Source organism: Streptomyces sp. NPDC015220, assembly GCF_043079345.1.
Lineage (GTDB): Bacteria > Actinomycetota > Actinomycetes > Streptomycetales > Streptomycetaceae > Streptomyces.
The window spans coordinates 55,889-113,559 of sequence record NZ_JBIBUK010000012.1 but is presented as its reverse complement, the minus strand read 5'-3'; the positions used below and the strand labels follow the sequence as shown (position 1 = coordinate 113,559).

Genomic DNA, 57,671 nt, shown 5'->3' with positions numbered 1-57,671 from the left:
CGCAGTCGCGGGCTACCGGGTCGGTCCTGACTACATCGAGGCCCACCGCGCCTACGTAGCCGTCGGCTCCGACGAGCATGGAGGCCGGGTCCTCGGGTTCTACTCGCTCGTCCTCGCTCCACCGGAGCTCGACCTGCTGTTCGTCGCCGACGAAGCGCAAGGCCGGGGTATTGGACGACTGCTCGTCGAGCACATGCGGTCCGAGGCTCGTGCCGCCGGGCTCGACCGTGTCATGGTCGTGTCGCATGTTCCCGCCGAGGACTTCTACCACCGGGTCGGGGCGGTGCGGACCGGGACCGCGCTCGCGAACCCGCCTGCCGTGCCGTGGGACCGCCCCGAATTCGAGTTCCGCATTCCTCCGGAATGACGCGGTGTGCCGGTGCGCGGGGCGCCGGCCGCGCCTGCATGGCGCGCTCCGTGTGCCGTCCTCTCTGCCCTGGCGGGGGATCCCTCGCGTCGGCGGCCGCTCCCTCACCTGAGGCCGGCGATCTGAAAGAGGCGTGCGACGGAGGCACTGGACGCCGCCAGCCGTAGCCGAGCGCCGGTCGCGCGGTTCGGTGGGTGGTGAGGCGCCTTCCGGCGGCCCGTCGACGCCTTCCACGCTCTCCTCGGCAACCGCCGCCGACGTCGGCATCCACGCGCTTCCGGGCGGAAAGCCGCCTGTCCGTGGCGCCGGAAGCGGATACGCCCATCGAGTGAGCACTCTTCCTGGTGTGCCTGCGGGAGAAGCGCACGCACACTGCATGGAGAAAAACTGTCGTGGTGGCGGTAGACATTCCGCCGTCGTAGGGTTAGCGTTGTCTCCGTAACCAGAAGTCGAAGTGGGCACAGCAGACACGAACTGCTGTGCAGGCAGACCAGAAGGACACGGCCCCGTGGGGCCGTGAGCAGCACCCGTTTCATCCGTGTAATCGAAAGGTAAGGAGCAGAGCGCCATCAGGATCGCCCGGGCGAGTAGGCAGTCCGCCCGGGTACCGCAAGGCCCCGGATTGGAAGGTGGTCCCCGGTCACGCAGTCGCGATCCCCGCAACCCCGCCCTTCCAGGCGGCCGCGGAAGAAGAAGGCCGGCGCAGTGCGCCGGTAGATGGTGTTGAAAGCTCGGGGCCCGGGTGCCGTACTGGCACCCGGGCCCCCCGACGCGTCCCCGAAAGAAGAGGTCTATGCCGCCTGCCGGTTCCCGTCTCGTCGATCCTTTCGATGATGACGACTACCCCGCCTACACCATGGGACGGGCCGCCGAGATGCTCGGCACCACCCCTGCCTTCCTCCGCGCCCTCGGCGAACACCGCTTGATCACCCCGCTGCGCTCCGATGGCGGCCATCGCCGCTACTCCCGTTACCAACTGCGCATCGCCGCCCGGGCCCGGGAACTCGTCGACCAGGGCACCGCCATAGAGGCCGCCTGCCGCATCGTCATCCTCGAAGACCAGCTCGAGGAGGCGCAGCGCATCAACGAGCAACTGCGCGCCGAGGGCGGCAAGCCTCAGCCGAAGACATCAGCCTGATCGGAACGCCGGAACCCGAGGCGACCGATGCACCGTCCCCGGACGAGGCCGCCCAGGGGCCACACCGCCGTTTCTCCGGCTCAGGCGTGCTCAACGCGTCGACCGGCCCGCCGGAAGGGAGAACCACGAGCGGGTGTGACGGATGTGCTGGGTGACGAGGGGCGCAGCCGGGGGAGGAGGAGCGACAACCGACCGGAGGTCGCAATGGGCGACGGGGCTCTGGGACCTGGGGCAGCTTCCGGGCGCCGCTGAGGCGGCACCGCCCGGGAGGTCCGTCCAGGGCGGTGCCGCGGCCGGCACGGGGACCGTGCGGCCGGGCTGCGGCTCAGGCGTCGATGATGACGGGGATGATGAGGGGCTTGCGGCGGTGGGTGCGGAACGCCCAGTTCGCCACGGCGCGGGCGATGAGTTGTTCGAGTTGGCGCGGGTCCCCGACGCCTTCCTCGGCGGCGGTGGCCAGGGTCTTCTCGATGACGGGGATGACCGGCTCGAAGGTGGTGTCGTCGTGGACGAAGCCGCGGGCCAGGAAGTCGGGCGCCTCGGCGAGGGCGCCGGTGTCCGCGTCGACGATCGCCACCACCGTGAGCACGCCCTCGGCGGCGAGGGTGAGGCGGTCCTTGAGGGACGCCTCGGTGGCACCGCCGACTTCCATGCCGTCCACGTAGACGTTGCCGGCGGGGACCTTGCCGGTGATGGACGCGCGCCCCTCGACCAGGTCGACGACGACGCCGTCCTCGGCGATGACGACCCGGTCGGGGTCCACACCGGTACGGATGGCGAGGTCGCCGTTGGCCCGCAGGTGGCGCCATTCGCCGTGCACCGGCATGACGTTGCGGGGCTTGACGATGTTGTAGCAGTAGACGAGTTCGCCGGCGCTGGCATGCCCGGAGACGTGCACCTTGGCGTTGCCCTTGTGGACCACGTGGGCGCCCCACCGGGTGAGTCCGTTGATCACCCGGTAGATGGCGTTCTCGTTGCCGGGGATGAGCGAGCTGGCGAGCAGGACGGTGTCGCCCTTGCCGATGCGGATCATGTGGTCGCGGTTGGCCATCCGTGACAGCGCGGCCATCGGTTCGCCCTGGGAGCCGGTGCACACCAGAGTGATCTTGTGGTCCGGGAGCTTCTCCAGCTCCTTCGTGCTCACGATCAGACCGGAGGGAACCTTCAGATAGCCCAGGTCACGGGCGATGCCCATGTTGCGGACCATCGACCGGCCGACGAAGGCGACCTTGCGGCCGTGCTGGTGGGCGGCGTCCAGGACCTGCTGGATGCGGTGCACGTGGCTGGCGAAGCTGGAGACGATGACCCGGCGCGGCGCGGTGCGCATCACCTGCTCGATCGCGGGGTTCAGCTCCCGCTCGGAGGTGGTGAAGCCGGGCACTTCGGCGTTGGTGGAGTCGGTGAGGAACAGGTCCACGCCCTCCTCGCCGAGGCGGGCGAAGGCTCGCAGATCGGTGATGCGGTCGTCGAGAGGGAACTGGTCCATCTTGAAGTCGCCGGTGTGCAGCACCATCCCGGCCCGGGTGCGGATCGCGACCGCGAGGCTGTCGGGGATGGAGTGGTTGACCGCCACGAACTCACAGTCGAACGGCCCGAAACCACGCCGGTCGCCCTCCCGCACCCGCACCGTGCGCGGCCGGATGCCGTGTTCCTTGAGCTTGGCCTCCAGGAACGCCAGCGTCAGCTTGGAGCCGACGACGGGAATGTCGGACCGCTCGCGCAGCAGGTACGGTACGCCGCCGATGTGGTCCTCGTGGCCGTGGGTGAGTACCAGGGCCACGATGTCGTCCAGCCGGTCCCGGATGGAGGTGAAGTCCGGCAGGATCACGTCCACGCCGGGCTGGGTCTCCTCGGGGAACAGCACGCCGCAGTCGACGATGAGCAGCTTGCCCGCGTGCTCGAAGACGGTCATGTTGCGGCCGATCTCACCGAGGCCGCCCAGGGCGATGACCCGCAGCCCTCCTTCGGGAAGGGGCGGTGCGGCTTTCAGCTCGGGGTGCGGATGACTCATACCCTGACGGTACCCGGAGTGCGGGACAGTGTGATCCACTGCCTGTGTGCTCAAGCGAGCGGTCGACACGACCCGCCGCCATGGAGACGTACCGGCGCACAGGCCGGCATCCGTCATCCGTCCGCCGCCTCGGCCCCGAGACTCGGTCGTGCGGTGAGGAGTGTCCTGGTCGGCGCTGGTCCTCCACCTCACCGCCACTGACCCCGGTCAGCGACTTGCCCTGGATCCGCCGACTTGCCTGACGGGCGAATCGGCGTTCCGGAACAATCTTCCGTGCACGCTGCTGGTCGACGGCTTCACGGCAGCTTGTGTCGCGTGAATCACGCAGGTGAGAAGCCCAGTGGGACTGGTTGGCCCCTGCCGCGACGCCACGGCCCCGGCGCGCGGAGAAACGGGTGGGCTCGATTTCGTCATCTCCAGGTCGACAAGCAATTGCCTGCAAGTCCAGAATCGCCTAATGGGTGAAGTGGTACGAATCGACGAATCGGTCGACGATGTGTTCGGGCTTCACTCGGATGGCGATGCGCTCGTGCACCTCTCCGACGCGGTGGCCATGTCCGAGCGGCTCACCTCTGTTGCCGATCAACTCGTCGGACATTTCGTGGATGAGGCCCGTAAGGCGAGTGCGACCTGGGCCGAGATCGGTAGGAGTCCGGGGGTGACCCGGCAAGCTGCCCAGAAGCGGTTCGGTCCCAAATCGGCGGACGTGGACGGGCTCGACGCGGCGATCCAGTGCCGTGACCGGTCCACCGTGATCGGAAGGCGGCTTGTGGGACGAGCGCACGCGAAACGGCTGGTATTACTGGGGTATGCAGGAAGAGACCGCACGCTCCGCGATCGACACGTTCATCTCCGCGTTCAACGCCTCGGACGACAGCTATGTGACTGCCCTGCTCTCCCAGGCCCTGACTTCAGACGTGGTCTTCTGGGGACCGTTGGGTCGCAGCGAAACCTTTTCCTGAACATGCCCCCTTCGGTGCTCGGGAGCTGCGGTTCGCAGTTGGTCAGGCTGTGGTGTTGCAGGGGCGTCCGCCCCAGCGAATGCCCTTTTCGCCGCGGATGCGGGCGCGTTCCTCGCGTTGGGCGGCGAGCACGTCGGGGTGGCGGGCGTTGGCTCGGGCCTCCTGCCGCCACCAGCGGGGGAGGCTGACCAGCGCCCTGCCGGGGGACACCGCTTTCACATGTCTATACCAAGCCCCTGCCCTTAGCCCCTGCCCTTACCCGAGCCCGCGGGGTCAGCTGGGCGCCCCCTGGCCGGCGCCACGCAGGACGGCCCGCGCCGCGGACAGGCGTTCCATCTCGTCACGGTCGCCGTCGGCGCCGCCCGCGACGTCGTCCGCCCAGCCGAGCAGCTGGTGCAGGTGCGGGTCGGTCGCGGCCGCGACGATGCGAGGTTCACCCACGACGACCTCGCCGCCCGTTCCGTCAACGGCGATGAGCGTGCCCTCGGGCAGGGTGCGCCCGCCCGCCCGGACGCAGCCGTCGGCGGCGTCGACGGTGAGGCCCGTGGCCCCCACGACGGCGGGCTTTCCCATCGCCCGCGCCACCACGGCCGCGTGGCTGGTCGGCCCGCCGCGTGCGGTGACGACCCCGGTCGCGGCGGCCAGGCCGTGCATGTCGAGCGGGGAGGTCTCCGGGCGCAGCAGGACGACCGGTCCGCCCGCCGCCAGCCGCGCCGCGCTGTCGGCGGTGGTCGCCACCCGGCCGACGGCGACGCCCGGAGAGGCTCCGAGCCCTCGGGTGAAGACGTCCCGGGGGTCGATCGCCGTGATCCTCGGCGTCCGCACCTGGGCGAGATGCTGCGGCGAGACGCGCAACAGCGCCTCGTCGTGCCCGATCGTACCCGCCTCGGCGAGGTCGACCGCGACCCGTACCGCGGCACGCCCGACGAATCGGCCGGGACGCACCTGGAGGATCCACAACTCACCTGCCTCGAAGGTGAACTCGACATAGCACGCGTCGCGGTAGTGCTCCTCCAGCTGATCCAGGGCGGTCAACAGGCGCGTCCATACGGCGGGTTCCCGGTCGGCCAGCTCGCGCAGGGGGCCGGTCAGCGAGGTGCCGGAGACGACGTCCTCGCCCTGGCGGCCGAACAGGACCTCACCGAACGGGACTTGTTCACCGGTGTTGGGATCGCGGCTGAAGGCGACACCCGTACCGCTGTGCTCATCGCGGTTGCCGAACACCATCGCCTGGACGGTCACCGCCGTGCCGAGGTCGCCGGGGATGTCGTGCAGGGCGCGGTAGGTCCTGGCGCGCGGGGTGTCCCACGACGAGAACACCGCCTCGACGGCGAGCTCCAACTGCCGGGTCGCGTCCTCGGGAACGGGCTTGCCGCTTCGTTCGTGGATGAGCCGCTCGACCTCGCGGATCGCCGTCTCGAGGGCGCTCGGCTCGCCGTCGCGCCCGGCGATCGCCCGGTCCACGCTCGCCAGGCTCTCCTGGCCCACGCCGACGACCTGGGAGGCGAAGCTGGTCAGGAACCGCAGCCGTGAGTCCAGCGCGAAACGCGGGTCGCCCGTCTCTTCGGCCAGCGCGGCCGTCGCCCCGGAGGTGAGCCCGAGGTTGAGGACGGTGCTCATCATGCCGGGCATCGACACCTTGCCGCCGGAGCGGACCGACACCGCCAGCGGACGCTCCGAGCCGCCGAGCTCGCGGTGCACGGCCGCCTCCAACTCGGCTACGGCACACACGAGTTCGGCGGTAAGGCCGTGAGGCAGCCGCCCGGTACGGAGGTAGGCACGGCATGCCTCCGTACCGATGACGAACCCCGGTGGCACGGGCAGCCCCAGACGTCGGAGCACGATGAGCCCGTGCGCTTTGCCGCCGAGGACATCTATGGTCTCCTCGACCTCTGCCGAGAGCGAGTGAATCCAGGTCATCGCGTTGTCATCTCTGCGTCGCCTCTGCTGCTTCGGTGCGGGGGAGAGGGAGGTGCCACGGGCGGCGGCCGGTGGGTTCAGTGGCGTGGGATGCCGAGCGTGGCCAGCAGGTCCTCGTGCAGATGGAACCACACGGTGTGGTACGAGGCGGTGCTGTCCGTCACGTACTCCAGCGCGCCGGACCTCGCGCGGGCGAGCGCGTCGGCGAGCCGGACGGGATAGCGCCGGAACCGGAGCAGGGCCGTGGACAGCTCCGCGCACAGGGGTTCGGCACGCTGGTGGAACTCCGTGAACCGGTCGAGGACACGGGCGTCGTAGGAGGAGTCGCTGTGGTCGTTCATCGTCATGGCGCTGTTGACGGTGCGGGTCTGCCATGCCGTGCAGAGGTCGAGGAGTTCGGGATTGAGAACGAGGAACCGGTCGAAGGCCGCGGTCAGAGCGGGGCGCACACCGGCCGCCGCCACCTCGTCGGCGATCCGCTCGGCGTCCGCGGCGCGGCCTGCGTCCGTGAGACCCCAGCCACCGAAGTCGCCCGGGGTGCGCATGACGAGTCCGGCGACGGCGAGGTCGATCAGTTCCGACTCGACGTCGGACTCGGGCAGTCCTGTCGCCCCGGCCACTGCGGACAGGCCCGAGAAGCCGATGCAGCGAAGGGCGTGGAGCACCAGCAGATCGGTGCTGGTGGCGTGGGACGAAACGGGTTGGGTCATGGCGCGGCCCCATCGGGTGTGGTGTGGGAAACGTCTGCGGTGGTGAGGTCGTGGGTGGCCGCGGCATGCGCGGCACCCGGACCTTGGGCTCGGGTGACGATCGTGTCGTGCCGTACGCGGACCGCGTACTCGGTGGTGTCGTCGGCGTCCGGTACGCCGACGGCCGATGCCAGCAGGCCGCGCTCGTCGAGGACGAGGCGCAGGCGCGGCCGGCTGTCGGGGTCGAACGCGCGCCACAGGCAGCGGGCGAAGTCGCCGATTCTCAGTTGGACGAGGCGTCCGATCTCGGCGGGGTCGGCCGTGGTGACGGCCACAGTGACCAGATCACCGGCCCTCGCGCTGCGCACGGCCTCTTCCGCGGCTTCGAGACGGTGGGTGCCGAGGACCGTGATCACGCCGCCCTCGGTGAATCCGACCATGCGCCGGCTGAGCAGGTCCCGTAGCTCACGCGGCGGGTCCCAGCGGTCCCGGCAGGCTCGCGCGGGCGGGACGTAGGGCAGGTGCGGGGGGTTCCAGGTGTCGGCGAGGGCGAGCTCGCCCAGGTGTGCGCAGGCCTGTGCGATGTCGAAGGGGTCGCCGAACCCGAGGGCCGGATCCGCCGAGGCGCCCGGACCGTCCAGCAGCCGCAGGACCAGCTGAGCCCGCCGTACCTGTCGCGCGGGCGGCGTGTCGGTACAGGCGCGTGAGGCCGGTGACTCCAGCGCGAGCGCCAGCAACAGCGCCTCCAGGCGGGTCACTTGGCCGAACGTGGCACGGATGGGTTCGTGGTCGAGCACCTCGGTCAGTGGGCCGTGCACCCGGCCGGCGGAGGGGCTGTGGTCGGCCAGCGGCAGCCGTTCGAGCCAGATGCGGGCGAAAGCCCCCAGGGCCTCGGCGGTGGAGGTCCGGGCGGGTGCCGCCGAGGGACGGATCCCGCCGGCGGTGCCGTGCTCCGCGGCGGCGGCGCGCTCGACCATGTCGATCAGCACGGCCAGATAGAGGGCGCGTTTGCTCGGGAAGTTCGAGTACACCGCGCCACGCGTCAGTTCGGCCCGCTCGGCGATCCGGTCCACCTTCGCCGTGGCGTACCCGCGCTCGGTGAACTCGGCCTTCGCCGCGGTCAGCACGGCGGCACGGGTGCGCTCCTGCTGTTGAGCCCGAGTCAACCGGACCATCGCGGCCCCTTCCCTTCGAAGCCCGTCCAGCGCAGGTCCGCGGGGAGATGGCTCATGTCGTTGTAGACCACCAGTGAGGGGCCGCGTCGGTGCAATACTCGATCGCCGTCACCGCCGTGTTCCCGCAGCTCATCCCCAGCCACCGCTCACGTGGCGCGCCGAGGGCGTGCCGCAAGAGCCAGGCCACCTGGTAGGCGTGGGTGACCAGGACCTCGTGCGTCTCGGTGTCGGCGGGGCGGGCGAACCGGTCGGTCAGCGCGTTCGCGAGGCGCTCCCCCTTGGCCGCTTCGGCGGGGTCGTAGCCGTCGAAGACCCCGGCCCATGCCGCCGGCGGGTTCTTCGGCACGTGCGGCATGTGGTCGGTCAGCTCGGCCGCCTCCCGCACGGGGACCCCGTTCAGACGCTCGCCGATGAGCTGGGCCGAGCGCACCGCCCGGGGCAGCGGCGAGTGCCACACCGTGTCGATCGGCAGGCGGGCCAAGCGCTCCGCGAGCAACTCCGTCTGGCGCCGTCCGACTTCGGTGAGCGTCCCGAAGGCGTCGGCTGCGCCGTGCCCGACCATGAACAGACGCCTAGTCGCCACGTCGGCCCTTCCGGGGGAGGGACGGAGATGCCTGGAACATCCAGATGGTAACAACATTTCGATGGGAAGGCAGGTGTTCACGACTACCTTCCGGACCGTCCGCGTGACGGTGATCACGGACGTCCTTCGGGGGGTGCTGCGTAGGCTTGGGCCGTCGCCACGGTGGGGTCCGCGAGAGTGGGCGAAGCCTTCCCCGGCAATCTGGCGCGGCGTCAGGAAAGTCGGCAAGTGGTCAGCATGAGTCCTGAAGGAACTGGGGACAGCTGCCCGGACATGCGACTCGTTGTAGGGTGTGGAAACAGCCCTTGACCTGCAAAAACGCAGGCAGGGAGCCTACTGGTGGGAGTGCCCCGATGTTGCGTACCATGTTCAAGTCCAAGATCCACCGTGCCACCGTCACCCAGGCCGACCTGCACTACGTGGGATCGGTGACCATCGACGCGGATCTGCTGGACGCCGCCGATCTGCTGCCCGGTGAGCTCGTCCACATCGTCGACATCACCAACGGGGCCCGGCTGGAGACCTATGTCATCGAGGGCGAGCGCGGGTCGGGTGTCATCGGGATCAACGGGGCGGCCGCGCACCTGGTCCACCCCGGCGACCTGGTGATCATCATCAGCTACGCCCAGGTGACCGACGCCGAGGCGCGGGCGCTCCAGCCGCGGGTCGTGCACGTGGACGCGGAGAACCGGATCGTGGCGCTGGGCGCCGACCCGTCCGCGCCCGTGCCGGGCACGGACCAGGAGCGCAGCCCGCAGGCGGTCTCCGCCTGACCGGTACGCCTCCGGCGACGTCCGTGATCGGTCGTTCAGGGCCATGTCCGCTCGGCGTACCGGGCATGGCGAGGGCCGTTCGGTCCTGGAGCCGTCCGGGGGGAGGCGCCCGGCGGCCGCGTTGACCGGGGCCGGCCGGGTCGCCACCGACCCCCGGGTGACGGGGCCGGCCGGGTCGACGCCGCCGTGCTCCCGGGTGACTGGTCGCGCGGGCCTCGGGTAGGCGGGGAGTAGTCCAGAGCCGATCTCGACCGACTGGCCGGAGGACGCCATGACGAACCCGTACCCCGACCCCGTACCGCCGTCGCCCACCCCGGGCCCCGGACCCGGCCCCACGCCGGGCCCGGACCCCCAGCCGCCGCAACCCCACCCGGATCCGGTGCCCACCCCCGAGCCGCACCCGGCCCCCGAGCCGCCGCCGGCTCCGGGACCGCCGCCGGGGCCGGTTCCGACGCCGCCCCCGGGTCCGACTCCCGGGCCGCCGCCGGAGCCTTCCCCGTCTCCCATCCCCCCGGGGCCGGAGCCGGTGCCGAACCCCGAGCCGGGGCCGCCGCTCACCTGATCCGCGGGGCGGGGCACCACCTGCCGGAGCGGGACACGACCGTCCTCACCGGACGCGGCGGGCGGCCCGGCCGTGGCACGGCGGGCGGCGGGCGGCCCGGCCGTGGCACGGCGGGCGGCGGGCGGCCCGGCCGTGGCACGGCGGGCGGTGCGCGGTGGTGCGCCCGTCCGGGGGAGTGCCGCGGGGCTACGCGGTCACCTCCGAGCGGTCACCGCCCCACAGCGTGTGGAACGACCCGTCCCGGTCCACCCGGCGGTAGGTGTGCGCGCCGAAGAAGTCGCGCTGGCCCTGGGTCAGGGCCGCCGGGAGTCGTTCGGCGCGCAGGGCGTCGTAGTAGGCGAGGGCCGCCGCGAAACCGGGTGTCGGCACGCCCTGCCGGGTCGCGGCGACCAGGACCTCGCGCCAGTCGTCCTGGGCCGCCGCGATCTCCTGGGCGAAGGTGTCGTCGGACAGCAGGCTCGGCAGGTCCGGCCGGGCGTCGTACGCGGCCCGGATGCGGTCCAGGAAGGCGGCCCGGATGATGCAGCCGCCCCGCCAGATCGCGGAGACCGCGCCGAGGTCGATGTCCCAGCCGTACTCCTCGCTGCCCGCCGCGATCTCGTGGAAGCCCTGGGTGTACGACACGATCTTCGAGGCGTACAGCGCCTGCTCCACCCGGTCCGCGAAGGCCGCCGCGTCCGACTCGGACAACGCGGACGCCTTCGGGCCGGCCAGGCCGCGGGAGGCGGCGCGCAGGGCGGCGTGCCCCGACAGCGAGCGCGCGAAGACCGCCTCCGCGATGCCCGAGACCGGCACGCCCAGGTCGAGCGCGATCTGCACCGTCCAGCGGCCGGTGCCCTTCTGTTCGGCCTGGTCCACGACCACGTCGACGAACGGCTTCCCGCTCGCCGCGTCCACGTGCGACAGCACCTCGGCCGTGATCTCGATCAGGTAGGAGTCCAGCCGGCCGGTGTTCCAGGTGCGGAAGATCTCCGCGATCTGCTCGGGTGAGCAGCCGGCCACGTCCCGCAGCAACTGGTACGCCTCGCCGATCAGCTGCATGTCGGCGTACTCGATGCCGTTGTGCACCATCTTCACGAAGTGGCCGGCGCCGTCCGGGCCGACATGGGTGACGCACGGCGCGCCGTCCTTCGCCTTCGCGGAGATCTTCTCCAGCATGGGCCCCAGCGAGTCGTACGACTCCTTCGAGCCGCCCGGCATGATGCTCGGCCCGTGCAGCGCGCCCTCCTCGCCGCCGGAGATGCCGGTGCCGACGAAGTGGATGCCCTGTTCGCGCAGTTCCCGCTCGCGGCGCCGGGTGTCCGCGAAGTGCGCGTTGCCGCCGTCGATGATCATGTCACCGGGCTCCAGGAGGGGTGCGAACTCCTGGATCACCGCGTCGGTCGGCTCGCCGGCCTTCACCATGACGACCAGGCGGCGCGGCCGTTCCAGCGCCGCCACGAACTCCTTGGCGGTCTCGGCCGGGACGAATTCGCCCTCGTGTCCGAATTCCTCCACCAGGGCGTGCGTCCGGGACACCGTCCGGTTGTGCAGTGCGACCGTGTAGCCGTTGCGCGCGAAGTTGCGGGCGAGGTTGCGGCCCATGACCGCGAGCCCCGTGACGCCGATCTGGGCTGTAGTGCTCATACCGCCTGCTCCTCGAACAATCGATCGAGTGGATTGCGTGGTGCCGTTCGTCCTGCCGTCGGTCCTGCCGTCGGTCCTGCCGTCGGTCCGGCCGTCGGTCCTGCCGTCGGTCCGGCCGTTCGTCCTGCTGTCCACGGCGCGGTCCGTGGTGTCACGGTGGCGCCGGCCGCGGCCGCCGGTCCTGCCGGTGCCGTCCGGGCCGTCGTGCCGCTCTTGGACCATCCTGACGTGCCCGTACGGCGACCGCACATCCACCTCCGGCGCGTCCGCCCGCGCACGGCGGGCGACCGGGGCCCCGGCGCCGCCCACACCGATCAGGCCAACGACAGCCCCATACAGGCCATTTGAGCTTACGAAGCGGCCGATAGCCGTCTTGTCACCGTTCGTTGGCGGCGTCTACTTTTGCCGCTCCTGACGCATGGCGAGGGGGCTACAGACATGGCCGCACGCGGCCGGCACCGCCGGTATCAGCCGAACAGGATCAACCGCGCCTCGCTCACCGTCACCGCGGGCGGCGCCGGGATCGCCATCCCGCTCATCGGCGCCGGCGTCGCGCACGCTGCCGACGTGTCCACCTGGAACAAGGTGGCCGCCTGCGAGTCGAGCGGCAACTGGGGCGTCAACACCGGCAACGGCTATTTCGGCGGGCTGCAGTTCACCCGGTCCACCTGGGAGGCGTACGGCGGGACGCGGTACGCGCCCCGCGCGGACCTGGCCACCAGGGACCAGCAGATCGCGGTCGCGGAGAAGGTGCTCGACGGGCAGGGGCCCGGTGCCTGGCCGGTGTGTTCGGCGCGGGCCGGTCTCACCCGCGGCGGCGGCGACCCCGGCGTCCACCCCGACGGCGCGGCGACGCGGGCCGTGTCGAGCGGGAGCGCCAAGAGCACCGGACACGCGAGGAGTTCGGTGCGCGACGTGCAGCCGCAGACCACTCCCCAGTCGCGCGCGGGCACCGCCGAGATGTACACGGTGGTGCACGGCGACACCCTCTCCGGCATCGCCGAGGACCGTCATGTCCGGGGCGGCTGGCACCAGTTGTACACCGCCAACCGCGTCACCATCGGCGACGACCCCGACCTCATCATGCCCGGTCAGCGGCTCTCGCTGCGCGCGACGCGCACCACGCCAGCCCCGGCCAAGGAGAGCCGCACCGCCCCGCGGCCGTCCGGGAAGACGAAGACCAAGCCCGCGACCCGGCCCACGGAGACGAGCCGGACCGGCCGGCCCCACTCCACCCCGACGCACACCTTCGTCGCCCCGGTGCGGGGGACGATCGGCACGGGCTACCGGACGACCGGTTCGCACTGGTCGAAGGGCTACCACACCGGCGTCGACTTCGAGGTGCCCACCGGCACGTCGGTGCACGCGGCCGCGACCGGTCAGGTGGTCAGCGCGGGCTGGGGCGGCGCCTACGGCTACCAGGTGGTGATCCGGCACGCCGGCGGGCGTTACACCCAGTACGGGCACCTGTCGGCGATCTCCGTGCGCACCGGGCAGACGGTCACCGCCGGGCAGCGCATCGGCCGCTCGGGCGCCACCGGCAACGTCACGGGCCCGCATCTGCACTTCGAGGTGCGGACGGGGCCCGGTTTCGGCTCGGACATCGACCCGGTCGCCTATCTCCGGGCCGGCGGCGTCAGGATCTGACGCGGGCGCGGTGCCGGTCGAGGACGGGCATCCGGACGTAGGGGCCCCGGTGGAAGGGGACCGCGAGGAACGTCCCGCCCGGATACGCCTCCGGGGCGAGCGGCGACTCCTCCCGGTCCCGCCCGGACCCGGCCGCCGCGGCCTCCTCGGGCGCCGGCCCGGCGGTCACCAGGACGTCGTCCGGGGGCGCGTCGGGCTGGGAGGGGATCCTGACCGCGAGCGTCTCACGCGGCGGCGCGTCCACCGCCGTCCGCACCGCCGCGGGGTCCAGCACCGCGGGCTCCGCCCCGGCCGGCCCCGACGGCGGCGGCTCCTCGGAGCGTGCCGCGCCCTCCGGGCCCTCCGGGCCGGACGCCGGCTCCTCCAAAGGCGCGGGAGCCGCCGCGTCGGTGTCCGTCGAGGAGGGGCCGTCGAAGGGCGCCGGCCCGGCCCCGGCGTCGTCCGAGGGGGACGACGGGGCGGGCGCCGCCGCGGACCGTGCCGCCGGCGCCGTGCGCTCCAGGCGCTCGGTGGTCAGCAGGATCAGGCCGCCCACGGCCAGCACACCGCAGGCGAGGGCGAGCACGGTGCCGGTGGTGCCGTAGCGGAAGGTCTCACCGAACATGGTGATGCCGACCGCGGCCGCCGCCACCGGGTTCACCACGGTCAGCGTCGCCAGCGGCGCGGCCAGGCCACCGCCGCGGTACGACGCCTGCGACAGCAGCATGCCCGCCGTGGCCAGTACGCCGATCGCGGCGAGGGACGGCAGTTCCGCCGCCGCGACCCCGTCGGTCCAGTCGACCGCGACCGTCTTGGTGAACACCGAGGACATGCCGAAGGCGAGCCCGGAGCCGACGGCTAGCAGCACGCTGCGCACCGCCGGGTGCCGGTGCGCAGCCCGGCCCGCGACCGTCAGCGCCACGAGCGCGCCGCCGGTCACCACCGCCAGGGTCACCCGCTGCGCCGCGCTCAGCGTCTGCGCGTGCGAGGCGCCCACCAGGGACAGCAGACCCGCGAGCCCCACCGTCGCCATGATCGCGCCCCGCCAGGCGGCGGCGCCGGCCCGGCGGCCGACGAAGAGCGCGGCCATGGGCAGCGCGAACACGATGGTGAGGGCGCCCAGCGGCTGCACCAGGCTCAGCGGGCCGTAGGCCAGCGCCACCACGTGCAGCAGTCCGCCCAGACCGTTCAGCGCGACCGCCGCCCACCAGACCGGCCGGCGCAGCGGCGCGTACCGCTCGCCGGGCGAGGACACCGCGACCCGTTCCTGCACGATCGCCCCGCCGGCGTAGGCGACGGCGGAGACGAGTGACAGCAGCACGGACAACGCGAGGGCGCTCATCGGCTGCTCCTCTGCGGGCGGCGGCGGGGGCGGCGGGCCCGGCGCGGCGAACGGTCGGCTTCCATGGTCCAACACCTTGCCGTGCCGAGCTCTTCCCGTCGTCGTTCCTGAGCACGCAATGGGTCATACTGCCGATGGAGTACGCCCGGCCCGCACTCCTCCCCTGGGTGGGCGACAAGGGACGCGGAGCCCTTGCTGGAACCCCCTAAGGGGCTTGGCGTGGCGAGGTGTTGGTACTACTGCTTCCCATGGACCTCGACGCGGACCTCGCCGCCCTCCGCCCCCTCGGCGGCTTCTTCGTCCTGCGCACGGGCGAGCCGCCGAACGGCCCGCTGCCCACCCTCGCCGAAGCCTACGGCGGCGCCCGCCCCGCGGACGCCCGCCCCACGGACGCCCGCCCATCCGCCCGCCCCGCCGACGCCCGCCCCGCGGACGCCCGCCCCGCGGACGCCCACCCCATGGACGTCCGCCCGTCCGCCCGCGCCGTGGGCCCCGGCACGGACGTCCGGCCGTCCTCCCGCGCCGGGGCCCACGGCGGCCCGCACCCTCTGGCCGTGCGCGTGCGCCGGGTCGTCGAGGGCATCGGCGCCCCCGAACCGCGGGTCGCCGCCTCGGTGGCGCAGCAGGCGCTCGCGGCCCGGCTGTGGTCCGCCGCGCTGGGCTGCGCCGTGCGGTACGGCAGGATCCCCGACCTCGACCCCCGCCTGCTCCGCTGGGACCCCGAGGGCGGTGCCCCCGAGGACCTGTGGCTCACCGAGGTGCGCGCGCTGCCCGCCGACCCGGCCACGCTCGCTCAGGTCGTGCTGCACGGCCACGTCGAACCCCTGACGGCGGCCCTGCATGACCGCTACCGCGTCGCTCCCGGGCTGCTGCGCGGCAACGCGGCCTCCGCGCTGGCCGGCGCGGCGCGCCAACTGGACCGGTGGGCGCGGGGCGACGGCCGCCCCGAACTCGGCGACCGGGCCCGCGGCCTGGCCGCACGACTCCTCGCGCACCCCCTGCTCGCCGGAACGGGAACCCTCACCGGCACGGAGTTCCGGCGCCGTAGCTGCTGCCTCTACTACCGGGTCCCCGGAGGCGGGGTCTGCGGCGACTGTTGCTTCGCACGAGCCCCGCGCCCTTCCCCGCGGGCCGCCTCCGGGTGACCATGAAGGGAACCGGTGAGGGACCGGCCGAAGGCGGCCGGCACCGAAGCCGGCCGGCCGACCCGACCGGCCGGAGCCCCGGGCGGCAGCGCCGGACCGGGGCAACCGGCCACCGAGACCGAGGGAGTTGCGCGTGCGAGTGGGACTGCTGACCCGGGAGTATCCGCCGGACGTCTACGGCGGGGCCGGTGTCCACGTCGAGTTCCTCGCGCGGGAACTGGGGCGGCTCGTCGACCTGGAGGTGCACTCCTGGGGCGAGCCTTCCTCGGCCGAGCGGGCGGCCGGTGTCACGCGCCACCGCCCCTGGCCGGCGCTGGACGGCGCCAACGACGCCCTGCGCACCTTCTCCGTGGACCTCGCGATGACCGCCGCCCTGCAAGGACGCGAGCTCGTCCACTCCCACACCTGGTACGCCAACCTCGCCGGCCACCTGGCCAAGCTGCTGTACGGCGTGCCGCACGTGCTGACCGCGCACTCCCTGGAGCCGCTGCGTCCCTGGAAGGCCGAGCAGCTCGGCGGCGGATACGCCCTGTCGGGGTGGGCCGAGCGGACCGCGGTCGAGGCCGCCGACGCGGTGGTCGCCGTCTCCGGCGCCATGCGCGAGGACATCCTCGGCTGCTACCCGGCGCTCGATCCGGCCCGCGTCCACGTCATCCACAACGGCATCGACACCACCCTCTACCGCCCCGACCCCGGCACCGACGCCCTCACCCGGGCCGGCCTCGACCCGGACCGCCCCTACGTGCTGTTCGTGGGCCGCATCACCCGCCAGAAGGGCGTGCCCCACCTGCTGCGCGCGGTGCGGGAGATCGACCCGGCCGCACAGGTCGTACTGTGCGCGGGCGCGCCGGACACACCGGAGATCGACCGGGAGTTCCGCGACCTGTACCAGGAGCTGAGCCGGGCCCGCGAGGGGGTGCACTGGATCCCGCGGATGCTGCCGCGCCCGGACGTGGTCCAGCTGCTCACGCACGCCGCCGTCTTCGTCTGCCCGTCGGTGTACGAGCCGCTGGGCATCGTCAACCTGGAGGCGATGGCCTGCGGCACCCCCGTCGTGGCCTCGCGCGTGGGCGGGATCCCCGAGGTGGTCGACGACGGCCGCACCGGGGTGCTCGTCGACGTCGACGGCGACTTCGAGACGGGGCTGGCCCGCGCCCTGGACGCGGTGCTCGCCGATCCGGCGGCGGCACGCCGCATGGGCGAGGCCGGACGGGTGCGTGCGGTGGCGGAGTTCGGCTGGGACGCGGTCGCCCGGCGCACCGCACGGCTGTACGAGGAGGTCCTCGGGCAGGCTTAGTACGCCGCGGCCCAGGGCAGTAGTGGGGCAACCGGGTGAGGGGAGCGGCCATGCGTCGTGGTGGACCTTCGGTCCTCGGAATCGTCCTGGCGGGCGGCGAGGGCAAGCGTCTGATGCCGCTGACCGCCGACCGCGCCAAACCCGCGGTCACCTTCGGCGGCACCTACCGCCTCGTCGACTTCGTCCTGTCCAACCTCGTCAACGCCGACATCCTGCGCATCTGCGTGCTGACCCAGTACAAGTCGCACTCGCTGGACCGGCACATCACCACGACCTGGCGGATGTCCAGCCTGCTCGGCAACTACGTCACCCCGGTCCCCGCCCAGCAGCGGCTCGGCCCCCGCTGGTACCTGGGCAGCGCCGACGCGATCCTGCAGTCGCTCAACCTGGTCCACGACGAACAACCCGAGTACGTCGCGGTGTTCGGCGCCGACCACGTCTACCGGATGGACCCGCGGCAGATGCTCCGGCAGCACATCGAGGGCGGCGCGGGCGTGACGGTCGCGGGCATCCGGGTGCCGCGCGCCGAGTCCTCCTCGTTCGGGGTGATCACGCCGGGCCCGGACGGACGGAGCGTCGAGCGCTTCCTGGAGAAGCCCGCCGACCCGCCGGGCCTCGCCGACGACCCGCAGCGCGTCTTCGCCTCCATGGGCAACTACGTCTTCTCCACCAAGGTGCTGATCGAGGCGCTGCACCGGGACGCCGAGGACCCCGAATCGGTGCACGACATGGGCGGTTCGATACTGCCCCAGCTCACCGAGCGCGGCCAGGCGCAGCTGTACGACTTCAGCGCCAACCACGTGCCCGGCGAGACCAGCCGCGACCAGGGCTACTGGCGGGACGTGGGGACGCTCGACGCGTACTACGACGCCCACATGGACCTGATCGCCGAGCGCCCCGCCTTCAACCTCTACAACCGCGACTGGCCGATCTACACCCACTCCAACCAGCTCTCCCCGGCCCGGTTCAACGCGGGCGGCATCGCGGGGGAGTCGATCATCAGCGCGGGCTGCCTGATCCGCGGGCAGGTCACGCGCTCGGTCCTCTCGCCGGGCGTCCGGGTCGATCCGGGGGCGGTGGTCCAGGGTTCGGTGCTGCACGACAACGTCCGCGTCGGCCGGGGCGCGGTGGTGCGCGGCGCGGTGCTGGACAAGAACGTGGAGGTGCCGCCGGGCGCGACGATCGGCGTCAACCCGGAACGGGACGCCGAGCTCTACACCGTCTCCAAGGGCGGGGTGATCGCCCTGGGCAAGGGCCAGCGAGTGCCGTAGGCCCGGCGGGGCCCGGGCCGCCCGGAGCCGGGGAGCCGGGTCCCGCGGACGCTCAGCCGCTCAGCGGCGGGAAGTGGTTCAAGGTGATCGCGCTGGCCCGGCGCACGTCGTCGGCCGGGCTGAACTGCACGTACTCGGTGCCCGGCGCGGTGTGCACGGGGACGTGCCCGGGAGGGGCGTAGAAGGCCTCCCCGGCCCGGTACACCTCGTCGCGGTCGGGGTAGCGCAGGGCCAGCTCGCCCTTGAAGACGTAGCCCCAGTGCGGGCACTGGCAGCGGCCGTCCGGCAGATCCTTGAGCAGGGGGGTCAGATCGACGTCCTCGCGGAAGACGCGGAAGTCCACCGTGTAGGGCTCCAGGTCCTCGGAGTGCTCGACGACCGGGCCGTAGTCGCCGCCCTGGGTGGCGGTGTCCCGGGAGACCTTGGGCATCCGGTTCACTTCCCTTCCGAGGGAGGGGAGCGTCGGCGTCGGCACGCGCGACGCGGAAGCGACGCCCCCATGGTGCGCGCCCCGCGGGCCCGCGGTCCACTTGGATCTCCCGTACCGGATCCGTCGGCAGCGGCGCGGTCCGTCCGCGGGCCCGCGACACCGTGGGCCCGCGACACCGCGGGCGCGCGCCCGACGGCGCGCGCCCGTCGGCTGCGCGTCCCCGAGCCGGTGGGGCGCGCCCGGGAGCGGCTCCCGCTCCGCCGGTGCGCGACGCGTCGCGCGCGACACCCGCCGGTTGCCCGGCACAGCGCCCCGCGGGCCCGATCATGCAGGCAACGACGTCTCCTTGGGAGGTCTGCCCGCATGAGATGGACCCGGCGCCTGCGCCTGTGCGTGGCCGGGGCGGTGGCAGTGTCCGCGCTGTCCGCCGCCCCCGGCACCGCACCGGCCGCCGAACAGCGCGACGCCCGGCTCACCGACCTGGTCAACCCGTTCATCGGAACCGCGAACGAAGGGAACACCTTCCCCGGCGCCGCCGTGCCCTTCGGCATGGTGCAACTCTCACCGGACACCGGTCACAGCACCGGCTACGACTACGCCCACAGCCGCGTCCGCGGCTTCTCCCTGGTCCACCTCTCCGGCGTCGGCTGCCGTCTCGGCGGCGACCTGCCGGTGCTGCCGACCACCGGTGACGTCACACAGACGGACAACGCCAAGTACGCCGCCGGGTTCCGCCACGCGGACGAGACGGCGAGCCCCGGCTACTACCGGGTCGGCCTGGACTCCGGCATCCGGGCCGAGCTGACCGCGTCCACCCGCACCGGGGTGCAGCGCTACACCTTCCCCGCCACCGACAAGGCCAACGTCCTGATCGACGCCGGCCAGGCGCTGCACCGCATGGTCGCCTCGAAGGTGGAGATCCTGGACGACCACACCGTGCGCACCGCCGTCACCGGCCGCGGCTTCTGCAAGGACACGCTGCCGTACACGGTCCACACGATCACCCGCTTCGACCGGCCGTTCACCGCGTACGGCACCTGGGACGGCGCCACCGTCACCCCCGGTTCGCGCACCGGCCGCGGCGGCGCCTACCTGCGGTTCGACACCACCGGGGACCGCACCGTGGAGGCCACCACCGCGCTGTCGTACGTCGACGCGGCCGGCGCGGCGGGCAATCTGCGCGCGGAGGGCGGCCGTTCGTTCGACACCGTGCGCGCCGCCGCCGGGCGGGCCTGGGAGGAGCGGCTCGCGGACGTCCGCGCGCACGGCGGCGCCGACTCGCTGCGCCGCACCTTCTACTCGGCGCTGTACCGGGCCTTCCTCGCGCCCAACGTGGGCAGCGACGCCGACGGCCGCTACACCGGCTTCGACCGGCGCGTCCACCGCGCCGACGGGTTCACCTACTACCAGAACTGGTCGCTGTGGGACACCTACCGCACCCAGACCCAGTTCCTCGCCCTGCTCGCGCCCGCCGACTCCCGCGACATGGCGATCTCCGTGATCCGGGTCGCCGAGGAGAGCGGCTGGCTGCCCAAGTGGGGCTACGGCACCGTCGAGACGAACGTGATGACCGGCGATCCCGTCACCCCGTTCCTGACCAACGCCTACCACCAGGGACTGCTGCACGGCTACGAGGAGCGGGCGTACCGGGCGCTCAGGCGCAACGCCGACGAACTGCCGCCCGCCGACTCGCCGGCGGTCGGCCGGGACGGCGTCCGCGACTACCTCGCCCGCGGCTACGTCCCCTACGTCAAGGGCCACGAGCCCCCGAAGTCCGGCCACTCCGACTACGCCTTCGGGGCCTCGGCGACCCTGGAGTACGCCCTGTCGGACGCGATGCTCGCCCAGATGGCCCGCGCCCTGGGCCACCGGCAGGACGCCGCCCGGTACGCGGCCCGGTCCCGGAACTACCGGAACCTGTTCGACCCCTCGACGCGCTTCTTCCGCGCCCGCGACACCTCCGGCGCCTTCACCGGACCGTGGAGCCCTGCGCAGAGCGTCGGCTTCCACGAGGGCACGGCCTGGCAGTACCAGTGGCTGGTGCCGCAGGACCTGCCCGGCCTGGTGCGCCTGATCGGCGGCGAGCGGCTCACCAACGAACGGCTCGACGAGTTCTTCGCCTACGACCGGTTGCTGGCAAACCCCGAGCGCACCGCCCGCGAGGTCTGGGTCGACGGGCCGTACGCGTACTACGACACCGACAAGTACAACCCGCAGAACGAGCCGGACCTGCTCGCCCCCTACACGTACCTGTCGACCGGGCAGCCGTGGAAGACCACCGACGTGGTGCACGCCGCGCTGACCCTGTTCACCGACGAGCCGGCCGGACTGACCGGCAACGACGACCTGGGCACCATGTCCGCCTGGAACGTCCTGTCCTCCATCGGCCTGTACCCGGTGCAGCCCGGCTACCCCACCTGGGGCCTGTCCACGCCGGTCTTCGACCGCGTCGACCTGCGGCTGGACCGCCGCTACTACCCCCGGGGCGCCCTCACCGTCACGTCGCCCGGCACCTCCCGCGACCACCGGTACGTGCAGACGGTCCGGGCCGACGGGGCGGCGTACGAGCGGACCTACCTGACCACGCGTGACCTGCGCGCGCTGCGCACCCTGCACTACACCGTGGGCCCGCGGCCGTCGTCGTGGGGCACGTCAGCGCAGGCGGCGCCCCCCGCGCTGGGATGACCCGGCGTCCCGCCCCGCGGCCCGCCACGGACCGCGGGGCGGGACTTGATCAGAAGTTGACTGAGCGTAGCATGATCGTACTCGACCGTGATCGGCCGAGGACGGTTGACCGCAGGCTCACCCACCGCCGACCCGAGGCACGTCATGACTTCCGATCCGCTCGCCCCCCTCGACCTGGCGTTCTGGAACATCGAGTCCGCCGACCACCCCATGCACCTCGGCGCGCTCGGGATCTTCTCGGCGCGTTCGCCCACCGCCGGGGCGCACGCGGCCGATCTGCTGGCCGCCCGCGCCGCCGCGGTGCCCGGACTGCGCATGCGCATCCGCGACACCTGGCGCCCGCTGGACCTGCGCAACCCCCTCCCGCGCGGCCTGGGCCGCTCCCTGGCGCACGGGCTGCGCCGGCCGCTCGGCCTCGGCGGCGCCACCCGCGAGCCCGATCCCTGCTTCGACCCGCTCAACCACGTCCGGCTGCACGCCCCGGCCCGCGACTTCCACGCGGCGGCCGGCCGGCTCATGCAGCGCCCGCTGGAACGCAACCGCCCGCCGTGGGAGGCGCACGTGCTGCCCGGCGAGGACGGCGTCTGCTTCGCGGTGCTCTTCAAGTTCCACCACGCCCTCGCCGACGGGCTGCGCGCCCTGAGCCTGGCCGCGGCCGTGCTGGACCCGGTGGACCTGCCCGTGCGCAGGCCCCGCCCGCCCGAACCGCGCGGCGGTCTGCTGCCGGACGTGCGCGAACTGCCCGGACTGCTGCGCGGCGCGCTGTCCGACGTCGGCCGCGCCCTGGACATCGGCGCCTCCGTCGCCCGCTCCACCCTCGCCACCCGCTCCGTCCCGGCCCTCACCGCCCAGCCCACCGGAACCCGCCGCACCGCGGGCGTCGTCATCGACATCGACGACGTGCACCTGGTGCGCAAGGCCGTGGGCGGCACCGTCAACGACGTGCTGATCGCGGTCGTCGCGGGCGCCCTGCGCAGCTGGCTCGACGAACGCGGCGACGGCAGCGAGGGCGTCGCGCCGCGCGCCCTGATCCCGGTCTCCCGGCGCCGCCCGCGCGCCGCCCAGCCGCAGGGCAACCGGCTCTCCGGCTACCTGATGGAACTGCCCGTGGGCGTCCCGGACCCGCTGCGCCGCCTGACCGCCGTCCGCACCGCGATGGACCGCAACAAGGACGCGGGCCCCGACCGGGGCGCGGGCGCCGTCGCGCTGCTCGCCGACCACGTGCCGGCCCTCGGCCACCGGATCGGCGGCCCCCTGGTCGGCCAGGCGGCCCGGCTCTGGTTCGACATCCTGGTCACCAGCGTGCCGCTGCCCGGCTTCGGGCTGAGACTCGGCGGCCACCCGCTCACCGCGGTCTACCCCTTCGCGCCGCTGGCCCCCGGCCAGTCCCTGGCCGTGGCCATCTCCACCTACCGGGGCCACGTCCACTACGGGCTGGTCGCCGACGCCCAGGCCGTGCCGGACCTGAACCGGCTGGCCCGAGCCGTGTCCGAGGAGGTGGAGACGCTCATCACGGTCTGCGCCCCCTGATCACGCCGGTCCCCGGCTCGTTTGGCGGTACGCCACGACGCTGCCGTAAACTCCCCCGTTCGAAAGCGAGCGCGAGTCGACGCGCCGCACGGACGACCAGGGAAGCGGCAGCGCGATGACGGTGACAGACGACGGCCCCACGGCCACGGACGAGGTGGTGTACGCGCCCGGCGCCGAGCCGGCGTACGGGCCCGGCATCGACCCCGAGCGCCTCGCCGTCTGCCTCGACGTGCTCCAGGAGCTCGACCGGATAGAGGTCGACCACCCGGACGCGATCGCGGTGCGCCGGGCCACCTCGCACATCTACCGCATGGTCAAGCAGCGCCGCCGCCAGGAGCGCCGGGCCGCCAAGACCGCGCACGACCGGGCGGTCACCGAGGCGACGGCGACCGGCTCGGCGCAGCGCATCGACGACGAGACCGAGGGCATCCTGCCGTCCTCCCGGACCGAGCAGGGGCAGATCGCGGGCGTGCTCCGGCGCCCGCGCTCCTGCTACGTCTGCAAGCAGCGCTACGTCGAGGTCGACTACTTCTACCACCAGCTCTGCCAGGACTGCGCGGCGGAGAACCGCGCCCGCCGCGACGCCCGCACCGATCTGACCGGCAAGCGCGCGCTGCTCACCGGCGGCCGGGCCAAGATCGGCATGTACATCGCGCTCAGGCTGCTGCGCGACGGCGCGCACACCACGATCACCACCCGGTTCCCCAACGACGCCGTCCGCCGCTTCAAGGCGCAGCCCGACAGCGCCGAGTGGATCCACCGGCTGAAGATCGTCGGCATCGACCTGCGCGACCCCGCCCAGGTGGTCGCCCTCGCCGACTCGGTGGCCGCCGAGGGCCCGCTGGACATCCTGATCAACAACGCCGCCCAGACCGTACGGCGCTCCCCGCAGGCGTACAGCGAACTGGTCGCCGCCGAGTCGGCCCCGCTGCCCGCCGGCGAGCTGCCCGCGGCCGAGGTGATCGGCACCTTCGGCTCGGGCGCCGTGGCCGCGCTGCCGGTGGCCGGCGGCGGCGCGCTCAACGCCCAGGACGTCACCGACCTGGCCCTGGTGTCGGGCTCGGCGTCCCTGGAGCGGATCGCGGCCGGCACCGCGATCGACGCGGGCGGGCTGGTCCCGGACCTGCACGACACCAACAGCTGGATCCAGTCGGTGGACGAGGTCACCCCGGTCGAGCTGCTGGAGGTCCAGCTGTGCAACTCGACGGCGCCGTTCATCCTGATCAGCCGGCTGCGTTCGGCGATGGCGGCCGCGGCGGCCCGCCGGACCTACATCGTGAACGTCTCCGCCATGGAGGGCGTCTTCGACCGCGGCTACAAGGGCGCGGGTCACCCGCACACCAACATGGCCAAGGCCGCGCTGAACATGCTGACCCGCACCAGCGCCCAGGAGATGTTCGAGAAGGACGGCATCCTGATGACGGCCGTCGACACCGGCTGGATCACCGACGAGCGCCCGCACCCCGACAAGGTCCGCCTCGCCGAGGCCGGTTTCCACGCTCCGCTCGACCTGGTCGACGGCGCCGCCCGCGTCTACGACCCGATCGTGCGCGGCGAGGCGGGCGAGGACCTGTACGGCGTCTTCATGAAGGACTACGCGCCGGGCAAGTGGTGAGCGGCGCGGGCTGACCGCGCGTCAGTCCACGGCGCCCAGGCGGGCGCTGCGCGCGGCGACCAGTTCCAGGAGGGTCCGCCAGTCCTCCAGCACGCCCGCGGCGGAGCCGACGGCGCGGGCCTCCTCGGCGGCCAGGCGCAGGGCCAGCACGTCCTCGCCGGGCGGGCGGTCGCCGTCGGCCGCCCGCTCGCGCACCAGCCGGCCGACGCGCTCGCCGAGAAGGCCGCGGACCGCGGCGGCCGCCTGGGCCGCACGGCCCGCGGGGCCGGACCCGGCGCCCGGTCCGAGCAGCCGGCCGATGCCGTGGACCAGGCCCGCCACCTGGAGTTCCTTGTCGGCCGGGTGGCGCCGGCGCAGCAGCGCGGCGGTGCGCAGCGCGTGCCCGTACAGGTCGTCGCTGCCGCTGCCGCTGCCGCTGCCGTTGCCCGCCGGGCCGGGCCGGGGGCCGTGTTCCGGGCCGGTGCGGGGGCCCGGGTCGTCCGGCGCGACGGCGCCCCGGCCGGCGTACAGCAGGTCCATCAGCTCCTCGACGCTGCGCAGCTCCATGCGTCAGTCCTCCCGCGGGACAGCCGTTGCGGTACGTCAGCAGATCATGGCGAGCTTTCGCAGCGACCAACGGGATCTGAACTACGAGACGTAGGCCGAACGGGTGAATTCTGGTTTCTGCTTCGTGTGACGAATCGTCTTGAATTACCTCATTTAACACGCCTGACTCCAGATAGTTACCTGCTCTTTGTGGCCCCATCGAGCGGGGGGCCGCTCATTTGGTTAATCTGGAGTAGACGGACAGCACCGACGGGTTCCCACCACACCCACGGTCCGTCCCGGGGCGAGCCGGGTTCACAACGATCCGCTCGGAGCCCGGTAGCCGACGCCACCGCGTCCGACCTGCTTTGACCCGACCCGAGCGGGGCCCAGGCGCCGGAGCGCACGGCGGCCGGGGCGCCCCGAGGGTGACCGACACATAAGGAGTGCGCGGTGACACCGGAGAAGACCAATCGCGAACAGGGCGTCAAGGACGGCGCGGAGCGCCCGGGACGACGGCCCGGGGACCTCGGCAGCCTCGACGTGTGGGCCAGGTCCGCGCCCATCCGTCTGGCGGGCTACGAGGACGACCTCGCCGAGCCGCACATCCTGCCCAGCGTGGACTGATCCGGCGGGGGCCCGCGATCGCCGGCGGCGCGGGTGTGCGTACGTGCGAGACTCGCGCCCATGCTGATCAGAGAAGCCGTGCCCGACGACTGGCCGCGGATCTGGCCCTTCTGGCACCGCATCGTCGCCGCCGCCGAGACCTACGCCTGGGATCCCGACACCTCCGAGGACGACGCCAGGACCCTGTGGATGGGCCCCGCCAAGCGGGTGTTCGTCGCCGAGGACGACACCGGGACGGTCGTCGGCTCCGCCTACCTCACCCCCAACTACGGCGGCCCCGCGGCCCGCGTGGCCAACGCCGGGTTCATGGTCGACCCCGACCGCACGGGCCTGGGCGCCGGCCGCGCCCTGGCCGAACACGTACTGGCCGCCGCCAGGGCCGACGGCTACCGCGGCATGGTCTTCAACGCCGTCGTCGAGACCAACCCGGCCGTGGCGCTGTGGACTTCGCTCGGTTTCACCGTCCTCGGCACCGTGCCACGGGCGTACGAGCACCCCGAGCACGGGCTGGTCGGACTCCACATCATGTACAGGGCCCTCCAGGAGGACCCGCCGGCCTGACCGGCCCGGCGGCCCCTGCGGGGCGCGACCTGTCAGGGCGCCGTCCGCGCCGGGCCGGCCGTCCGGGTCCACGGACGCAGCCGTTCGATCTGCCCCGCCAGATCCAGCAGCAGGGCCTCCGAGCCGGGGCGGCCCACCAGTTGCACCGCGCAGGGCGCGCCCGAGGGCAGGGCGCCGAACGGGACCGACATCGCGGGCCAGCCGGTCAGGTTCCACGGCGGAGTCATCGGCGAGTAGGCGCTGTTGGCCAGTACGTTGCGCAGCCAGCCGCGCTCGTGCCACGGCCCTGCCTGCGGGGAGCGGCGGGCCAGCGCGGGGGTGATCAGCACGTCGTGCTCGGCGAAGAACGGTTCGAGCCGCCTGCGCAGTTCCTCCCGCCCGGAGCCGGTGCGCACCCCCGCCACGAACCGCCGCCCCAGGGCCGCGTGCACGCGGGTGCGCCGGGCCAGCAGCCGCCGGTCCAGGCCGGCCGCGTCCACGGCCGTGCCGGCGGTCCAGTGCCGCAGGGCGGTGACGCCGAGGGAGGCCGGGTACGGCGGATCGGCGCGCCGTACCCGGTGACCGGCCCCGGCCAGCAGCCGTGCCGCCTCCCGTGCCGCGGTGACGTACGGCCCGCTCACCGTGGCGCCGGCGAGCGGGCTGCGCACCGACACGGCGATGGAGCGCGGGGCGTCGGCCGCCGTCGCGGGCACCTCGGCGCCCGCCAGGACCGAGAGCGTCAGGCGGGCGTCCTCGACCGTGGTGGCCAGCGGCCCGTTCTCCGACATGCCGAACCAGTCGCCGTCGCCGATGCCGGCGGGCACCAGACCGTGGCCCGGCTTGATGGTGACCAGACCGCAGTTGGCGGCCGGGATGCGCAACGAGCCCATGCCGTCGTTGCCGAGGGCGATCGGCACCATGCCGGCGGCGACCGCGGCCGCGCTGCCGCCCGACGAGCCGCCCGCGGTGCGGGTGAGGTCCCACGGGTTGCGGGCGGTGCCGTGCACACCCTCCGTGGTGCCGAACACGCACAGCTCGGGAACCTGGGTCAGCCCTACGACCACCGCGCCCGCCGCCCGCAGCCGGGCGACGGTGACGTGGTCCGCCGCGGCGGGCGTGTCCGGGGTCGCGGCCGAGCCGACGCGGTTGGACTCGCCCCGCACGGCGAGGTTGTCCTTGACCGCCACCGGCACGCCCGCCAGGGGCAGTCGGCCCAGATCGGACCGGGCCGCCACCTCGTCGGCATCGGCGAGCGCGGCCTCGGCGCGGACCGTGCGGAAGGCGCCGATACGACCGTCCAGCCGCTCGATACGGGCGAGGTGGGCGGCGACCACCTCGCGGGGCGTGGTCCGCTTCTCGCGTACGGCGGCGGCGATCTCGGCGGCACTGCGGCCGGCCCAGCTTGTCACGGGCGCTCCTCGGAAGGCGACGGGACGGGGCCCCGGGAAGGGGCGTACCGGCGAGTAGGCAGGGGAGAACTGTGCCCGACAGAGGCTCGCCGCGTCGAGGGCCCGAGCCGCTTTCCCGCCGTCACGCGCCGCGTGCCGGTCCGGTGCTCTCGCGTTCGATCAGCCGCGGCACCGGTACCCGCACCGTGCGCGCCGGACCGCCGTCCAGCAGGGCGGTCAGCTCCCGCGCCGCCGTGCGGCCGAACTCCACGCTGTCCCGGGACAGGGCGGACAGCCACGGCTTGACCATGCGGCACAGGGCCGAGTCCTCCCAGGCCACCACCGACACGTCGGCCGGTACGGAGAAGCCGAGTTCGGTGGCGGCGGCCACTCCAGCGAGGGCCATCACGTCGTTGTCGTAGATCAGTGCCGTCGGGCGCCCGGCCGAACCGAGGACCCGGCGGGTGACGGCCGCGCCCGCGGCGTCCGAGTAGTCGGTGGTCACCGACTCCACCCCGGTCAGCCCGCGCCGCTCGGCCTCGGCGCGCAGCGTCCGGATCCGCCGCTCGGTGTGGGCGAGGCCGGACAGCCCGGCGATGTGCACGATCCGCCGGTGCCCGAGCGCGTAGAGCCCGTCCACCACCGACGCCATCGCGCCCGCGTCGTCCGCCCACACCGTGGACAGACCGGGGTGCCGCTCGTCGGGGGCGCCGCCGATCACCACGGCCCGCAGGCCGAGTTCGTCGAGCAGGGCGGGGCGCGGGTCCTCGGTGCGCGGGTCCACCACCAGCACACCGTCCACCCGGTGCTCGGCCCACCACCTGCGGTACACGGCGCACTCGTCGGCCACCTCCTCCACCACCTGGAACAGCAGCCCGAGATGACGCTCCGCCAGCACCTCCTGGATGCCGGAGACCAGTTGCAGGAAGAAGGAGTCCACGCCGAGCGTGTCCGCGGGCCGGGCCAGCACGAGGCCGACCGTGGCCGCGCCCTCCCCGGACAGGGCGCGGGCGGCCGTGCTGGGCCGCCAGCCCAACTGCTCGGCGACCCGGCGGACCCGGTCGCGGGTGACCTCGGAGACGCCGGGCCGGTCGTTGAGCGCGAAGGAGACGGCGCTCTCGGAGACGCCGGCGCGGCGCGCGATGTCCTTCATCGTCGGCCGGCGTGCCGGGGACCGCTTGGCCGGCATGTTCCCCCTCATTTCAGCAGCGGTGATCACTAAAGCGCTTGAGTGCAAGTAGCCTAAAGCGCATTAGTCCAAGCTGGCAAGTCCCCTCTCGAACCGCGCTGACCTGCACTAATGTGATGGATGTTGCTTTAGCGGGGCCGAATGCATTGACTTTTCATGAACTCGGCGTGCATCGTCACTGCCGACACCAGCCGTCGACGCCGCAAGGGAGCCGTGTCACCGTGCCCATATCCCGCAGAGCACTTGCCGCAGCCGCCGTCACCGCCCTCGTCCTGCCGCTGAGCGCCTGCGGCTCCGGCGGCGACGACGCCGGATCGACGGACGCCTCCGGCAAGGTCGAGGGCGACATCACCTTCCAGACCTGGAACCTGCGCGCCAACTTCAAGGACTACTTCGAGGGCGTGATCGGCGACTTCGAGAAGAAGTACCCGGGCACGCACGTCAAGTGGGTCGACCAGCCCGCCGAGGGCTACCCCGACAAGATCAGCGCGGACGCGGCCGGCGGCACTCTGCCCGACGTCGTCAACGTCGCCCCGGACCTGGTCGCGCCGCTCGCCAAGGCGGGCCTCGCGATGGACCTCGACAAGGCCGCCGCCAAGTACAAGGGCGAGTACCTGCCCGGCGCCTGGGCCGGCCACCAGGTCCCCGGCCTGCCCGGAACGTACGCCTTCCCCTGGTACCTGAACACCGGCCCGCTGTTCTACAACAAGACGCTTTTCAAGCAGGCCGGTCTGGACGCCGAGAAGCCGCCGAAGACGTACGACGAACTCTTCACGGACGCCCTCCAGCTGGCCCGGAAGACCGACGGCAAGGTCGCCACCCTCGCCAACGTGCCCACCATCGAGGACTTCGGCCGCTACGGCTCGACCCTGACGAACAAGGAAGGCACCGGGTTCGCCTTCAACGACGCCAAGGGTGTCGAACTTCTCACCAAGTACAAGCAGTTGTACGACGCCAAGGCCCTCGACCCGCAGGCGCTGACCGCCACCCCGGAGTCGACCGGCAAGAAGTTCCTCACCGGCGCCGTCGCCATGAACCCGGGCAGCGCGCTGGACCTGGACAACTTCAAGAAGCAGGCGCCGAACCTGTACAAGAACATCGGCATCACCGACCAGATCACCAGCACCGGCCACGTCAACATGTACGTGCAGGGCCTGATGGTGAACGCGAAGACCAAGAACACGCCCGCCGCGGTCGCCTTCGCGCACTTCGTCACGGACGCCGAGCACCAGATGTCGTTCGCCAAGAAGGTCGCCATCTTCCCGAGCACCGCGGGCTCGCTGAACGACCCGTACTTCACCAAGCAGGACGGCACCGACGAGACCCGGGTCCGCATCGCCGCCGCCAAGTCCCTGAAGACCGCGGTCAACTACACGCCCGTGCAGTTCAGCGACCAGATGAAGACCGCGCTGCGCAACGAGGTCGCCAAGGCGCTCCAGGGCAAGCAGAGCCCCAAGGACGCGCTTGACAACGCTGTCAAGGCGTGTGACCGGCTTCTCCAGCAGCAGGGATGACGCACCATGTCCACCTCGACCGTCTCCCGGGCGCCCGCCGCGCGCCCGGACCGGCAGCCCGGCCGTCGCGCCGGAGGCCGCCCGGCGATCCGGGTACGACGCCAACTGCCCACCAGCCCATGGCTCTTCGCGGCCCCCGGACTGCTGGTCACCGGCGCCTTCATCCTGTACCCGTTCGTCTCCACGGTGATCAACGCCTTCACCGACCGCCGCACCCTGCTCCCGGGCCACTTCGTCGGCCTCGCCAACTTCCGCGAGCTGCTGCACGACGACGCCTTCTGGATCGGCTTGCGCAACAGCACGCTGTACATGGCCGGCGTCGTCCCGGCGCTGGTGATCCTGCCGCTGCTGCTCGCCATGCTGGTGCAGAAGAACATCCCCGGCATCACCTTCTTCCGGTCCGCCTTCTACACCCCGGTCGTGGCCTCGATCGTCGTGGTCGGCCTGATCTGGGTGTGGATGCTGGACGAGCGCGGCCTGGTGAACTCGCTTCTGGAGACGGTCGGGCTGGGCAGGGTCGGCTTCCTCAGCGACCAGTGGCTGCTGCTGATCAGCGCCATGGCCGTCACGGTCTGGAAAGGCCTCGGGTACTACATGATCGTCTACCTCGCGGCGCTCGCCAACGTGCCCCGCGAACTGCACGAGGCCGCCGCCGTGGACGGCGCGGGGCCGGTGCGCCGCTTCCTCACCGTCACCGTGCCGGCCGTCCGCTCCACCATGGTCCTGGTCGCGGCGCTCTCCTCGGTCGCCGCCTTCAAGGTGTTCTCCGAGGTGTACCTGATGGCCGGTCCCAGCGGCGGCCCGGCCGGCGAGGACACCACCCTGGTGATGCTCATCCAGCGCACCGGCACCGGCCTGACCGGTCGCGTCGGCTACGCCTCCGCCATCTCCCTGGTCGTCTTCGTCATCACCGTGATCCTCATGCTCCTCGTCCTGCGCGCCGACCGGAAGGAGGAGTCGTGAGCACCGTCGACGCCCCGACCGCCGAGGCACGGTCCGCCAAGGCACCGGCGCCCTCCCGCAAGCCCCGCTTCACCGACGAGAACGGCCGCCGCTACCGGGTGTGGGAACTGGTCCTGCGCTACCTGCTCCTGCTCGCCGTCCTCGCCCTGACCGTCGGCCCGTTCGTGTGGCAGCTGTCCACCTCGCTCAAGGGCCCCACCGAGGACATCTTCAGCTCCCCGCCGAAGTTCCTGCCCGGCCACCCCACCCTGCACAACTACGAGCGGGTCGCCGACACCATCCCGGTCTGGGACTACGCCTTCAACTCCCTCAAGGTCGCCGCCGCCAACGTCGTCACCAACTGCGTCGGCTCCGCCCTGGCCGGGTACGCCCTGGCCCGGCTGCGCTACCGCGGCCGCGGGGCGGCCACCCTCGTCTTCGTGCTGGCCATGCTCGTGCCCGCCGAGGGCATCATCATCGCCCAGTTCACGACCATGCGGGAACTGGGCCTGAACAACACGCTCGTCGGCGTCCTGCTGCCCGGCGCCATCGCGTCCCTGAACGTGCTGCTGATGCGCAACGCCTTCCTCGGTCTGCCGCACGAGATCGAGGAGGCCGCCTACGTCGACGGCGCCAACGTCTGGCAGCGGTTCTGGCGGATCGCGCTTCCGTCGGTCAAGGGCACCCTCGCCGTCGTGGCGATCTTCGCCTTCATGGGAGCCTGGGACGACTTCCTGTGGCCGCTCATCGTGCTGAGCGACCCGTCCAAGTTCACCCTGACCATCGGCCTGAACTACCTGCACGGCACCTTCGCCAACGACGAGCGGCTCGTCGCCGCCGGCACCGTCATCGCCGTGGCCCCGCTGATCGCCCTCTTCGCCTGCCTCCAGCGCTACTTCTTCCGCGGGGTCGGCGAGGGCGCCGTCAAGGGCTGACCGCCCGGGCCGTTCCCGCGGCCGGTCGTCGCGGCCGTCACCAGGGCCGATCCCCGTACCCCACCCCGCAAGGACCCCCATGCCTTCTGCCGTGCGCTTCGGCGTCAACTACACCCCGAGCCGGGGATGGTTCCACCACTGGCTCGACTTCGACCTCGACGCCGTACGCGCCGACCTGGACTCCATCGCCGCGCTCGGCCTGGACCACGTCCGCGTCTTCCCGCTGTGGCCGTACTTCCAGCCCGACCGCGCCCTCATCCGGCCCCGTGCCGTGGAGCAGCTCGTGCGGCTCGTCGACGCGGCCGGCGAACGCGGGCTCGACGTCAACGTGGACGGCCTGCAAGGGCACCTGTCCAGCTTCGACTTCCTGCCCGCCTGGACCCGCACCTGGCACCGGCGCAACCTGTTCACCGACCCGGAGGTGCTCGACGGCCAGGCCGCCTACCTGCGCACCCTCGCCGCGGCCCTCGCCGACCGCCCCAACTTCCTCGGCATGACGCTGGGCAACGAGGTCAACCAGTTCTCCGCCGGGCCCCACCCCGATCCCGACCGGGCCACCGCCGACCAGATCGACGCCTGGCTGGAGCGCATGCTCGCCGCCTGCGAGAAGGGCGCCCCCGGCAGGCTGCACCTGCACGCCGAGTACGACGCCACCTGGTACCAGGACGACATGCCGTTCACCCCCGCCCAGGCCGCCCGGCACGGCGCCCTCACCGCCGTCCACTCCTGGGTCTTCAACGGCACCGCCCAGCGCCACGGCCGCACCTCGGTGCCCACCGAGCACCACGCCGCGTACCTGATCGAGCTGAGCAAGGCCTGGGCCGAGGACCCGCACCGCCCGGTCTGGCTCCAGGAGGTCGGCGCCCCCGCCCCCCTCGTCCCCGCCGAGCACGCGGCCGCCTTCGCCGAGGCCACCGTCACCAACGCCCTGGACTGCCCCGACCTGTGGGGCGTGACCTGGTGGTGCTCCCACGACGTCTCCCGCGACCTCGCCGACTTCCCCGAACTCGAATACACCCTCGGCCTGCTCACCAACGACCGCCGGCCCAAGGACATCGCCCGCTCCCTGGCCCGCGCGGCCCGCGACCACACCTACGCCCCGGCCCCGCGCACCACCGCCCTCGTCGTCCCGGCGGACCCGGCCGCACGCTCCCGCTGCGCCCCCGGCGGCGACGTCTTCGAGGCGTTCTTCCGGCTGACCGCCGACGGCGCCCGCCCCACCACCGTCCTCGACACCCGGGCCACCGACCGGGACCACCTCGCCGCCCGCGGCATCACGGAAGCCGTCACGTCCGACCAGGTACTCCACCACCCCTGAGGAGGCACCCGCTCGTGAGTCCCGACAACCCCACCAGGCGCACCGTCCTGCTCGCCGGCGCCACGGCCGCGTTCTGGCCCGTGCTGCCCGCCGGAGCCGCCGCGGCGGCACCCCGGGCCGAAGCGGCCCTCCAGCCGTACGCCTCCTACTGGTACCCCGACACCCTGCCCGCCGGCAGCCCGGGCGCTGGCATCACCTGGCGCAGCCTGAAGACCTGGCGCGCCGCCACCGACACCGACCTCGCCTTCAACGCCGCCGCCGTCCCGCTCGCACCCCGCTTCACCCCGACCCCGGCGAACACCACCGCCCGCGCCGGGCAGGCCCGTGTCCAGTCCCTGGTGTCCTTCGGGCCCACCGCGAGCAACCCTTCCCAGGGCGCGGCCACCGCCGACTACTACGCGCTCACCCACTGGGCGTACGTCGACGAGTTGGTCTTCTGGGGCGGCTCGTCGGGCGAGGGCCTGATCCTCGCCCCGAACGCCCCGATCGTGGACGCCGCCCACCGGCACGGCGTGCCCGTCCTCGGCAACGTCTTCCTGCCGCCCGCCGCCTATGGCGGACAGCTCCGGTGGACCCGTGACCTGGTGCAGAAGGACGCCGCCGGACACCACCCGCTCGCCGCCCAGCTGGTCGCGGTCGCGGCGGCGTACGGCTTCGACGGCTGGTTCGTCAACGCCGAGACGGGCGGCGGCGACAGCGCGCTCGGCGCCGACATGCTCGGGTTCGTCAGGGAGCTGAAGCAACTCGCCGAGGCCAGGGGGCAGCGGGTCACCTGGTACGACGCGATGACCGTCGACGGCACGGTGAGCTGGCAGGGAGCGCTCGACGAGCGGAACCAGGCCCTCTTCCAGTCCGCCGACGACATGTTCGTCGACTTCCGCTGGAGCGCCGGCTCGCTCGCCTCCTCCGGGCAGCGGGCGGTCCGACTGGGGCGCAGCCCCTACGAGTTGTGGGCGGGCGTCGACGTGGAGTCGGCCGGCTCGAACACCGCCGTGGACTGGGACGCGATCGTGCCCCCCGATCGCGCGCACGTCACCTCGATCGGCCTCTACCGGCCCGAGTGGACCCGCAACCACCTGCCCGCGGGCCACACGCCGGAGGACTTCCACGCCGCCGACGACCGGTTCTGGACCGGCCGCTCCCTCGACCCGTCCCGTCCCGACGCCACCGACGACTGGCGGGCCCCCGCCGTGTCCGTCGCCGACCGGTCGACCGTCACCTCGCTGCCGTTCGCCACCGTCTTCAACACCGGGCACGGACTGCGCTGGCACGAGGACGGCCAGGTCACCTCCGACACCCCCTGGAACCACCTCGGCCTCCAGGACCGGCTGCCGTCCCGGCGCTGGGTGGTGCGCACCGACGGGCAACGGCCCGCCGTCTCCTTCGACTTCGCCGACGCCTGGCGCGGCGGCAGCAGCGTGCTCGTGGACGGCGCCCTCGACCGGCCCGCCGTGCTGGACCTGTACGCCACCCGGCTGCCCGTCGGTCCGGACACGCTCGTCGAGCTGACCCACCGCACGGACACGGGACCCGTCCGGGTCGAGCTGGCCGTGGCGACCGCCGAGCCGGACACGGCCGGAGCGGCGCCGCCGTACACGTATCTGCCCGTGCCGGGCGGTACGGGGCGGGGCTGGCGAACCTCGACCGTACGACTCACCGGCCTGCACGGGACCGCACACGCGATCGGCGTCCGGCTCACCGCCACCGGCGGCGGCCCGGTCCGCTGGCGGCTGGGCGGCCTCGCCGTCCGGAACCGGACCACGACCCCGGCCACCCCGACCGGGCCGCGGATCACCGCCGCCTCCGGCGGCGACCTGCGCCTCGCCTGGAACCACCCGGCGCCCGGCACGGTACGCCACTACACCCTGCACCGAGTGCTGCCCGACGGCACCCGCCGCTTCCTCGGCGGCACCGGCCAGCGGGCGTACTTCGTCGCCGGCCTGACTCCCGCGCCGGGCGAGCGCGCCGTACGGTTCGAAGTACGGGCGGTGGGGGAGCTGTACACCTCTTCGGCGCCCGCGACCGTCACCCACCCCTGGTAACCATCCGCCGATCCACCCGCTGACGTACGACCTACGGAGCACCCCGCATGCATGACGACCGCAGCCTGGTCGAAGCCCGCCTCAAGCGCGTCCTCGACGAGCGCATCCGCCCCGCCGTGTACCCCGAGTCCGTCCCCCTGGACGTGGCCGTGTGGCACGCGCCCGGCGAGCCCGTGCCGGTGGCCGAGGGACTGGCCGCCGAGCCCGAGCCGATCGAGGTGGGCGCCCGCTGGGGCGCTCCGTGGGGCACCAGCTGGTTCCGGGTGACCGGGACGGTTCCCGAGGCGTGGGCCGGGAGGACCGTCGAGGCCCTCCTCGACCTCGGCTTCGACGAGAACATGCCCGGCTTCCAGTGCGAGGGCCTGGTCTACCGGCCCGACGGGACCCCCGTGAAGGGTCTCAACCCGCGCAACCAGTGGGTCCGCGTCGGCGCTCCCGCCGCGGGCGGCGAGCAGGTGCGGCTGCACGTCGAGGCCGCCTCCAACCCGGTCATCCTCGACTACCACCCCTTCCTGCCCACGAAGCTCGGCGACAAGGAGACCGCGGGCAGCGAGCCGCAGTACACGCTCGCCCGCATGGACCTCGCCGTGTTCGACGAGACCGTGTGGCAGCTGGTCATCGACCTGGAGGTGCTCGGCGAGCTGATGGCCGAGCTGCCGGTGGACTCGCAGCGCCGCTACGAGATCCTGCGCGCGGTGGACCGGGCGCTCGACATGGTCGACCTACAGGACGTGAACGGCACCGCCGAGCGGGCCCGCGCCCAGCTCGCCGGCGTGCTGGCCGCGCCCGCCGTGCCCTCCGCGCACCGCATCAGCGCGGTCGGCCACGCGCACATTGACTCGGCGTGGCTGTGGCCGCTGCGCGAGACCGTGCGCAAGGTGGCCCGCACCACCTCCAACATGACCGCGCTGCTGGAGGACGAGCCCGATTTCGTCTTCGCCATGTCCCAGGCGCAGCAGTGGGCGTGGGTCAAGGAGCACCGGCCCGAGGTGTGGGCACGGGTGAAGAAGGCCGTCGCGGACGGGCGGTTCGTGCCGGCCGGCGGCATGTGGGTGGAGTCGGACACCAACATGCCCGGCTCGGAGGCGATGGCCCGGCAGTTCGTGCACGGCAAGCGGTTCTTCCTCGAGGAGTTCGGCGTCGAGAACGACGAGGCCTGGCTGCCCGACACGTTCGGCTTCGCCGCCGGACTGCCGCAGATCATCAAAGCCGCCGGCTCCACGCGTCTGCTGACGCAGAAGATCTCCTGGTCCCAGACGAACAGGTTCCCGCACCACACCTTCCAGTGGGAGGGCATCGACGGCACCCGGATCTTCACCCACTTCCCGCCCGTCGACACCTACAACTGCTCCATGAAGGGCAGCGAGATCGCCCACGCGGCACGCAACTTCAAGGACAAGGGCGTCGCCCGGCACTCCCTCGCGCCGACCGGCTGGGGCGACGGGGGCGGCGGCACCACCCGTGAGATGGTGGCGAAGGCCGCCCGGCTGCGCGACCTCGAGGGGTCGGCGCAGGTGGTGTGGGAGACCCCGGAGGCATTCTTCGACAAGGCCGAGGCGGAGTACCCCGAGCCGCCCGTCTGGGTCGGCGAGCTGTACCTGGAACTGCACCGCGCCACCCTGACCAGCCAGGCCATGACCAAGCAGGGCAACCGGCGCAGCGAACACCTGCTGAGGGAGGCGGAACTGTGGGCGGCGACGGCCGCCGTACGGACCGGATTCCCCTACCCTCACGAGGAGTTGGACCGCATCTGGAAGACGGTCCTGCTCCACCAGTTCCACGACATCCTGCCCGGCTCGTCCATCGCCTGGGTGCACCGCGAAGCGCGGGCCACCTACGAGCGGATCGCCGCCGAGCTGGACGCGATCGTCGGCTCCGCCCAGCGCGCGCTGGCCGGCGAGGGCACGACGGCGCTGGTCTTCAACGCCGCCCCGCACGCGCGCGCGGGCATCCCGGCCGGCGGCGCCGCCGTCCCGGCCGCCGAGGGGCGAACGGAACTGTCGGCCCGCGCCGGCGGCGGACACGTCCTGGACAACGGCCTGCTGCGCGTCGGGATCGACGCCCGCGGCCTGGTCGTCTCCGCCTACGACATCGAGGCGGACCGCGAGACGATCGCCCCGGGCCGCGCCGCGAACCTCCTCCAGCTCCACCCCGACTTCCCGAACATGTGGGACGCCTGGGACGTCGACGAGTTCTACCGCAACACGGTCACCGACCTCACCGACGCCGAGTCGGTCACGCCCGGCGAGGACGGCTCCTCGGTGCGGGTCGTACGGTCCTTCGGCGACTCCCGGGTCACCCAGGTGCTGTCGCTGGCCCCCGGCGAGCGGCGGCTGGTGCTGGACACCGAGGTCGACTGGCACGAGACGGAGAAGTTCCTCAAGCTCGCCTTCCCGCTGGACGTGCACGCCGAACGGTACGCGTCGGAGACCCAGTTCGGGCACTTCCACCGGCCCACGCACACCAACACCTCCTGGGAGGCGGCCAAGTTCGAGGCCTGCAACCACCGGTTCGTGCACGTGGCGGAGCCCGGCTGGGGCGTCGCCGTCGTCAACGACTCGACGTACGGCCACGACGTGACCCGTACCGTGCGCACCGACGGCGACCGGGGGACGACCACCACGGTCCGGGTGTCGCTGCTGCGCGCCCCGCGCTTCCCCGACCCCGAGACCGACCAGGGCGTCCACCGGTTCCGGCACGCCCTGGTGCCCGGCGCGGGGATCGCCGACGCGGTGCGCGAGGGCTGGCGGATCAACCAGCCCGAGCGGCGGCTCACCGGCGCCGGCGAGGTCGTCCCGCTGGTGGCGGTGGACGACGACGCGGTGGTGGTCACGGCGGTGAAGCTGGCCGACGACGGCAGCGGCGACGTGGTGGTCCGCTTCCACGAGGCGCACGGCGGACGGGCCCGGGCCACGCTGACGGCCGGTTTCCCGGTCGCCCAGGCCACGGTGACGGACCTCCTGGAACGGCCGCTGTCCGACGCGGACGCGCCGGAACGGGACGGCGACCGGATCGCGCTGCGGCTGCGGCCGTTCGAGCTGGTCACGCTCCGGCTCGCGCGCGGCTGACAGCGCGGGACGGCGCGCCGCGGCCACCACCCGCCGCGCCGTGCCGTCCCCGTCCCCCCAGCACGGCCACCGCTCGCCGTGCTTTGTCGTCCCCGTCCCTCCGGCACGGCCACCGCTCGCCGTGGCCACCACCCGCCGCGTCCTGCCGTCCCTGTCCCACGGCGCGGCCACCACCCGCCGCGCTGCGCCGTCCCCGTTCCATCGGCGCGCCTCGGCCACCGCTCACCGCGTCCTGCCGTCCCCGTCCCACCGGTACACAGCTCGCCCGCACGAGCGGCCGCCTCGTGCCGGCGGCAGCCCGTGTCCGTCGGCCGGCCCGGCCCGGGCCGGGCCGCGTCCGGTGCGTGCCCCCGGCACGGGACCCGGGGCCGCTCAGGGTCTGCGGGCGCTGCCCGCCAGCCGGGTCGGCGGCAGGAACTCGCGGACGTACACGCGCTCCCAGCAGGCGCCGGTCGCGCGCAGCTCGCGCCAGGTGGTGTAGCGGTAGCGGAACAGGCGGGCGCGCACGAAGCGCGGCGGCCGGTCCCGGGGGAAGGGGGAGCGGCGCAGCAGCCGCAGCGTGTCGCGGTCGTTCTCCAGGAGCCGTTCCACCATGGCCCCGAACCAGGGGCCGGCGTACGCGGGGGAGAGCGCGGCGAACCACATCATCCAGTCCAGGCGCAGGTGGTAGGGGGCGAACTGGCGCGGCCAGTGCCCCGGGTCCCCGGGTTTGCCCTTGAACTCGTACTCCCGCCAGTCGGAGTCCTCCCGCGGCGTGTCGTCGAGCGTGCCCTCCACCACCACCTCGTACCGGATCCGGCTGATGCTGCCGAAGGCGCCGTAGGTGTTGACCAGGTGCAGCGGGTCGAAGGAGCGGTTCATGACCTGGCGGCGGGAGATCAGGTTCACCGCGGGCCGGTAGCTGAGGGCCACGACGAGCGCGGCGACGGCGAGGACCACGACCTCGAACCACAGCGGGGCGGCCGGCACGGACGGCGGGTGCGCCGGGAAGCGGACCGCGGACAGCGCCAGCACGATCGTGATCCAGTTCAGCCAGGCGAAGTTGCCCGACAGCACCAGCCACAGCTGGGTGAGGACCATCAGCGAGGCGGCGGCCGTGGCGACGGGCTGCGGGGCGAACAGCAGGAACGGCACCACCAGTTGCGTGACGTGGTTGGCGGCCACCTCCGCCTTGTGCAGCGGGCCGGGCAGACGGTGGAAGAACCAGCTCAGCGGACCCGGCATCGGCTGCGTCTCGTGGTGGTAGTGCAGACAGGTCAGCTTCCGCCAGCACTCGTCCCCGCGCATCTTGATCAGACCCGCGCCGAACTCGACGCGGAAGAGGATCCAGCGCAGCAGGAACAGCACCACCACCGGCGGGGCCACCTCGTCGTTGCCCAGGAACACCGCGAGGAAGCCCGTCTCCAGCAGCAGCGACTCCCAGCCGAAGCCGTACCAGGTCTGCCCCACGTTGACGATGGACAGGTACAGCGCCCAGGGCACCAGCCACAGCAGCATGCCGCCCCACAGCGGCAGCCACGAGTCCAGCCCCGCCAGCAGCACGGCCGACACCGCGCACCCGGTCCAGGCGACCGCCGCGAAGAGCCCGTCCGAGTAGCGCAGGTGGAACAGGCTCGGCGCCCGCCTGAACGGCACCCGTTCGACGAACCGGGGGACGGGCAGCATGCCGCGCTCGCCCAGCAGCGCCCGGAACTGGAGGGCCGCCGTCAGGAAGGCCACGAGGTAGACCGCGGCCAGCGCCCGCTGGAAGACCAGCCGGCTCATCCAGTACTCGGGAGCGGTGAACCATCCCACGGTGTGTTCTCCCTGGTGACGACGGTGCCGCCGGCCGCCGCCACGAGGCGGGTGCGCTGGACGGCCCGCGTGGCGCCGGTGAGCGGAGCGGACGAGGACGACGGGCTCCGGCTACCCCGCTCTCGGCTCGAAGAATCAGACAAACCCTGGCAAGGTGGCCCCATGGCCGAACGGGGAGCGCAGACCCTGTCACTCCCGGCAGACTGGCCCGCACACCGGGACCCGATCCTCGCGCTCAACCACATGGGCAGCTTCGACTGGGACCTGGACACCGGTCTGCTCAGCATGGACGCCCAGGCCTACGCGATCTTCGACATCACCCCCGACGAGTTCGACGGCCACGCCGAGAGCCTGGAGCCCCGGGTCCCCGGCGGCGAGGGCCGCCGCCTGGACGCCCTGGTCGCCCAGGCCATCAAGGAGGGCCGCGAGAACTACGGCACCTACATCCGCCTGCGCCGCCGCGACGGCTCCCTGCGCTGGGTCTACACCCAGGGCTACATCCGCCGCGACGAGACCGACCGGCCGGTCCGGGTCTTCGGGATCATCCGGGACGCCACCGACGAACTCAACGACTCGGCGGGCCGGGACGAGCGCGCCGCCCGGGAGGCCGCCCGGCGCGAGCAGACCAACGTCGTCCAGGCCACCACGGCCGCCCTCGCCCACGCGCACACCGTCCAGGACGTCATCGACGTCGTCAAGGACACCCACGGAGTGCCCCTGCTCGGCTCCACCAGTCTGGTCCTGGGGCTGGTGGAGGCCGGGCGGATCCGGCTGGTCGCGGAGGGCCCCGAGGGCACCTCCGTGCCCGGCACCATCGTCACCCGGATCGACGAGCCGTACCCGATGAGCGAGGCGGTGCGCACCCTCAGTCCGCGCTTCATCGAGTCCGCGCGGGACTTCGCCGACCTCTATCCGATCCTGTGGCCGCACATCACCGGCCTGGACATCACCTCGGCCGCCTATCTGCCGCTGATCGCCCAGGGCCGGCCGATCGGCGGCATGGGCCTGCTCTACAGCGGACGGCACGGATTCTCGCCGGAGGAGCGCAACATCCTCGTCGCCCTCGGCAGCAGCATCGCGCAGAGCCTGAAGCGGGCCATGCTCTACGAGCAGGAGAAGGACCTCGCCCAGGGTCTGCAACAGGCCATGCTGCCGCGCACCATCCCGAGCGTGCCCGGCGCCGACGTCGCCGTCCGCTACCGCTCCGGCTACGCGGGCGGCTCCCTGGGCCGGGACATCGGCGGCGACTGGTACGACCTGATACCGCTGCCCGGCGGCCGGGTCGGCGCCGTCATCGGGGACGTCCAGGGCCACGACACGCACGCCGCCGCCGTCATGGGCCAGCTGCGCATCGTGCTGCGCGCCTACGCCGCCGAGGGCCACACCCCGGCCACCGTGATGGCCCGCGCCTCCGTCTTCCTGCACGAACTCGACACCGACCGGTTCGCGACCTGCCTGTACGCGGAGGCCGACCCGTCCACCGGCGTGGTCCAGCTCGTCCGCGCCGGCCACATCGACCCGCTGGTGCGCCTCGGCGACGGCGTCTGCCGCCGCGTCACCGTCGACGGCGGCCTGCCGCTCGGCCTGTCCGCCGAGTTCGGCAGCCTGGAGTACCCGGTGGCCGCCATGGAACTCGACCCCGGGCAGTCCCTGGTGCTGTGCACGGACGGCCTCGTGGAACAGCCCGGCGCCGACCTGGACGACGGCATACGGGCGCTGGCCGAGTCCGTCGCGCAGGGTCCGGGCGACGTACGGGACCTCGCCGACCGGCTCATCGACCTGGCCGAGGCGCGCGGCGGCGACGACGACGTGGCCCTGCTGGTGCTGCGCCGCCGGGCGCTGGCCGAACGCCGTCCCGTCGGCCGGTTCCAGCAGCACGTGGCCCCCGGCGACCCCGAGGCGCTGATCCACGCCCGGCACATGATCGGCGCCGCGGTGCGCTCCTGGGGCGCCCGGGAACGCTCCGACGAGATCGAACTCGTGGCCGACGAACTGATCACCAACGCCCTGATGCACACCGAGGGCGCCGCGATCGTCACCCTCCGGGTGCTCAGCGGCACCGACCGGCGGCTGCGGGTGGAGGTCGAGGACTCCTCCAGCGCGCTGCCCCGCCGCCGGGAGCCGGGCGAGCAGGGCGTCTCCGGCCGCGGCCTGCTGCTCGTCGACCGGCTCACCGACGTGTGGGGAGTGGAGGCGCGGGGCGGCGGCAAGTGCATGTGGTGCGAGTTCGTGGTGCCGCAGCGCGACTGATGCGCGGCGCCGCGCGACCGAACGGCCGCGCGCACGGCACGGCACGGCACGGCAGCGGGTGGCACTCTGGACCCATGCCGGAACTGCCCGAGGTCGAGGCGCTCAAGGACTTCCTGACCGAGAACCTGGTCGGTCACCAGATGGTCCGGGTGCTGCCCGTCGCGATCAGCGTCCTGAAGACGTACGACCCGCCCGTCACCGCCCTGGAGGGCCACGAGGTCACCGCGGTGCGCCGGCACGGCAAGTTCCTCGACGTGGAGACCGGCGCCGGACCGCACCTCGTCACCCATCTGGCCCGCGGCGGCTGGCTCCAGTGGCGGGACCGCCTGCCCGACGGATCCCCCGCCCCGCGGCCGGGCAAGGGCCCCCTCGCCCTGCGGGTCGCCCTGGAGACCGGCGCGGGCTTCGACCTGACCGAGGCGGGCACGCAGAAGCGCCTCGCGGTGTACGTCGTACGGGACCCCCAGGAGGTGCCCGGGGTGGCGCGGCTCGGCCCCGACCCGCTCGCCGACGACTTCGACCAGGAGCGGTTCGCACAGTTGCTCGCGGGCGAGCGGCGGCAGGTCAAGGGGGCACTGCGCGACCAGAGCCTGATCGCCGGCGTGGGCAACGCCTACAGCGACGAGATCCTGCACGCCGCGAGGATGTCCCCGTTCAAGCCGACCGCCTCCCTGACGCCGGAGGAGACCCGGAGGCTGTACGAGGCGCTGCGCACCACCCTGACCGAGGCGGTCGGGCGTTCGAGGGGGCTCGCGGCCGGCCGGCTGAAGACGGAGAAGAAGAGCGGCCTGCGGGTGCACGGTCGCACCGGCGAGCCCTGTCCGGTGTGCGGCGACACGATCCGCGAGGTCTCCTTCAGCGACTCCTCGCTCCAGTACTGCCCGACCTGCCAGACCGGTGGCAGACCGCTGGCCGACCGCCGGATGTCCCGACTGCTCAAGTAGCTCCGGCGGCGGTGCGGCGGTTCGGGGTCCGTGGGAGGGGGACGGAGCGGCGGTTCGAGGTCGGGGAACGGCGCGGGCGGATCGCTCACGCCACGCACCCGATCCGCGTCGGGAGGTTCGCGGCGGCCGTACCCGCGGGCCGGACCACGTCCGCAACCAGTCCGGAGCGCGATCGGGAGTCACGCCCGGAACCTACGAACCCGAATTCCGGCCGGAACCGGACCGGGCTCCCGTTCTGAACCTGGACCGGGCTCCCGTCCGCTCCCCGAACCGGGAGCCCGTCCGGAGCCAGGGTCACGGTGCTGGACGAGGGCCGGGTCCGGGGGCTGGACGAGGGCCGGGTCCCGGTGCTGGACGGCGGCCGGGTCCGCGCGGCTAGAAGAGGTGGATGGCGAGATGCCCGAGGGGCAGCCCGAGCTGCCAGGCGGGCGTCCACACCTTGGGCCCCTCGTCCTCGCCCGCCGCGCCCGCGCCGCCCGGCACCGCGTCCAGGTCGGGTGCGAGCAGTTCGGTCTCCACCAGCCACCGCCAGGCCGCCTCGGCCAGCGCCAGGTCCGGCGAGGGGACGCCCGAGGCGTGCGCGTCGGCCGCGAGGCAGGCGATCCGCTCGCACACCCAGTCCTGCCACGGCTCGTCGTACGCCGTCAGCGACAGCCAGGTCTCCAGCTGCGAGACCACTCGGATGCCGGAGAGCTCGCCACTGGTGTCGGACAGGAAGACGGTCAGCGCCAGCGCGTCCCGCCCGGCGCGGAACTCCACCGACGCCGGCGGCATCAGGTCGCCGGTCCGCAGCAGTTCGTCCGCGATGTACTCGGCGTACAACCAGGACATGGGGACGACCAGTTCACCGTCGCCGTCCGTGTGCTCTTGACCTCTGTGCAGCATCCCTTCCTGCCTTCCTCCGGTGCGTGCGCGTCGCCCGGTCCCGGCTCGCGGGACCGGGCCCGGCCGGAACACGCATGAGGACAGCCGATTACCCAACCGTGGTCCACAGCAAGGCGCTTTGCGAAGGCTTGACGGTGCCGTCGGTTTCACCGCAGGTCGGCCGCGTAACCCGGAAGCACCCGGCGCAGGGCGCGCAGCGCGTAGTACGCGCGGGACTTCACGGTACCGGGCGGAATGCCCAGGGTCTCGGCGGCCTCCGCCACACTGGCCCCCTGGAAGTACACGAGCACCAGGACTTCACGGTGCCGCGGGGTGAGAGTCTTCACAGCCTCGCGCACGTCGAGCGTGGCCGCGGACCGCTCGGCGTGGTCGGCGATCACCCGGGCGTTCTCCAGGACGGCGTCGCCGACCTCCGGCGGCCTGGCCTGCCGGGCCCGGCGCGCGTCGATGGCCAGCCGGCGCGCGACGGTCAGCAGCCAGGGCCGCACGGAGTCGAAGGCGTCCGCGCGCAGCGCCTCCGGGTGCTGCCAGGCCCGTACCAGGGTCTCCTGGAGGAGGTCCTCGGCGCGCTGCCGGTCGCCGTCGCACAGCCGCAGGAGCAGGGCGAACAGGGGCCGGCCGTGCTCGCGCTGCAGCGCGGCGAGCTCGTGCTCGGCGGTCGTGGTCACGCGGGGGAGGGTGGTTCCGGCCGTCATGGCCGTATGGCACCGCAGGGGGCGGCGAGGGGACAGGGTGCGCGCGCGGCTGTGCGACGGACGGTCGATGGCGTCGGTGAACGGTGCGCCGAACGGTCCGTCAGGCGTTCGCCGTCCGCCGGACGGGCCAACGGCGGCGACGGGTCCGTTTGCGACGGCGGCCGCCTTCGTACCCCTTTGTCCTTCCGTCCTTCATCCGTACGACCGTCCTGGCGCCGTCGCCCCCGGGGTCAGCGCCATCGCCACGTCATCACCGCCCGGGCGCGACGAACGCCCTGGCGCACGCTCGCAGTGAGGTGAACCGTTGATCGCACGCAGACACCAGGTGGCCCTGGCCGTGACGGCCCTCCTCGCCGGGTGCGCCGCCTGTCAGGAACAGCTCCGGGAGCGGCAGCAGGTCCCGTCGGCCCTCGGGGCGGTGCAGGCACCCGGAGGGCCGACGGCCGTCGGCGCGTTCACGCTCCTCGCCTCCGGCGCCGTCGCCCCGGACGGCTCGGTCCTCGACCGGGCCGGCTTCGACGCGGGCGGCGCCGGCCACGACTTCCGGCCGATGCTCCAGGGCGCACGGTCCGTGGTCTCCCGGGCCGATCTGGCGCTGTGCCACCTGGACACCGTCGACGGCGCGCACGGCCCCGACGGCGGCGGCCCCCCGCGCCAGTCCCCTCCCGAGCTGGCCCGGGATCTCGCCGCGACCGGCTACGACGGCTGCGCGACCGCGTCCGGGCACACCCTGGACGACGGCGCCGACGGCGTCCGGCGCACTCTGGACGGCCTCGACCGGGCCGGCGTGCGGCACGCCGGGTCGGCGCGCACCGAGGCCGAGGCGCGCGGTGTCACGCTGCTGCGCGCCGGCCGGGCCCGCGTCGCCCACCTGGCCTACAGCCAGGGCTCGAACGGGCGGTTCCCGCCCGGCCGGCCGTGGGCCGTGAACCTGATCGACGCCGACCGGATCGTCGCCGACGCCCGGGCCGCCCGGCGGGCCGGGGCCGATGTGGTCGTCGTGTCCCTGTACTGGGGTCCTCAGTGGCGGGACACGCCCGACGAGGCGCAACTCGACCTGGCCCGGCGGCTGACCGCCGCCCGCACCGGCGGCCGCCCCGACATCGACGTGGTCGTCGGCACCGGCGCCCACGTCCCGCAGCCCTACGAGAAGGTCAACGGCACCTGGGTGGTCTACGGCACGGGCGACCAGATCCCCGGCCGGGGCGCGGACGACGGCCACGGCGCGCGCGAACCACGCGCCGGACAGAGCACCCTCGCACGCTTCACCTTCACCCCGCCGGCGAGGCCGGGCGGACGCTGGGAGGCGACCCGGGCCGAGTTCGTCCCCGAGCTGTTCGACCTGGACGCCGGCCGGGTGGTGGACCTGGACGACGCCATCGCCCGGGGCGCCGACCTGGAGGGCGTACGCGACCGGATCAGCGCCGCGGTGCTCGCCCGCGGCGCGGCCCGGGACGGCCTGGTGATGGGACGGTGAGGCCCTGCGCGGCCGGGCGCCGGCCACGCGAGGCCATGGTCGCGCGGACCGGCGCGCCGGTCACCCGCAGACGGGGCCCGCCCGTCCTCCGGCGGGGGTCAGCCGGGGGTCAGTCCCCGGACCCGGCCCGCCGGCCCGGGGCCAGCGCCGACCGTTTGTACGAGTACCCGAAGTAGATCACGCACCCGATCAGGAACCACACCACGAACCGCACCCACGTCTGCCACTGGAGGAACGTGATCAGCCAGATCGAGAAGACCACGCCCAGCGCCGGCACGAACGGCATCCACGGCGTACGGAAGCTGCGCGGCAGGTCGGGCTGCCGGTAGCGCAGCACGATCACCGCCGAACACACCACCACGAACGCCAGCAGGATGCCGATGTTGGTCAGTTCGGCCGCCTCCGCGATCGGCAGGAACCCGGCGATGACCGCCGACGCCGCCCCGACGATCCACGTCACCCGGGTCGGCACGTGCCGCGTGGGGTGAGTCTTCGCGAACCACCTCGGCAGCAGGCCGTCCCGGGACATCGAGAACCACACCCGGGTCACGCCCAGCATGAAGGTGAACATCACCGTCAGGATGCCGATGATCGCGCCCACCGCGATCACGTCCGCCAGCCGGCCCAGCCCCACCGACTTGAACGCTGAGGAGAAGCCGCTCTCCTTGTCGATGTCCTTGTAGTTCTGCATGCCGGTCAGCACCAGGCAGGCCGCCACGTACAGCACCATCGCGATCACCAGCGAGTAGACGATCGCCTTCGGCATGTGCCGCTGCGCGTCCTTGGACTCCTCCGCCGCGGTCGACATGGCGTCGTAGCCGAAGACGGCGAAGAACACCGTCGCCGCTCCGGTGAACGCCCCGCCGACCCCGTACGGGAAGAACGGGTGGTAGTTGGCGGTGTCGATGTGGAAGACACCGACCACGATCACCAGCAGCACCACCAGGACCTTCAGCACCACCACCGCCGTCTCGAAGCGGGCGGCGTTGCGGATGCCGAGGTTCAGCAGCCAGGCGATGAGCAGGCACAGGAGCGCGGCGAACAGGTCGACCCGGTGTCCGGAACCGGTACCGGGCGCGCCCAGCATCCAGGCGGGCAGGTGCGCGCCCATGTCCTCGACCAGGAAGCTGAAGTACCCGGAGATGCCGATGGCCACCACCGCCACGATCGCCGTGTACTCCAGGAGCAGGTCCCAGCCGATGAACCAGCCGGCGAACTCGCCGAGCACCGCGTAGCCGTAGGTGTAGGCGGAGCCCGCCTTCGGGATCAGGCCCGCGAACTCGGCGTACGACAGGGCCGCCGCGGCGCTGGCGAGACCCGCGACGAGGAAGGACACCAGCACGGCGGGGCCCGCCGTGCCGTTGGCCACCGTGCCCGCCAGGGTGAAGATGCCCGCGCCGATGATGCCGCCCACGCCGATCGCGGTGAGCTGCCACAGTCCGAGCGAGCGTTCGAGCCTGGGTCCCTCGGCGGCTTCCGTCTCCTCGATGTGCTCGATGGGTTTACGGCGGAGAATCCCCTCGCCCATCCGGAGTCCGGCCACTGGCCTCACCTCTTCGCAGAAGGCAATCGGCTGAAGGCGGATCATGATGGCCCAAGGCCACCGGGCACGGAAGACACCGGGCACGTTCCGGACCGCGGCGGGCGGCGGCCACCCGGCCGCACGGGCCGGTTCCGGACGCCGGCTCCGCCCTCCGCGCGAAGGGCGGGACGACGGAGGACCGGACCCGGCACCCGCCGTCCGGACCGTCCCGGGCCCGCGTGACGACGGGCCCTACGGCACCACCGTCACCGGCCATCGTCCCGCCTTGACCAGGCGGACCGCCACCGAGCCGATGATCCGGTGGCCGGCCTGCTCCGAGGCGCCGACGACCACCGCGTCCGCCTTCAACTCGTCGGCGGCCGTCAGCAGGCCGTTGTACGGATCGCCGCGGAAGGTGTGGAACTCCCAGCGGACCTCGAATATCCCCTTCAGCCGCTCGGTCGCCTCCCGGATCTGCTGCACCAGGTCCTCGGCGATCTCGTCCGTCGTCTCGGCCACCGGCGCCCCCAGCGCCGCCCCGGCGGTCATCACCGGCTGCACGTACACGAGGGCCAGCAGCGCGCCCTGGCGCCGGGCCAGACCACCGGCGTAGGCGGCGGCCCGCATCGAGGAGTCCGACCCGTCGACGCCGGCCACGATCACCTTCGGACCGTCCGTGCCCCGCTCGAACCGGTGCTCCTGCCGTTCGTGCTCCTCGTGCTGTTCCGTCACGCCTGCGAGGCTATCGGAACCGTTCGTTCCCGTCAGCGTCCGGTATCGCGGGCGGACCGGTCGCCGGCGCACCGCACCGGTCCGGGCCCGCCGTCCGCCGGCGCACCGCACCGGTCCGGGCCCGCCGTCCGCCGGCGAACCGCGGGACACCGCCCTCCCGCCGGCGCGCCACCGCCGGCCGGAGGGCGGCGTTCCGCCCCTGGAATCGGCGCGCCGCGGCGGCCGCTGGGCCGGGCGAGTGCTTTCGTCCCGCCGCGCCGATGCGGGAGCGGTGCTCCGGACACTGATGAGTCATGCAGAAGGATCAGTTGCTCACGCGGCGCCGGATGTTGCTCGCCGGAGCCGCCGCTCTCGGCGCCGGAGCGGCCGGTACGGCCGGTCTGCTGCTGTCCGACTCCTCCGGCACCCCGGCAGGGGCCGCCGCCCCCGCCGGCGGTCCCCAGGCGCACGGCGCGCTCAAGCCGTCCACCTACCGGCTGCGGCCGCTGACCGGCGACGTCCCGCAGCGCGCCCAGCCATTGCCGACCACGGTGCGGACCGCGCCGATCCTGCGCTTCCCGGGCCGGGGCCGAACCATGCTGCTGACGTTCGACGACGGCCCCAACCCCGAGTACACCCCGCACGTGCTGGACACCCTCGCCAAGTACGACATCCGGGCGACGTTCATGGTGTGCGGGGAGATGGCCGCCTGGAACCGGAACCTGCTGGCCCGGATGGCCGACGAGGGACACGTCGTGGGCAACCACACCTGGACCCACCCGTTGCTCACCCGGCTCGGCCGGCGGGAGATCCGCGACGAGATCGAGAGCACCAGCGACGTCATCGAGAAGGCGTACGGCGACCGCCCGTTGTGGTTCCGCGCGCCCTACGGCGCCTGGAACCGCAACGTCTTCCAGCTCAACGCCGAGCTGGGGATGGAGCCGCTGGCCTGGACCGTCGACAGCCTCGACTGGACCACGCCCGGCACCGGCGCCATCGTGCGCCGGGTCGAGCACGGCGCCGGCCCCGGCGTGGTGGTGCTCTCCCACGACGCCGGGGGCGACCGCTCGCAGACCGTCGCCGCGCTGCGCACCTACCTGCCCAGACTGCTGGACGAGGGCTACCACTTCACCGTCCCGCGCCGGACGTACACCTGACCCCTGTCCGTCGGGACGTACTCCGTCGGGACGCGACACCTGACACCGTCCGTCGGGTCCGTCGGGACGTGACACCTGACACCGTCCGTCGGGTCGTACTCCGTCGGGACGTGACACCTGACACCGTCCGCCCGGACGTCCACCCGGCCCCGTCCGTCGCGCGCCGTCGTCGGCCGTCCGCTCAGCGGGTCTGGACCAGGCGGGCGAAGACGACGACGTTTCCCTGGTATCCGGTCTTCTTGCTGTAGTCACCGCCGCAGGTGATGAGCCGCAGCTCCGGCGTCCCCTTCGAGCCGTACACCCGGTCTCCGGGGAAGTTCTCCTTCTCGAACACCTCCACGCCGTACACCTCGAAGACGGCCGTCCTCCCGTCCTGGCGACCGATCTCGACACGGTTGCCCTTCTTGAGCGCGCCGAGCCCGTAGAACACCGTGGGGCCCGTTCCGTTGTCCACATGGCCGACGACGACCGCCGTCCCCTTCTCGCCGGGCGTGACGGCGCCGTTGAACCAGCCGGCCAGATTGGGGTCGTCCGGTGGCGGAGCGGCGACCCAGCCGTCCGAGTCGACGCCCACCGGTGTGACGGGCGCGTCGACCCGGATCACGGGGATCCTGACCCGGTCGGGCACCGAGCGCGGCAGGGGCTGCGCGGCCCCGACCGAGGCCCGCGTACGGCTGATGTCCGGAGCGGCGGCCTTCGCGGGTTGCGGCGGAGCGATGTCGAACTCCCCGGAACCGTTGCGGATCAGCGCGATCCCGGTGAGCAGGACGAGCGCTACCACCCCCCAGGGGGCGGGCTTCCGCCGGGGTTCCCGTTCCTCCTCGATCGCACCACCGGACAGCTCGCTCGAAGACATTCGCCATCCTCTCCCGACGTGGCCGTCGCCCCGTCGTCCGCGCATACGAGCACGCTAAGCCGGGTCCGCGGAACCGGCGACGGGGCGGCGGCGAACGGGTGGCGGCCGCGGTTTCCGTGCGCCATCCGAGTCGCGCCCTGACGGGCGTTTTCCGACAAGCGGTGACCTGCGGCGTTGTCCAATGGGACGAACTGCCCCGGCACAGTGGCTCACCGGGACGGCCCAGCCCCGAAATGCGTCCGGGAAGAGGGAGTCTGAGGGTTCTTCCGGGAGGCGTTTCTTCGCCGATCGACGGTCCGGGCACGGGTCCCCGGGGCGCCTTCCCCGGAGGAGCACATGCGAATTACTCGTACCCTCTTGCCGGTCCTGGTCGCCGCCGCCGTCGCCGCCGTCGCCGCGGTCGGGCCGGCGGCGCCGGCGGCCTTCGCGAGGGGCGACGACGCCCCGGGCGCCAGCTGGGACGGCGGACCTGGCGCCGACTGGGACGGTGGTCCGGGCGACGGCCAGGCCGACGGCTTCGACGACGGTCCGGCCGGGGACCCCGGCGAGGACCGGGGCGGCGGGGGCGGTGGCATGGGACCCGGCGCTGATTCCGGCGACGGTCTTGACGGAGAGCACGGCGGACCCTGGCATGGCGGGGAGCGGGGCGGCGGGCCGGGGGCCGGCGGTGGCGCGGGGAGTGGTGAGGTGGGCCCGGGGACCGGGCCGGGCGGGGGCGCAGGCGCCGGCCAGGTCGGCGGGTCCGGCGAGGTGCCGATCGACGGGGTCGGCGTGGTCGGCGGTCAGGGCGACGGGCTCGGCGTCGGCCCGAACGGCATCCGCAACATCACGACGCTGCCCAGTGTGATCGCCGCGGGCGGGCGGCTGACGTTCATGGTCGAGGGGTGCCGCAACGGGGGAGTCGCGTCCTCGCGCGTGTTCGCCACGACGCCGCTCAGTCCGGTCGGCGAGGCGGCGCGCGGCACCGTCACGATCCGTCCGGACGCCCGCCCCGGGCCCTATGACATCACCGTCAACTGCGACGGCCGCGCCCTGACCCGCCCGGCGGCGCTCACGGTGGTGGGCGCCGTCCGCGGCGGAGCCGGCGGCGGCACCGCCGCCGGCGCCACCAAGGCCGATCTGGCCGTCGGCGGCGGGCTGGTGGCCGCGGGCGTCGTCGGCGGCGGCGCCTTCTGGCTGCGCCGTCGGCCCTGGAAGCGCCTCTGACGGCGACGGAGCCGGAGCACGGACCAGGACCCGGCCACGCCTCGCGCGGCGGCCGGGTCCTGGTCCGGCCGCGCTCCCGCTCCGTCGCTCTCCGCTCCCGCGTGTTCTCGTCGCCCGCCGCGCCGGACGTTCACCGGCCGGTAGGCCGCCCCGCCCCGGGCCCGGAGTCGTCCGGGGCGGGCGCCCGTGCCGAGCCGGGAGCGTGGTCGGGGCGGGGAGCGCGGTCAGCCGGCGGCCTCCTCCCCGGTGCGGCGGCGCGCGAGGTAGTACGCCGTGCCGGCCGAGCCGCCGACGAGCGCCGTGCCCAGGCCGATCCTCCCCAGGTCGAAGCCGGCGACGGTGCCGCCCTCACCCGCGCGCACACCGTGCCGGAAGTGCTCGGGCCCGCTCCCGCCCCGGCCACCGGAACGGTCTTCGTCGTCGCCCTCCTCGAAGCGGCCGCCGCCTCCTTCGTCGCCGTAGGAGCGGCTGTCGCCGCCGTAGGAGTGGGCGACGCCGCCGCTCGCGACGGCGACGGGCGCGGCGAGGGCGAGGATGCCGACGACACCCAGTACCGCGGCCGGAACTACGCCTGCTACCCGCATGATGGATCCTCCGGTCCCCGAGGAGCAGCCGCGGACCTTCTTCCGCGTGTGCCGCAATCGCGCCTCGATGATCAAACGCTAGGAAGCCGGGGGCGCCGGCGCGAACGCACTCGGGCGAACGGGGCAACGGTGTGGGCCGCACAGGGGACGGCCCCCGCGGCGGCGGTGTCCGGAACGGTCGGCCGGACGTGCCCGCCCTCGGGGCCGGCCGGAGGGCCGACGCGTGCTGAGGCGCTGTCAGACGGCCCGCCGACCGTGCGGTGAGGGCCCGTCAGCCGGTGAGGTTCGGGAACAGGTCCAGGAAGGCGTCCGCAGAGGCCGAGACCCCCCGGCTGTAGGGGGCGTCGAAGTCCCAGATGAGGAAGAGCAGGAAGGCGATCAGCGCGGAGAACAGCCCGGCGAGGATCAGCTCCCGTGCGGTGCGCCGGATCTGCAGCGCGAACACCATGCCGATGGTGACGACGGCCCCCCCGATCAGCCCGAACCACACCACGCCCGGCATCGTCGCCCCGGTGGAGTCGGCGCGCGCGGCCCGGGCCTGGTCGGCGGCGGTCACCTGGTCCACCAAGGGCTGGTAGGCCTGTGCCTCGAAGTCCGACTTCGGCTGGTAGTCGGTGACGTCCGCGCGGATCCGCGCGAGCAGTCGGTCGCCCTCCTTGGTGACATGGCCCTGGTCGGCCATCGTCTTCCACTCGGTTTTGACGACGTGTCCGACATAGGTGTTGACGTCGGACCGGATGCGGTCTCGCACATCGGGCGGGTAGACCCGCACCCGCTCGGAGATCTCGTGCAGCGCCTGGGCCTCCGCCTGGACGTGGTCCTGGGCGGCGACCCGCGCCTCCCAGACGCCCGCGATGGCCAGGCCCAGGACGATGGCGTACACCACGCCGATCCACATGGTCATGTACTCGATGACGTCCGGGGTGTCATTGGGGTCGTCGTCCTCGGCCGCCGTGCGGTGCCGTACGAAGGTGACCGCGACGACCACGGCGCAGGCGCCCAGCATCGCGAGGGTGAGAACAAGCCATTCCGACAACAGGTTCCTCCAGGGGTCAGCGCGGGCGGAGCGCGGCGACGGCGGCCAGCGCGGGCACCGCGATGAGCAGGACGTAGGTGATCGGCGACGGACTGTGCCGAGGTGCGTGCCGGTGCGGCCGGGCGTGGTACCCCGGGTAGGCCACCGGTTTCGCCGAGGGGCGCGGGCGGGGCTTGGGAGCCGGTTCGGGTGTCGGGGCGGGGGCGGGCTCCGGGGGAGGCGTCGGCCGGGGCCGCGGTGCGGGGGGAGCCGGCCGGGCACGAGGCGGCTCGGGTGTCGGCGTGGGCCGCGGTCGTGGTGGCGGCGGTGGCGTCGGCCGGGGGGCGGGCTTGGGCGGAGGCGGAGGCGGAGGCTTGGGTGTGGGCGTGGGTGTCGGCGTGGGCGTGGGTGTCGGCGTGGGGGTGGGGGTGGGAGAGGGCGGGGGAGGCGTCGGGGTGGGCCTCGGGCAGGGCGGGAACGAGGGCCAGGAGCCGCCGGCCGCCGACACCGCCACCGTCCCGTCCGGGCCCGTGGAGGCGTACGCGCAGGCGTCGGCCGCGGCCGGCGCGGCCGGCGCGCCCACACACGCCAACGCCAGGGCCGTAGGCGCCAACACCCGCAACGCCGACGCGAATCGGGTCGGTTTCGGTCGATGCACGAGCGAGATCATGAGCCCTGCGGGAGCGGGGCGCACCGCTCCGCCCGGGGATTGCCCCGAACTGGGGAAATGCGGCGGCCGGGGGTTTGCCCGGCCGGCCATCGAGGCGTCACCGAAACGCACGTACGTACGGACGAGGGGGCGGGGAGGCCCGGACCGGCGCGGAGCGGGGCGGCCCGTCCGGAAGCGACCGGGTCCTGCTCGGCGAGGTCATCCGCGCCGACGGCGCCGAGCGGCTGACTGCCACCGGCCGGCCCGCGTACCGCTGTGCCGAGGAAACCCGGGCCGGTCAGGTCACCGGCCAGGGCGTGGGCGGCGAGTGGTACGTCATGGCGCCCGACGGCGGGAAGGCGTCCCGGGCGAGCCTGCCGGGCCTGCCTGTGCGGGAGACCGCGCCCGGTGACACCGTCGTCGACCGGAACGGCACGACGGTCCACCGCTCGCTGAAGGACAGGGCGTGGCCGGAGCCGGTGTCCGCGTGTTCCGGCGCCTGCCTCGAGAAGCGGCCGGCCGTGGCGCCCGTTCCCGCGAGCGACACCGAGGTTGTGCGGAGGAAGGGCCTGTTGGGCTTCACCGGGCCCGACGGCGTCCGGCAGACGACCGTGAACCGCCGGCCGGTCCACACCTTCTCCGGGGACAGGGACGGCGAACGGGACGGGGCACCGGAACGAGCGCGACGGCACGCCACGGGGCGGGACGCCGCCCCTCCGCACCGCACGGAGCGGGCGGTTCGCCATGTTCGGTCACGTACCCGCGCGTCACGCACCATGCCCGCACATCGCCGCAATCCACCGTGAGGTGGCACCGGCCGGACACGGTCGCGCAGGTGGTGACCGGGAACGGATGGTCAATTTCCGGTTCGGCTCGCCCCTTTGGCGGGCGGTCAGTAGCCTCAGCTCGAACACCGGATCGCCTACGTTGTGGAGAGAAGATGGAGCGTCCCGCCTGGGCCCCACGGAGCATCGACATCTCGGTGCCGAGCGTCGCTCGCATCTACGACTACTACCTGGGCGGTTCGCACAACTTCGAGGTCGACCGGGAAGCCGCCCGCCGGGCGATGGAGTTCATGCCCGGGCTGCCCAAGGTCATGCAGGCGAACCGGGCGTTCATGCGCCGTGCGGTGCGCTTCGCCCTGGGCGAGGGCGTCACCCAGTTCGTGGACATCGGATCCGGCATCCCCACCTTCGGCAACGTCCACGAGATCGCCCAGGCCGCCCACCCTGGAAGCCGCGTGCTGTACGTCGACCACGATCCGGTGGCGGTCGCCCACAGCCAGGCCGTCCTGGCCGGCAACGACGACGCGGACGTGGTCGCGGCCGACCTGCGCAAGCCCCGGGAAATCCTCGAGAGCCCCCAGTTGCTGCGGCTGATCGACCCGAATCGGCCAGTGGCGCTGCTTCTCGTTGCCATACTGCACTTCGTGGAAGACATGGACGACCCGTACGCCGCGGTCGCCGAGCTGCGCGACGCCCTCGCGCCCGGCAGCCTGCTCGTCCTCACGCATGCCACCTACGAGGGGATCCCGCTGCCGCCGGAGCGCAGCGAGGGCGCGGTCGAGGTGTACAAGGACATCCGCAACCCGCTGATCATGCGCTCGCGCGACGAGATCGCGCGGTTCTTCGAGGGGTACGACATGGTGGAGCCCGGACTGGTGCCGATGCCGCACTGGCGGCCGGAGACGGCACCGGAGGACGAGGATCCCTACGCCTTCTCCGGTTTCGCCGGCGTGGGACGTACGGCGTGAGCGCGGAACCGGACGGGCCGGAGGACAGGCTGCGCCGGCTGACGACGATCTGGAGCCGGGCGGTCTTCCCGGTGACCTCCACCTCGCTGACCCGCCCGGAGTTCGAGGAACGACTGCTGCCGCTCGTCGGGCGGTTGAGCCGTGCGCTGCGGGCCAGGGCGTTCGACGCCGGGGAGGGCGAGGCGGTCGGCGCCGCGCTGATCGACGCCCACTGCACCTCCCCGGAGGCGCTGAGCCGCTCCCTGGACTGCGTCGAGTCCTACCTCGTGCTCTACTGCGGCGAGGACGGCGACCAGGAGGACCTGCGCGCCCGCTCCTCCCGGTTGCAGCACGCCATGGCCGCCGGGTTCGCGCGGGCGCTGCGCGAGCGCACGCTGTCCGAACAGGAGGCCATCGCCCAGGCCGCGTTGCGCGCCCAGGGCGTGGTCGCGCAGGCGCTGCACGCCAGCGAGGCCCGTTTCCGGGCGGTGTTCGAGGGCGCGGCCATAGGCATCGGCATCGCCGACCTGGACGGCAACATCCTCCAGGTCAACGGCGCGCTCCTGCGCATGTTCGGCGGCTCCGAGCAGAGCATGCGCGGCCGCAAGGTGCAGCAGTGGACGCACGCCGACGACGCGCCGCAGATCTGGCGGCTGTACGAGGAACTGGTGCGCGGCGAGCGCGAGCACTACCACGTGGAGAAGGCCTTCTACCGCCCCGACGGCACGGTCCTGTGGACCAACCTCACGGTCTCCCTGCTCCGCGACCCCGACGGCAACCCCCAGTACCAACTGGCCCTCATGGAGGACACCACCGAGCGCCGGCTGCTCAACCTCCGCCTGCGCTACGAGGCCACCCACGACGCGCTCACCGGTCTGCCCAACCGCACCCTGTTCTTCGAGCGCCTGGAGAAGACGCTGAACTCGGGCGAGGGCCGCCGCTTCGGCCTGTGCTACCTCGACCTCGACGGCTTCAAGACCATCAACGACAGTCTCGGGCACGCGGCCGGCGACCGGCTGCTGGTCGAGGTCGCCGACCGGTTGCAGTCCTGCGCGACCGCGCCCGGCGAGATGGTGGCCCGGCTCGGCGGCGACGAGTTCGTCGCGCTGACCACCGGGCCGGACAGCCGGCGCGAGGTCGACGAACTCGCCGCCCGCATCATGAACGCGCTGGTGGCGCCCATCCGGATCGACGGGCGGGAGCTGACGGTGCGCGGCAGCATCGGCGTCGTCGAGGGCCCGGTGGGCGAGCGCAGCGCGGCCGAGGTGCTGCGCAGCGCCGACATCACCATGTACCGGGCCAAGTCGGCCGGCGGCAACCGCTTCGAGCTGGCCGATCCGGAGGCCGACGCCCGCGCCA

The 57,671-nt window shown here is 73.2% G+C and carries 46 protein-coding genes and 2 pseudogenes (2 of these 48 running past the window's edge); 27 read left to right on the top strand and 21 right to left on the bottom strand.

Features of this window, described 5'->3' with window-relative positions; all coding sequences use genetic code 11:
* Together ACF061_RS23495 and ACF061_RS23490 are read left to right on the top strand one after the other, a co-directional pair.
* Positions 1-367, top strand: the 3' portion of a protein-coding gene (locus ACF061_RS23495) for a GNAT family N-acetyltransferase (protein WP_392268903.1). It extends 122 nt beyond the left edge of the window; only the last 367 of its 489 coding nucleotides appear in the window; its start codon lies off the left edge, out of view; the stop codon is at positions 365-367.
* 793 nt (positions 368-1,160) lie between these two features.
* Entirely contained in the window at positions 1,161-1,505 is a 345-nt protein-coding gene (locus tag ACF061_RS23490; protein ID WP_392268902.1) for a MerR family transcriptional regulator, read from the top strand.
* Positions 1,506-1,830: 325 nt separating this feature from the next.
* Here ACF061_RS23490 and ACF061_RS23485 read toward each other — a convergent pair whose 3' ends face one another.
* Both ACF061_RS23485 and ACF061_RS23480 read right to left on the bottom strand, forming a co-directional pair.
* On the bottom strand, positions 1,831-3,516 hold the full coding sequence (locus ACF061_RS23485) for a ribonuclease J (protein WP_392268901.1): 1,686 nt from the start codon (positions 3,514-3,516) through the stop codon (positions 1,831-1,833).
* Between the two features lie 454 nt (positions 3,517-3,970).
* Positions 3,971-4,114: a hypothetical protein gene (locus tag ACF061_RS23480; protein WP_392268900.1), complete on the bottom strand. Its 144-nt coding sequence runs from the start codon at positions 4,112-4,114 to the stop codon at positions 3,971-3,973.
* 211 nt (positions 4,115-4,325) lie between these two features.
* Between ACF061_RS23480 and ACF061_RS23475 the strand changes: the two are divergent.
* A pseudogene (locus ACF061_RS23475) lies at positions 4,326-4,466 on the top strand (nuclear transport factor 2 family protein); the annotation flags it as partial.
* Positions 4,467-4,520: 54 nt separating this feature from the next.
* Here ACF061_RS23475 and ACF061_RS23470 read toward each other — a convergent pair.
* The 5 genes and pseudogenes from ACF061_RS23470 to ACF061_RS23450 all read right to left on the bottom strand — a co-directional run.
* A pseudogene (locus ACF061_RS23470) lies at positions 4,521-4,631 on the bottom strand (IS630 family transposase); the annotation flags it as partial.
* A 120-nt stretch (positions 4,632-4,751) separates the two neighbouring features.
* Positions 4,752-6,398 (bottom strand): pyruvate, phosphate dikinase, encoded by a 1,647-nt coding sequence (locus ACF061_RS23465; protein ID WP_392268899.1) that lies wholly within the window; start codon positions 6,396-6,398, stop codon positions 4,752-4,754.
* Positions 6,399-6,475: 77 nt separating this feature from the next.
* On the bottom strand, positions 6,476-7,108 hold the full coding sequence (locus ACF061_RS23460) for a transcriptional regulator (RefSeq protein WP_392268898.1): 633 nt from the start codon (positions 7,106-7,108) through the stop codon (positions 6,476-6,478).
* The gene (locus ACF061_RS23455) at positions 7,105-8,262 is read right to left on the bottom strand and encodes a TetR/AcrR family transcriptional regulator (RefSeq protein ID WP_392268897.1); all 1,158 of its coding nucleotides are present in this window, start codon (positions 8,260-8,262) and stop codon (positions 7,105-7,107) included. The genes ACF061_RS23460 and ACF061_RS23455 overlap by 4 nt, the downstream gene beginning before the upstream one ends.
* Positions 8,263-8,314: 52 nt before the next feature.
* The gene (locus ACF061_RS23450) at positions 8,315-8,845 is read right to left on the bottom strand and encodes a histidine phosphatase family protein (protein ID WP_392268896.1); all 531 of its coding nucleotides are present in this window, start codon (positions 8,843-8,845) and stop codon (positions 8,315-8,317) included.
* 353 nt (positions 8,846-9,198) lie between these two features.
* On the opposite strand from ACF061_RS23450, the gene panD reads away from it, so the two are divergent.
* Positions 9,199-9,618 carry an aspartate 1-decarboxylase gene (gene panD, locus ACF061_RS23445; protein ID WP_392268895.1) on the top strand — a complete coding sequence of 140 codons (420 nt, stop codon included), beginning with the start codon at positions 9,199-9,201 and terminating at the stop codon, positions 9,616-9,618.
* Positions 9,619-10,366: 748 nt separating this feature from the next.
* On the opposite strand, the gene gndA is transcribed toward panD, so the two are convergent.
* On the bottom strand, positions 10,367-11,806 hold the full coding sequence (gene gndA / locus ACF061_RS23440; RefSeq protein ID WP_392268894.1) for an NADP-dependent phosphogluconate dehydrogenase: 1,440 nt from the start codon (positions 11,804-11,806) through the stop codon (positions 10,367-10,369).
* Between the two features lie 438 nt (positions 11,807-12,244).
* Between gndA and ACF061_RS23435 the strand changes: the two genes are divergently transcribed.
* Positions 12,245-13,453, top strand: coding sequence for a transglycosylase family protein (locus ACF061_RS23435; protein WP_392268893.1), 1,209 nt, complete (start codon positions 12,245-12,247; stop codon positions 13,451-13,453).
* Here the strand turns inward: ACF061_RS23435 and ACF061_RS23430 are convergent.
* Positions 13,443-14,774 (bottom strand): DMT family transporter, encoded by a 1,332-nt coding sequence (locus ACF061_RS23430; RefSeq protein WP_392268892.1) that lies wholly within the window; start codon positions 14,772-14,774, stop codon positions 13,443-13,445. The genes ACF061_RS23435 and ACF061_RS23430 overlap by 11 nt on opposite strands.
* 248 nt (positions 14,775-15,022) lie before the next feature.
* Here ACF061_RS23430 and ACF061_RS23425 point away from each other — a divergent pair, with 248 nt between their 5' ends.
* The 3 genes from ACF061_RS23425 to glgC all read left to right on the top strand — a co-directional run bounded on the left by ACF061_RS23425 (position 15,023) and on the right by glgC (position 18,487).
* Positions 15,023-15,919, top strand: coding sequence for a (2Fe-2S)-binding protein (locus ACF061_RS23425; RefSeq protein WP_392268891.1), 897 nt, complete (start codon positions 15,023-15,025; stop codon positions 15,917-15,919).
* A gap of 133 nt (positions 15,920-16,052) precedes the next feature.
* Positions 16,053-17,216 (top strand): glycogen synthase, encoded by a 1,164-nt coding sequence (gene glgA, locus ACF061_RS23420; protein ID WP_392268890.1) that lies wholly within the window; start codon positions 16,053-16,055, stop codon positions 17,214-17,216.
* A gap of 50 nt (positions 17,217-17,266) precedes the next feature.
* A complete protein-coding gene (glgC, locus tag ACF061_RS23415) occupies positions 17,267-18,487 on the top strand; it encodes a glucose-1-phosphate adenylyltransferase (RefSeq protein WP_392268889.1) in 1,221 nt (406 codons plus the stop codon).
* A gap of 52 nt (positions 18,488-18,539) precedes the next feature.
* Here glgC and ACF061_RS23410 read toward each other — a convergent pair whose 3' ends face one another.
* Positions 18,540-18,917 carry a hypothetical protein gene (locus ACF061_RS23410; RefSeq protein WP_392268888.1) on the bottom strand — a complete coding sequence of 126 codons (378 nt, stop codon included), beginning with the start codon at positions 18,915-18,917 and terminating at the stop codon, positions 18,540-18,542.
* Positions 18,918-19,280: 363 nt separating this feature from the next.
* Between ACF061_RS23410 and ACF061_RS23405 the strand changes: the two genes are divergently transcribed.
* The 3 genes from ACF061_RS23405 (at position 19,281) to ACF061_RS23395 (ending at position 24,747) form a co-directional block, all read left to right on the top strand.
* Positions 19,281-21,602: a GH92 family glycosyl hydrolase gene (locus ACF061_RS23405; protein WP_392268887.1), complete on the top strand. Its 2,322-nt coding sequence runs from the start codon at positions 19,281-19,283 to the stop codon at positions 21,600-21,602.
* Positions 21,603-21,746: 144 nt separating this feature from the next.
* A complete protein-coding gene (locus tag ACF061_RS23400; RefSeq protein WP_392268886.1) occupies positions 21,747-23,132 on the top strand; it encodes a wax ester/triacylglycerol synthase family O-acyltransferase in 1,386 nt (461 codons plus the stop codon).
* A gap of 115 nt (positions 23,133-23,247) precedes the next feature.
* Positions 23,248-24,747: an SDR family NAD(P)-dependent oxidoreductase gene (locus ACF061_RS23395; protein WP_392268885.1), complete on the top strand. Its 1,500-nt coding sequence runs from the start codon at positions 23,248-23,250 to the stop codon at positions 24,745-24,747.
* 21 nt (positions 24,748-24,768) lie between these two features.
* Here ACF061_RS23395 and ACF061_RS23390 read toward each other — a convergent pair whose 3' ends face one another.
* Positions 24,769-25,293 carry a hypothetical protein gene (locus tag ACF061_RS23390; RefSeq protein ID WP_392268884.1) on the bottom strand — a complete coding sequence of 175 codons (525 nt, stop codon included), beginning with the start codon at positions 25,291-25,293 and terminating at the stop codon, positions 24,769-24,771.
* Between the two features lie 432 nt (positions 25,294-25,725).
* Between ACF061_RS23390 and ACF061_RS23385 the strand changes: the two genes are divergently transcribed.
* Both ACF061_RS23385 and ACF061_RS23380 read left to right on the top strand, forming a co-directional pair.
* Entirely contained in the window at positions 25,726-25,899 is a 174-nt protein-coding gene (locus ACF061_RS23385) for a hypothetical protein (protein WP_392268883.1), read from the top strand.
* A 60-nt stretch (positions 25,900-25,959) separates the two neighbouring features.
* Positions 25,960-26,460 (top strand): GNAT family N-acetyltransferase, encoded by a 501-nt coding sequence (locus tag ACF061_RS23380; protein WP_392268882.1) that lies wholly within the window; start codon positions 25,960-25,962, stop codon positions 26,458-26,460.
* 32 nt (positions 26,461-26,492) lie between these two features.
* On the opposite strand, the gene ACF061_RS23375 is transcribed toward ACF061_RS23380, so the two are convergent.
* Positions 26,493-27,848 carry an amidase gene (locus tag ACF061_RS23375; protein ID WP_392268881.1) on the bottom strand — a complete coding sequence of 452 codons (1,356 nt, stop codon included), beginning with the start codon at positions 27,846-27,848 and terminating at the stop codon, positions 26,493-26,495.
* A 121-nt stretch (positions 27,849-27,969) separates the two neighbouring features.
* Entirely contained in the window at positions 27,970-29,016 is a 1,047-nt protein-coding gene (locus ACF061_RS23370) for a LacI family DNA-binding transcriptional regulator (protein ID WP_392268880.1), read from the bottom strand.
* Between the two features lie 221 nt (positions 29,017-29,237).
* On the opposite strand from ACF061_RS23370, the gene ACF061_RS23365 reads away from it, so the two are divergent.
* The 6 genes from ACF061_RS23365 (at position 29,238) to ACF061_RS23340 (ending at position 38,835) form a co-directional block, all read left to right on the top strand.
* Entirely contained in the window at positions 29,238-30,530 is a 1,293-nt protein-coding gene (locus ACF061_RS23365; protein WP_392268879.1) for an ABC transporter substrate-binding protein, read from the top strand.
* Positions 30,531-30,536: 6 nt separating this feature from the next.
* Positions 30,537-31,493: a carbohydrate ABC transporter permease gene (locus ACF061_RS23360; RefSeq protein ID WP_392268878.1), complete on the top strand. Its 957-nt coding sequence runs from the start codon at positions 30,537-30,539 to the stop codon at positions 31,491-31,493.
* Positions 31,490-32,407: a carbohydrate ABC transporter permease gene (locus tag ACF061_RS23355; RefSeq protein WP_392268877.1), complete on the top strand. Its 918-nt coding sequence runs from the start codon at positions 31,490-31,492 to the stop codon at positions 32,405-32,407. Before ACF061_RS23360 ends, ACF061_RS23355 begins: the two co-directional genes overlap by 4 nt.
* Before the next feature lie 79 nt (positions 32,408-32,486).
* On the top strand, positions 32,487-33,725 hold the full coding sequence (locus tag ACF061_RS23350; RefSeq protein WP_392268876.1) for a glycosyl hydrolase: 1,239 nt from the start codon (positions 32,487-32,489) through the stop codon (positions 33,723-33,725).
* A 14-nt stretch (positions 33,726-33,739) separates the two neighbouring features.
* The gene (locus tag ACF061_RS23345; protein ID WP_392268875.1) at positions 33,740-35,767 is read left to right on the top strand and encodes an endo-beta-N-acetylglucosaminidase; all 2,028 of its coding nucleotides are present in this window, start codon (positions 33,740-33,742) and stop codon (positions 35,765-35,767) included.
* Positions 35,768-35,814: 47 nt separating this feature from the next.
* Positions 35,815-38,835 carry an alpha-mannosidase gene (locus ACF061_RS23340; protein ID WP_392268874.1) on the top strand — a complete coding sequence of 1,007 codons (3,021 nt, stop codon included), beginning with the start codon at positions 35,815-35,817 and terminating at the stop codon, positions 38,833-38,835.
* A gap of 372 nt (positions 38,836-39,207) precedes the next feature.
* Here ACF061_RS23340 and ACF061_RS23335 read toward each other — a convergent pair whose 3' ends face one another.
* Entirely contained in the window at positions 39,208-40,629 is a 1,422-nt protein-coding gene (locus tag ACF061_RS23335) for a lipase maturation factor family protein (protein ID WP_392268873.1), read from the bottom strand.
* A gap of 162 nt (positions 40,630-40,791) precedes the next feature.
* Between ACF061_RS23335 and ACF061_RS23330 the strand changes: the two genes are divergently transcribed.
* Positions 40,792-42,879, top strand: coding sequence for a SpoIIE family protein phosphatase (locus ACF061_RS23330; RefSeq protein ID WP_392268872.1), 2,088 nt, complete (start codon positions 40,792-40,794; stop codon positions 42,877-42,879).
* Between the two features lie 74 nt (positions 42,880-42,953).
* The gene (locus ACF061_RS23325; protein WP_392268871.1) at positions 42,954-43,823 is read left to right on the top strand and encodes an Fpg/Nei family DNA glycosylase; all 870 of its coding nucleotides are present in this window, start codon (positions 42,954-42,956) and stop codon (positions 43,821-43,823) included.
* Positions 43,824-44,198: 375 nt separating this feature from the next.
* Here ACF061_RS23325 and ACF061_RS23320 read toward each other — a convergent pair whose 3' ends face one another.
* Positions 44,199-44,708 (bottom strand): hypothetical protein, encoded by a 510-nt coding sequence (locus tag ACF061_RS23320; RefSeq protein WP_392268870.1) that lies wholly within the window; start codon positions 44,706-44,708, stop codon positions 44,199-44,201.
* A 146-nt stretch (positions 44,709-44,854) separates the two neighbouring features.
* On the bottom strand, positions 44,855-45,403 hold the full coding sequence (locus ACF061_RS23315; RefSeq protein WP_392268869.1) for a sigma-70 family RNA polymerase sigma factor: 549 nt from the start codon (positions 45,401-45,403) through the stop codon (positions 44,855-44,857).
* A gap of 304 nt (positions 45,404-45,707) precedes the next feature.
* Here ACF061_RS23315 and ACF061_RS23310 point away from each other — a divergent pair, with 304 nt between their 5' ends.
* Positions 45,708-46,880, top strand: coding sequence for a CapA family protein (locus tag ACF061_RS23310; RefSeq protein WP_392268868.1), 1,173 nt, complete (start codon positions 45,708-45,710; stop codon positions 46,878-46,880).
* Between the two features lie 109 nt (positions 46,881-46,989).
* On the opposite strand, the gene ACF061_RS23305 is transcribed toward ACF061_RS23310, so the two are convergent.
* Both ACF061_RS23305 and ACF061_RS23300 read right to left on the bottom strand, forming a co-directional pair.
* The gene (locus tag ACF061_RS23305) at positions 46,990-48,423 is read right to left on the bottom strand and encodes an amino acid permease (RefSeq protein WP_392268867.1); all 1,434 of its coding nucleotides are present in this window, start codon (positions 48,421-48,423) and stop codon (positions 46,990-46,992) included.
* Positions 48,424-48,654: 231 nt separating this feature from the next.
* Positions 48,655-49,134 (bottom strand): universal stress protein, encoded by a 480-nt coding sequence (locus tag ACF061_RS23300; protein ID WP_392268866.1) that lies wholly within the window; start codon positions 49,132-49,134, stop codon positions 48,655-48,657.
* 293 nt (positions 49,135-49,427) lie between these two features.
* Here ACF061_RS23300 and ACF061_RS23295 point away from each other — a divergent pair, with 293 nt between their 5' ends.
* A complete protein-coding gene (locus ACF061_RS23295; protein WP_392268865.1) occupies positions 49,428-50,270 on the top strand; it encodes a polysaccharide deacetylase family protein in 843 nt (280 codons plus the stop codon).
* Between the two features lie 181 nt (positions 50,271-50,451).
* On the opposite strand, the gene ACF061_RS23290 is transcribed toward ACF061_RS23295, so the two are convergent.
* Positions 50,452-51,126, bottom strand: coding sequence for a class F sortase (locus tag ACF061_RS23290; RefSeq protein WP_392268864.1), 675 nt, complete (start codon positions 51,124-51,126; stop codon positions 50,452-50,454).
* A gap of 771 nt (positions 51,127-51,897) precedes the next feature.
* Between ACF061_RS23290 and ACF061_RS23285 the strand changes: the two genes are divergently transcribed.
* A complete protein-coding gene (locus ACF061_RS23285) occupies positions 51,898-52,332 on the top strand; it encodes a hypothetical protein (protein ID WP_392268978.1) in 435 nt (144 codons plus the stop codon).
* Positions 52,333-52,556: 224 nt separating this feature from the next.
* Here the strand turns inward: ACF061_RS23285 and ACF061_RS23280 are convergent, their stop codons facing one another.
* Positions 52,557-52,916 carry a hypothetical protein gene (locus ACF061_RS23280; protein WP_392268863.1) on the bottom strand — a complete coding sequence of 120 codons (360 nt, stop codon included), beginning with the start codon at positions 52,914-52,916 and terminating at the stop codon, positions 52,557-52,559.
* Between the two features lie 271 nt (positions 52,917-53,187).
* Positions 53,188-53,952 carry a hypothetical protein gene (locus tag ACF061_RS23275; RefSeq protein WP_392268862.1) on the bottom strand — a complete coding sequence of 255 codons (765 nt, stop codon included), beginning with the start codon at positions 53,950-53,952 and terminating at the stop codon, positions 53,188-53,190.
* A 966-nt stretch (positions 53,953-54,918) separates the two neighbouring features.
* Between ACF061_RS23275 and ACF061_RS23270 the strand changes: the two genes are divergently transcribed.
* The 3 genes from ACF061_RS23270 to ACF061_RS23260 form a co-directional block, all read left to right on the top strand.
* Positions 54,919-55,386, top strand: a complete 468-nt coding sequence (locus ACF061_RS23270) for a hypothetical protein (protein WP_392268977.1) — start codon at positions 54,919-54,921, stop codon at positions 55,384-55,386.
* A gap of 134 nt (positions 55,387-55,520) precedes the next feature.
* Entirely contained in the window at positions 55,521-56,333 is an 813-nt protein-coding gene (locus ACF061_RS23265) for an SAM-dependent methyltransferase (protein ID WP_392268861.1), read from the top strand.
* Positions 56,330-57,671, top strand: the 5' portion of a protein-coding gene (locus tag ACF061_RS23260; protein WP_392268860.1) for a putative bifunctional diguanylate cyclase/phosphodiesterase. It continues 800 nt past the right edge of the window; the window shows 1,342 of its 2,142 coding nt (coding positions 1-1,342); it begins with the start codon at positions 56,330-56,332; its stop codon lies beyond the right edge, outside the window. Before ACF061_RS23265 ends, ACF061_RS23260 begins: the two co-directional genes overlap by 4 nt.

Coding starts and splice junctions, on each gene's coding strand:
- ACF061_RS23490 (WP_392268902.1), top strand. CDS start 1,161: ATGCCGCCTGCCGGTTCCCGTCTCGTCGATCCTTTCGATGATGACGAC.
- ACF061_RS23485 (WP_392268901.1), bottom strand. CDS start 3,516: ATGAGTCATCCGCACCCCGAGCTGAAAGCCGCACCGCCCCTTCCCGAA.
- ACF061_RS23480 (WP_392268900.1), bottom strand. CDS start 4,114: ATGTCCGACGAGTTGATCGGCAACAGAGGTGAGCCGCTCGGACATGGC.
- ACF061_RS23465 (WP_392268899.1), bottom strand. CDS start 6,398: ATGACCTGGATTCACTCGCTCTCGGCAGAGGTCGAGGAGACCATAGAT.
- ACF061_RS23460 (WP_392268898.1), bottom strand. CDS start 7,108: ATGACCCAACCCGTTTCGTCCCACGCCACCAGCACCGATCTGCTGGTG.
- ACF061_RS23455 (WP_392268897.1), bottom strand. CDS start 8,262: ATGGTCCGGTTGACTCGGGCTCAACAGCAGGAGCGCACCCGTGCCGCC.
- panD (WP_392268895.1), top strand. CDS start 9,199: ATGTTGCGTACCATGTTCAAGTCCAAGATCCACCGTGCCACCGTCACC.
- gndA (WP_392268894.1), bottom strand. CDS start 11,806: ATGAGCACTACAGCCCAGATCGGCGTCACGGGGCTCGCGGTCATGGGC.
- ACF061_RS23435 (WP_392268893.1), top strand. CDS start 12,245: ATGGCCGCACGCGGCCGGCACCGCCGGTATCAGCCGAACAGGATCAAC.
- ACF061_RS23430 (WP_392268892.1), bottom strand. CDS start 14,774: ATGAGCGCCCTCGCGTTGTCCGTGCTGCTGTCACTCGTCTCCGCCGTC.
- ACF061_RS23425 (WP_392268891.1), top strand. CDS start 15,023: ATGGACCTCGACGCGGACCTCGCCGCCCTCCGCCCCCTCGGCGGCTTC.
- glgC (WP_392268889.1), top strand. CDS start 17,267: ATGCGTCGTGGTGGACCTTCGGTCCTCGGAATCGTCCTGGCGGGCGGC.
- ACF061_RS23410 (WP_392268888.1), bottom strand. CDS start 18,917: ATGCCCAAGGTCTCCCGGGACACCGCCACCCAGGGCGGCGACTACGGC.
- ACF061_RS23405 (WP_392268887.1), top strand. CDS start 19,281: ATGAGATGGACCCGGCGCCTGCGCCTGTGCGTGGCCGGGGCGGTGGCA.
- ACF061_RS23400 (WP_392268886.1), top strand. CDS start 21,747: ATGACTTCCGATCCGCTCGCCCCCCTCGACCTGGCGTTCTGGAACATC.
- ACF061_RS23395 (WP_392268885.1), top strand. CDS start 23,248: ATGACGGTGACAGACGACGGCCCCACGGCCACGGACGAGGTGGTGTAC.
- ACF061_RS23390 (WP_392268884.1), bottom strand. CDS start 25,293: ATGGAGCTGCGCAGCGTCGAGGAGCTGATGGACCTGCTGTACGCCGGC.
- ACF061_RS23380 (WP_392268882.1), top strand. CDS start 25,960: ATGCTGATCAGAGAAGCCGTGCCCGACGACTGGCCGCGGATCTGGCCC.
- ACF061_RS23370 (WP_392268880.1), bottom strand. CDS start 29,016: ATGCCGGCCAAGCGGTCCCCGGCACGCCGGCCGACGATGAAGGACATC.
- ACF061_RS23360 (WP_392268878.1), top strand. CDS start 30,537: ATGTCCACCTCGACCGTCTCCCGGGCGCCCGCCGCGCGCCCGGACCGG.
- ACF061_RS23350 (WP_392268876.1), top strand. CDS start 32,487: ATGCCTTCTGCCGTGCGCTTCGGCGTCAACTACACCCCGAGCCGGGGA.
- ACF061_RS23340 (WP_392268874.1), top strand. CDS start 35,815: ATGCATGACGACCGCAGCCTGGTCGAAGCCCGCCTCAAGCGCGTCCTC.
- ACF061_RS23330 (WP_392268872.1), top strand. CDS start 40,792: ATGGCCGAACGGGGAGCGCAGACCCTGTCACTCCCGGCAGACTGGCCC.
- ACF061_RS23325 (WP_392268871.1), top strand. CDS start 42,954: ATGCCGGAACTGCCCGAGGTCGAGGCGCTCAAGGACTTCCTGACCGAG.
- ACF061_RS23320 (WP_392268870.1), bottom strand. CDS start 44,708: ATGCTGCACAGAGGTCAAGAGCACACGGACGGCGACGGTGAACTGGTC.
- ACF061_RS23315 (WP_392268869.1), bottom strand. CDS start 45,403: ATGACGGCCGGAACCACCCTCCCCCGCGTGACCACGACCGCCGAGCAC.
- ACF061_RS23295 (WP_392268865.1), top strand. CDS start 49,428: ATGCAGAAGGATCAGTTGCTCACGCGGCGCCGGATGTTGCTCGCCGGA.
- ACF061_RS23290 (WP_392268864.1), bottom strand. CDS start 51,126: ATGTCTTCGAGCGAGCTGTCCGGTGGTGCGATCGAGGAGGAACGGGAA.
- ACF061_RS23280 (WP_392268863.1), bottom strand. CDS start 52,916: ATGCGGGTAGCAGGCGTAGTTCCGGCCGCGGTACTGGGTGTCGTCGGC.
- ACF061_RS23270 (WP_392268977.1), top strand. CDS start 54,919: ATGGCGCCCGACGGCGGGAAGGCGTCCCGGGCGAGCCTGCCGGGCCTG.
- ACF061_RS23265 (WP_392268861.1), top strand. CDS start 55,521: ATGGAGCGTCCCGCCTGGGCCCCACGGAGCATCGACATCTCGGTGCCG.